Below are 56,644 nucleotides of genomic sequence, written 5' to 3' on the forward strand. Positions count from 1 at the left end.
AATCTGCGCCGCGCGATGCACGTCGAGGAGATGTGGACCGGTCGCGAGCTGGACTACTACACCACCGCCCCGGGCGTGCAGCTCTACACCGGCAACTGGCTGGGCGACGAGCACGCCAAGGACGATGCCAACTACGGCTGGGGCGCCGGCTTTGCCCTCGAGGCCGAGATGTACCCCGACACGCCGCACCAGCCGCTGTTCCCGCAGGGCATTGTGGGCCCGGGTCACCCCTACAGCAATGTGATCGAATACCACTTTATGAGGCACTAAGCCCATAACGCAACATATCGCACAGCAGCGCCCGCCGGCACACCGCCGACGGGCGTTTTTTCATCTTTTGGCTCATTTTCGCTGTGACTGTATGAGTGACATATCAAAACTATGCCCATTTACTACGTTTAGCCCGGGATGCTCGACCATGCACCGGTTTTTGTTAAATTCGCAAGCCGTCTACCTGCGGTTTTGTTTTTCTCAAATTCGACATGCTCGGCGATAGCCGACCAAACGTAGTAAATGGGCATAGTTTTTGACAGGCGGCATCGCGCGCATCCCTCGCAAGGGCAAAATGATCCGTTTTCCTCCGTCCCCAAGGGATCAGTTGAACAGATTGCCAATGGGGTCGGGGGCGGAACTGGGGAGATAGCGGATTTCTAGCTCTATGCCGAATTCTTGCAGTTCTTTGAGGGCAGTGACGTCTGCGTCGCTCACGGCAACCGCGGGCGTTATGGGGCGCTTGCCCTCCCCTGCTTGCATATGGCCAATGCTGATCTTGGTGATGGGCACGCCGCCCTTAACCAGCGCGAGCGCATCGGCGGGTGAGGCCACCATGATCAAGATCCATTGGCGCGGCGTTGCGGTATGAATGATGTCGATGGTCCTTTGCACCGAGAAAAACCTTGTCCAGACGCCTTCTGGGGCCGCCACCCTCATGGGTGCCCATTGGCGCGAATCCGCCGCAATCTCGTCGTTAACGATCAGGACGAGGTTGGAACCCACGGCTTCGTTCCACAGCTCAACGTCTTGCCCGTAAATGAAACGGTCGTCGATGCGTGTGAGAAGAATCTTGGGTTGAGCCATCGCTGCCCCATTCTGCTTGAGACCCGTAAGAGCAAGACATCACGTCTTCAATATTAGTGCATTTAAAGTGAGAAAAGCCGCCAGAACCCTTGCGCGGATTTGCGATGTCCCGTATCATAGACAGCCGTTGACGCCTCAGTTGCGTCATCACATGGCCGCCAGCGTAGCTCAGTTGGTAGAGCACCGCTCTCGTAAAGCGGGGGTCACCGGTTCGAGCCCGGTCGCTGGCTCCATTGCACAAGATAGCCGCCTTCGGGCGGCTTTTTTGTTGCCGATTCGGCCACTCGGCGGACTTCGGATTTAATGCTTAGGGGGCGGGGATTTACCAAAGTGAAATTATAATGAAAAGAACCCCAGCTGCAACAATTGCCATGGTGAGGGCTCGAATTGGCCATATAGATTTAAAATAGCCACGATACCTTCTCTTTTGCTGGAACGATATATCTATACAAGGTTGTGAGCGGAAACCAAAAATACGTCGATTGCTATCCGACAAACGGGTCTGGAATTGCATTCACCGGCATTTCAGAGCAGATTGATACACATGTACGAAAGGGAACCTATGTGGTGCGTTGGGTTGGAGCTGCTGCAGGTCCGATATGGATTGCGGTCTTGCGCCCCGATGTCCAAATAGGTTTCTCTCTCTAGACGGGAAGTTGCTCATGGACGCCATATATGACGGGGATGACTGGGTCGATCATTATACTTGGCGCCTGGTCGGCTCGAACGACAATGGGGATGTGGTGTTTGATGGACTATGTCCAAAGCATCTCCATCCTTTTGTCTCGTCGTTAATTGAGAGTTCCGCTCGTGTTGCCCCCTACAGCTCGGCATCGCTTCATGATACGGACGTTTTGAAGACCATAAGGGAATCAATTGACGATGGCACGATGAGCGGCCCGCTGTTTTCTCGGCTTGTGGGGCTAGATGAGATTGGCTCGAAACGACTGCTTGCGGGCGAAAAAGTGGAACTCACTTATCGGTCGATGATTTCAATCCTGCGGCTAGCCGATGTTCTTCGCAAATAAATGAGGCTTCCCTATTCAAAAACAGAAAACCCCGCCAAACGTGATTTCCCTAGGGAAAACCCGTTTGGCGGGGTCCTAGCGTGATTTCCCTAGGGGAATCACGCCATCAGACGAACAACTCAGCCGAGCAGCTCGCTACTCCTCCCAGTAGGCGTCGGCAAGCAGCTTAAAGCAGATCTTCTTGATCGGTTGTGCGCCATCGCCCGGGAACTCGAGCGTGGGCATGTGAGGCTCGCCGGCAACGAACAGCGCAAACTTGTCGTCGGCAAGATCGCCGGCGATCGAAGCGTCGGAATCGACCAGATCGTAGTCGTCCTTCTCGTCAAACTCCTGAACCAGCGTCAGGCTGCCCGTGGCGACCTTAAAGGCCTCGCGACCCTCGACGTCGATCTGCAGGTCGTGATAGCGCTGATGCGTCTCATAGTGAGCCTCGGCCTCGGGACGCGTCGTGGGAGCCATGACGTTCGCATAGACCTTGTCGCCCAGAATCGGATGGCTGCCGACCTCGAGCTCTGCCGGGTCGTTCTCCTCGAGCCAGTCGATCAGCACGTCGAGGCCCTTGAGAATTCCGCGGTACTCCTCGATATCGCCCAATGCACCGTAAATCATCTAAATCCCCTCTCGGATCGCTTCTTTGGCGGCTAATCGGCAAACGCGTTATCGATGCTGTTGCCACCCACATACGCCTCGACCAGGGTAAGGTCGGGATTGAACACGACAAACTCGGCGTCGCGCCCCAGCATAATGCTACCGCACTTGTCGTCGACATGAGCTAGCAAGCAATGCCGGGGCCGACGCCCAGGCTTTTACAGCTCGGTCACGACAACGCCGTTGTAGACCTCGTCCCAACGGTCCATGACCAGATGGCCGGTCATGGGATCCATGGCATTGAGCTTGCCGCAGGTGTTGGCGGTACGCAGCACCGTCTCGTCGTCCGCGCCGGCAGCAATGGCATGCGCGAAGCCAGCGATAGTGGAGTCACCAGAGCCCGTAGCGTTAACGGCAGGGATATCGGGCGTCTTTGCGCGGAACGCACGGCCATTGTGGAAGCCAACGGAGCCGGCAGCGCCCATGGACACGACGACCCAGGGGATATCGGAGAAGCGGGCATCAGAGGCGAGCGCGGCGCGGAGCTCGTCCACATCGTCGGTGGTAAAGCTCGTGCCCAGAAGGCCGTTAATCTCGGTCAGGTTAGGCTTGACCAGCTCGGGCTTAATTTCGGACTTAAGGGCGGCCTCGAGCGAAGCACCCGAGGTATCGAGCAGCACCTTGGCGCCGGCGTTCTCGGCAATACCCGTGATCTTGGCGTAGTAGCCCGCCTCGACACCACGGGGCAGCGAACCCGAGATGGTAACGACAGCGGCCTTGCTCGCAAGCTCGGCGAACTTGGCGGTAAAGGCATCGAGCTCCTCGGGGGCAATCGTCGGGCCGCTCTCGAGTAGCTCGGTCTGGTTGCCGGCGTGGAGGATGTTAAGGCAAATGCGAGTCTCGCCCTTGATGGGTACAAAATCATTCTTAATGCCGTTGGCATCCATGAGCTCGGCCATGTAGGCGCCCATGTGGCCGCCGAGTAGACCGGTTGCCACAACGTCGTCGCCCAGCTGACCCAGTACACGGGCCACGTTGAGACCCTTGCCGCCGGCGGTCTTTTCGGGCGTCACACGGTTAACGTCGTCGATAATGAGCTCATCGAGCTGATAGCGTGTATCGACGGACGGGTTCATCGTAACGGTGAGGATCATTTTTAGCTCCTTATCTCGCAGGCTCCTTGTGCCTCGCGATACGAGTCGACAAAACGGAATTACAGAATCTCAATCGTGAACGAGCGAACGACGGTCTCCTTGGGCTTGGCGACAAGGCAGCCACGCTTATGCTCAAGCACGTCGTCCTCATCGGAGCAGGTCGAAAGGCCGCCCCAAGGCTCAACTGCCACAAAATCGCCCTCGGGCTTGCTCCACACAATGAGATATGGGAAGCCCTCAAAGCTCAGGCGGACGCCCTTGTCCTCGCCCTTTTTGGAAAGCATGACCTGGCGGCTCTCGAGCACGTCAAAGATGGTCTCCGCAAAATCGAAGAGCTCGTGCGACAGGGGCAGCGTCTTTCCCACCATGGGGTTCTTGGAGCGCTTGTCCACGTCAATCAAGCCAGTCGAAGGGACAGCGGTGCAAAGCTCTGCAGCCTCTTCTTTCTCAAAGCGCAACTCGTAGTCCGTATAGGCCTCGCCCTCATCGAGCGGGCACCTAAAGCCGGGATGCCCACCGATAAAGAACGGCATATCCTCGGTGCCCTCGTTGGTAACCTCATAGGAGACACGCACGGCGGCGTCCTCGAGCGTATAGCGGGCGACGAGCCTAAACGGATACGGATAATCGCTCAGCAGCGCGGCGTTATCCTCCGAAGCCAGGCACATAGCCAACTCGTTCTCGCCTTGGCTCAGCAGCTTCCACTCCTGCTTGCGCGCAAAGCCGTGGCGAGCGAGCTTTACATGATGCCCGGCAAACGTCATGGCGCTGTTGTCGCGCAAGCCTCCGCAAATCGGGAAGCAAATCGGCGCCTGGCCGGACCACACGGTGGGATCACCCTGCCACAAGTACTCGCGACCTCCGGCCTCAATCGAGGTAAACGAGCCACCAGCCGTGGAAACCTTAATAGAAATCGAATCGTTGGAGAGAGCGTATTCCATTACCCATCCTTTCGAACAACTGCTTTATTTCACGCAAGCGCCCGTTTCAATCCTAACCATAGAACAAACCCGCACGCTCATCGATGCGTCCGGTATCCCGGCCATGTAACGGGGTACCATACAGACATTGATGCAATTACAGCTGAAAGGCCTTCTTATGCGAACCATCATTCTTTATGCCTCACGCCACCACGGCAATACGAAAAAGCTCGTGGACGCCATTGTCGAGGCGCACCCCGAAATCGATACCCTCGACGTGAAAACACTCGGCAAAAACGAGTATCCCAACCTGCACGAATACCATCTGATTGGTGTCGCCACGGGCATCTATTACTCCGAGATCGACAAGGACATGGCACGCGTGCTCACTAACGTGTTGCAGCCGCAGGACAAGGTGTTTGGCCTTATGACCTACGGTGGAAAAAACAAGTGGTACGGCAAGGATATCGATGGCATCTGCCGCATGAGGCAGGCCATCTTTATGGGTGTCTACGGCTGCCCCGGCTTTGATACGTGGGGGCCGTTCAAGCTCGCCGGCGGCGTCCAGAAGGGGCACCCGACCGCTGAGGAAATTAAGGGTGCCGTCGACTTCTTCGACAAGATCGAAGACGAGTATGGAGACATCATCGTCGAAGAGTACGCCAAGCGCGAGAAGCGCCTAGCATACGAGAAGGAGCATCCTGCAGGAGGCCTGGTGGCCGGCGTTAAGCGTACGGCAAAGAAAATCGCTAGCAAGCTGTAACTGTAAAGGTGCTTTTGAGCGTTTAACCCGTACGGCGGGTCCGAGCAGATTCGGGCCCGCCGTCTTTTTCTTTCGTTACTCGGTAAAGGCGTTGCCGACGCTCTGGCCGCCAACATACGTCTCGACGAGGGTGAGCTCATGGTCGAACACGACAAAGTCGGCGTCGCGACCCGGCATGATGCTGCCGCACTTATCCTCGATGTGCGCGGAGCGTGCCGGTACCTCGGTTGCCATGCGAATGGCGATATCGGCGCTGGCGATGCCCCAGTCGACGATGTTCTTGACGCCCTGGGCAAGCGTGAGCACCGAACCGGCAATGCTCTTGCCATCGGCGAGCCAGCACAGGTTGTCCTTCATGATGACGTCCATGCCGCCGCTAGTGTAGCTGCCCTCGGGCATGCCGCCGCAGCCCAGGCAGTCGGTGATGAGTACCGTGTGCTGCCAGCCCTTGGCCTGCAGCAGCGCCTTGATGGCGGCAGGGTTTACGTGCTTGCCGTCACAGATGATCTCGGCGTAGGTCTCGGACGTGGACATAGCAGCACCCACGACACCGGGCTCACGGTGATGCAGCCCGCGCTGGCCGTTATAGGTATGCGTAAAGCAGCTGGCACCGGCGTTGATGGCGGCGATGCACTCATCGTAGGTGGCGTCGGAGTGACCGATGCTGGTCACCACACCCTTGGCGTTCAGAGCAGCCGCATAAGCAGCGGCACCGTCGCGCTCGGCCGCCATGGCGCTCTTAACGATGCGACCGCCCGCAGCCTCCTGCCACTGATCAAAGACCTCCTCGGAGGGATCGATAAGATAAGCGGGGTTCTGCGCGCCCACGTGCTTCATGGTAAAGAAGGGGCCCTCCAGGTAGATGCCCTGAATGCGAGCACCGCAGAAGTCGGGGCCGCGACCCTCGTCCGCCTGAGCGATGGCGGCGCAGGCGTCCTTGATCTGCTCGACGCCATCGGTGAACGTCGTGGGTAGCCAGCTGGTGGTACCGCGACGGGCGAGCTCGGTCGAGCTGATATCAATGCCCTCGGGATCGTTATCGGTAGTCGAGTGGTTATAGAAGCCATGAATGTGGGTGTCGACCATACCCGGTGCGATCCACGATCCAGTGTAGTCCTTAATCTCGCAAGAGGGCTCGTCGGCCTGCCAGGCGCCAAAGACGCCATCCTCGACCATAAGATAGCCGCCCAGTTGCGGGCCTGCCGGCAAGAAGAACTTGTCAGCCTTAATTGCGTACGTGCTCATATGCACTCCTTGCTTCTAAAGCAGTTGACTGTGGTGATGCTTATACCCAGCTCAGGTAAAACAAAAAGCGCCCGCCCGCCGTTATGAGCGGACGGGCGCCCTTACAGGGGGGACGCGATTAAGCGGTGAAGGGGTGAATCGTCACGCCCTTAACCACGCGGTTGACCGTGCCGGTGGGGCTCGGCGTATCGGGCGTGTTGCCCACGCGCACGGAGTTGAGCAGGCTGATGGCCTGGGCAAACATCACGAACGGCAGGGCAAGGTAGCCCTCGGGGAGTGCCTCATAGCCCTTAAAGGTGAAGGACTCGCCCTCGTAGACGGTAGCGCCATCCTGCTGAACGGCAACGGTGTGCTGAGCGATCTCGTCGCCACCGATCTCGTTGAGGATGTCGATATCGTACTGACGGGTGTAGGCATCGTTGTTGACGAACACGAACACGAGGGTCTTGTCGTCGACGAAGGACTTGGGTCCGTGACGATAACCCATAGAGGTGTCGTAGGAAGTAGCGACTAGACCGTGAGCGAGCTCGAGGATCTTGAGCTGGCTCTCCTGGGCAAGGCCACCGAAGGAGCCGGAACCCAAGTAGGTCACGCGGTTGAAGTCGCCAGCCAGGTAATCGGCAACCTCGGACTCGCGAGCGATGACCTCCTCGCCCATCTTGGCGATGGTCTCGACCCACTCGGCCTTCTGCTCGTCGGAAGCCTCGTCAAAGATGAGGGTAGAGAGCAGGGTCATGCAGGTGTAGGAACCGGTCATGGCGAAGCCCTTGTCGTTGGCGCGCGGGATGAGCAGCGTCAGCGCATTGGGGTCATCAGCGGACTCGACAGCGAGCTTGCCCTCGGGAGCGCAGGTGATGTTGAGGAACTTGACGTTGTGGACGAGCTCCTTGGCAACGGCGACGGCGGCAAGGCTCTCGGGGCTGTTGCCAGAGCGGGCAAAGGAAACCACGAGCGTGGGATCCTCGGCGCGCAGGAAGTCGCGCGGGGCGCTCACGATATCGGTCGTGGCGATGGGCTTAAAGTCGTAGAGATCAGTGTTGCCAGCGTGACGCAGGTACGGGGCGCAGGTATCGCCAACATAGTCGGACGTACCGGCACCGGTGAAGACAACGGACAGACGGCCCTCGCCCATAGCGCGAGCCTCAGCCAGAAAGGCCTCGATGGCCTCCTTGTTCTCGCGATAGATGTTGAGCGTATCACGCCAAAGCTCGGGCTGCTGAGCAATCTCGGCCGTGGTGATCTGGGCGCCGAGCTCGGTGAGCTCCTCGACACTCTTCTCGAACATTTCTAATACCTCTCTCTAGAAGTAATCCTCTGACGTGCAATTATACACTTCGATTGGTTATCTGGTAGTAACCAGTTAAATACAAAGAATCATCATATGGAAACGGTGCAGACACTAATCGCTACGCTGGTGGTAAACCTTGTATTTAAACTGATCGGCACGAGCAACCGAGAGCGTATACTCCACAACCTCGTTTGACTCGTTATACGTAGTCCTAACCAAATCGAGCACAGGCGAGCCCTCGACGATTTCCAAAAGGTGGGCATCGGTGGGACGGGCTATGCTCGCATAGAACTCCTCTTCGGCCACGCGTATTTTTTGCTTAAAGTCTTGCTCAATCACATCGTAAAGCGGCTTACGCTCCAGCAACGGTCGCTTTAGGGACAGAAATTGACGAACCGGTAGATAGCTACGTTCGACCATCATGGGCATGTTGTCGGCAGAACGAAGGCGCTTGAGCTTAAAAATGCGATCACCGATACGTAATCCCATATGCTCGGCCAGATTCTTATCGGCCTCCATCTCGCAAAAATCGAGAATCGTGGTCTCGGGGTCGCGACCCATCGCGCGCATCTGCTCGGTAAAGCTGTAGGACTGCATAAGATTGGTTGCCTTTGCCGAACGGTCGGTCACAAAGGTACCGCGACCGTGCTGCCGAACCACCAGTCCTAAACGCTCCAGTTCCTGCAGAGCCAGGCGTACCGTAGTGCGCGAGAGACCATAGCGCTCCGAAAGTTCGCGCTCGGAAGGAATCATGTCACCGGCGCGATATTCATGGTCAATCTTTTCGGTCAGAATATCGACCAGCTGATCGTACAGCGGTTGCTTACGCGCTCCGATCGCCATCCTATCCTCCCTTTTGCTCGAATTCGGCTAACTACCTAGGGTGTTAAGCATTATCGATCTGCAACACCCGAATCATTAAGAAAACAAAAGCCGCGCGCTCTTTCGAGCACGCGGCTTTTAACATACACATGGCTTAAGGGGTCGGGGTGTGAGCCGCGTAGGGACACACCCCTCAAGCTAGAGCCTTACCAGATGCTCGGCCAGAGACCAAGCGGGCCAGCGCCCAGGATGCCCAGAACGAAGAGCAGCAGAATGCCCTTGGTCGGGGTCCAGCTGTGCTTAGCGAACATGTAGTAAAGCAGCAGCGTAAGCATAAGCGGGACAAGCTTCGGAACGATGGTGTTGAGGGTGTCGGCAACAGAGAAGTTGACCGGATCCTCGGTGACGGTGCCGTAGGTGACGGACTCCATGCCGTTGCCCAGATCGGTGACGCCGCACTCGACAGCGTTGCCGTCGGCATCGGAAGCGGTGAGGGCGTTGCCGTCCTCATCGGTCATGGCGATGGTACCGGCCTCAGCGGTCTCGGTATCGATGCCCTCCATACCGGTGAAGTTCTCGGCCTCCTTCTCGGAGACGATCACGGTAGTAGCGGAGAGGCCGCGGGTGGTGCCGTTGGGGATCTGGAGGTTGATCTGGGTGCCACCCATGGTGACGACCAGGCAACCGACGACGAAGACGCCCATGATGGAAGCGGCACGCGTAAAGGCCTGCATGTTGGCGGTCAGAGCGTCAATAGCGCTGGTGCCAAGCTTGTAGGACCAGTTCATGAGCCAGAAGCGCAGAGCGAACTGGACGACGTTGAAGATCACCAGGAAGATCAGCGGCGCAGCGGCGTTACCGTTGATAGCCATGTTGGAGGTGATGCCGGCCGTGATAGGCACGAGCGTCAGCCAGAACAGGGCGTCACCGATACCACCGAGCGGGCCCATTGCGGCGACGCGGACGGCGCGGATCGTGGGGATGTCAACCTTGTTCTGCTCGAGCGAAAGCACGATACCCATAACAAAGGTGACGAGGAACGGGTGAGTGTTGAAGAACTCCAGGTTGTGGCTCATGGAAGCCGCGAGGTCGTTCTTGTTGGTGTGGATCTTCTCCAGACCGGGGATGATGGAGTAGAGCCAACCGGCGGCCTGCATACGCTCGTAGTTGAACGAGGCCTGCAGGAAGCAGGAGCGCCAAGCCATCTTGTTGAGGGTCTTCTGGTCGAGCTGCGGAGCAGGAGTGAGATCCTCGTAGTGCTCCGGGATCACATACTCATTAGATGCCATCTTCGAAGTCACCTCCGTCAGAAACAGCTGCACCCTTCAGCTCGGTCTGCTGCTGGAAGTCCCAGAAGGCGATGCCGAAGCCGATGAGAGCGAGGATGAGCAGAGCAGGGGTTGCCAGAGAATCGTTGGCAACGGTGATGAGCGCGAGGCCAAAGCCCATGAGGAAGAAGCCCCACATATCGCGGTTCATCATAACCTTGAGCAGGACGGCGAAGCCGACGAAGCGCATCATGCCGCCTGCAGCGGAAAGACCGGTCTGCAGCCAAGTCGGGATGGCGGAAGCGATGGTCTGACCGATGGTGGCGCCAGCGATGAAGAACAGGGTAACGACGACGGCGAAGATCAGGCCGAGCAGAGCCATGGCGAAGTAGTTCAGACGCTCGATACCCTTGGTGTCAGCGTTGTGAGCCATGTTGTCCGCGGAGGACATGAGCGGCGACATAAGCGTGAAGACCAGGGTAACGCCGAGCTGACCAAGCAGAGCGAACGGAATGGCAAGGCCGACTGCCGCGTTGGGCTCGAGGCCCGTAGCGATAGCGAGAATGGCTGCCATGATGCCGCCGATGACGGCGTTAGGCGGCTGAGCGCCTCCGATCGGCATGTTGCCGATCGTCATGAGCTGATAGGTACCACCCACGAGAAGACCGGTGTTGAGGTCGCCAAGGATAAGACCGATGACGGCGCCGGTGACGATGGGCTGATAGAGAGACTCGAGGAAGTTGAACTGGTCGATTGCCGCGACGAACGTGACGATGAAGACCAGAGCGACCTGGATGATCGAGTATTCCATCTTGCTCCTCCTTTCAAAATGTATGTACGCACTTTGGATATCACGTACAGAACGTCAGGGTTTCAATCCTGACAACGTGGATCACGAGGATTACGAGAAGAGCTTGCTCGTGTCCTCAACAGGCGTGCTCGGAACGCGCCTGATCTCCAACTCCACCCCCAATTCCTGCAGCTCTTTAAACGCAGCGACATCCTCGTCGTTAACTGCGACGGAGGTGGCGACTTGGCGCTTTCCTTCCGACATGTGCATGTTGCCGATGTTTACCTTCTTTATAGGCACACCGCCCTTGACGAGCGTAAGCACGTCTTCCGGTGTTTCGGCCACGATGAAGATCTTCTGGCGCGGGCTCGCCTTGCCAATGACGTCGATGGTCTTCTGCAGGGAGAAGAAACGCGTAGCGACGCCGGCGGGAGCGGCCATCTTCATGAGGTTCTGGCGCATGGTGTTGGTCGACACATCGTCGTTGGCGACGAGGATAAGGTTGGAGCCCAAGGTGGAGTTCCACTGGGTGGCAACCTGACCATGGACCAGTCGGTTATCGATGCGGGTAAGAAGAATGTTGGGTTCTGCCATGTTGATCAGCTTCCTTTCGTTATTTGCTGACGACAGTTACTTGATCTCCTGAATCGCGTAACGCGAAACATCTACGACGGCACCGGATCGGACTTTGATCTGGACCTTTTCGCCTTCGATGCCCTTGACGGTTCCGTAGATACCGCCGGCGAAAAGAACCTCCTGACCCGGCTTGAGCTCGGTGTGCAGCTCCTTGAAGTACTTCTGCTTCTTCTTCATGTTGATTTGCGACCAGATGGTGTAAATCAAGCCCATGACGACAAGCAGGCCTAAAAGAGCGACCGAGGAGCTCAGGACGCTGGCTCCGAAATCGGCCATTAGATGCCGTCCTCGTCACCGAAGATATCCTCTTCCTCGGCACCAGCGACGGAGGCAACCGTCTGGGCGGTGATGCCCGTCTGGCCAACGGTCACGGCCTGCTCGCCAAGCTCGGCGAGCGTAGCGTTGCCGCGGAGGAACAGAAGCTCAATAACCATGGGAAGGTTCGTGCCAGTCAGAATCTCGACGTTGTCGACATCCTGGGCAATCATCATTGCCTGGTTGAACGGGGTACCACCAAGCAGGTCGGTAAAGACGAGCACGCCATCGCACTCCTCGCGCATGGCGGTGATAGCGGCGCGGAGATCCTCACCGTAGGAAGCAGCCTGGTCGCCCTCGAAAGGAACGACGGTAAAAGCGGGCTGATCACCGGCGACCATAGCGATAGCGCTTGCGAGGCCGGGTGCGAACTGTCCATGACCGGTAAGAATAAAGCCAACCATTCAAATTTCCCTTCCGAAGGTGTGTACGATCTGAGTCCGATGTTTTCGGAAGCCAGCGGGCGGACGCCCTTAAAGCTTCTTGGAAAGCGTTCTTTGAAGACCAGTGGTCTCTCAACTGGTAGTAACCACGTGACGTGTTGTTGTCACTATATCATCACAGAAGAGGTCGCTTTCGCTGATTCACGCAGTAAAACGTTTTTGCACCGCTCACGGCGATAAATCGACCGTTTACCGCTCGTTAACACTTCTACCTGCGGTTTTGAAACCGTTTCGAAATACTTTGACGAAAGATCGGAACCTTTTCTGTGTCTAAACAACGCAGGGTGGCCAAAAAAGGCATGTAGAAAAAATGCAGGTCATTGTGAAGATTTGTGAATTGGTCTTTTTGACTTAATACCAGTTAGAACCAGTTTAGAAATTATCGGTGAACGGTAGTTTTCGACCGCTCAGCGGTTATTTCCAATCGTTTGCAGCTCCTTTTCCATATGAATTAGGGAGACCCGATGAAGCACTTGCGCGGTTGCGGGAAATTTCGATACTCGTCCATCCCCCACGTGCCAAACTCTCACTCCCTAAATATGCCATAAGCTCTCGCTATTCGTCTTACAAACATAACTTACTCTAATCTGTAATTGTTTATCGTTTATCATTAAGTATGTTATAAGATTTAAATATCATCCTAGACATTGGTTGGAGGAGCTATGATCCGCTGGAACGTATCCAAATCGAATGAACCCATCAACCGCGAACAGGCAATAGCCGATTTGGGGAAGCTCGCTCACATCTGCAAATGGGCCACAATCTGCACCGCCGTAGCGCTCGCTCTGGGACTCCTCGCAGTCATTGCAATCGAGCTTTTACTCATATTGCCTAGCCTCTCCCAAGGGTTCTGCCTCCAATCCGTAGAGCTTAATGCCGGCGAAGGGCCATCTCTCGCTCTCGTCGGCGCCAATGAACAGACCCCTCTTATGCTTGTCGCGCACGACGGTCATACTGCCATAGGGAGCGCCATGATGACATGCCTTGCGCTTGCCATTGTGCTAAGCGCATACAGGTTTTTCTCCGCCATTGAAAAGGCGGGCAGGCCCTTTGACCTCGAATGCATCCGCATACTACGTCAAGTAGGACATTTGTTCCTTATTGGCGGCGTTGCTGTGAAGCTTCTTGGTGCCATAGTCACGGGGCTGATACTCTCAGGATTTGGCGGCAACTTTACGGATGCGCTCGGCGGCCAGCACCTCGACCTCTCTATGGTCTTTGCAGGCCTGATTATTAGCCTGATTGCCAGCGTCTTCCAGTACGGGTGTATCCTGCAAATACAAGATGACGAGTTGCTCTAGGGGGAATCCATGATTATTCTGCGGCTCGACCGCATGCTCGCCGAACGCAAGATCTCATCCAAAGAGCTTGCGGAACGCGTGGGCATCTCCCAGGTCAATATGTCGCGCATCAAGACGGGCAAGGTTTCTGCCGTGCGCTTTTCAACTCTTGACGCGATATGCCGGGCACTCGACTGCCAACCGGGCGATGTACTGGAATATATATCCGACGATGAAGCCGATAGCCTTTTTGGACTTAAAGATGAATAGCCATAATTAAGCCGCCAATCACGCCCTCAACGCAAATTGCCCGCCAGAACGACTTCCGTACTGGCGGGCAATTTGTTTTCTATCAGCTAGATGCTCGATGAGCCGTGCAACTCTTTACGCAAACAGGCCGTAGATGCTGATGTTGGCCTTGGCGTAGAGGCCGTTAGCATACTCGGTCCACTTGGAGCTGGCGCTCGAAGCCTGCGAGGAATACTGCTGGTAGGCGGTGTAATAGGCGGTCATGGCCTGCTTGTAGGTGGCGCTATCGGCCGTAAAGGCATCGTCAGCGAAGGCCTTGGCATAGGTGCTGTCGGCATCCTTCCAAGTGCCCTTTGAGCTATCCCACTCATCGCCGACAAGGTTGATGATGTAGTCGGCGTAGTCCTTGCTCGCGGTCTCCTCGTTGCCGTCAGCAGGCTCGGTCGGGGCGGTCGGCATGCTTGCAGAGCTATCGCCCACCTTCTTCTTGTAGAGCTTTTGCAGCGTCGCGGACTGACGGACGATCTGCTTGGCCTGGTCCTTGGACACGCCGTACTGCGTGGCCATGGTCTTGTAGTCCGAAGTGCCGATGGAATCCTCGGCGTACTGCTTCATTTCCTTGGAAGAAACGGTAATGCCCTCGTCCTCGGCAGCGTCCAGCAGAATCTGATTGCGCACGTAGGACAGGATGACGTCAGCAGAAGGAGCGGTGTAGTTGCCATCGCTATCCTTGACGGTGTCGAGGCTGTACTGGCTCTCGATGGCCTCACGCGCGGTGATGTCGCTCTTCTTGCCGTTGTAGCTATAGCTTGCCACGGTCGAATCGAGCTGGTCCTCGGTCAGGGTCGCCGAGCCGACGCCCTTGCCGCCAAAACCACCGTTGCCGATAAAGAAGCCGACCACGGCAGCGATCACGACGGCGACCACAAAGGCGGCAATCATCGTCTTCTTGTGCTTGCAAGCGTGGTCGTCCACGTCGGCGTCGTCGTCCTCGTCCTGCTCCTCGGGCATGAGGTTCTCGTCAGCGGCATCCGCGGCAATCTGAGCCTCCAGTCGGGCGTCCTCCTCCTCGGCCGTCGTGCCGGCGGCAATGTGCTCGGCAGACGTACCGGCGACCAGATCGATCTTCTCGTCCTCGTCACCGTCGGGGCCTTCGCCGCGCTCGATGATCTGGATGCCGTCGATCTCGTCCTTCTCGTCCTTCTTTTGAATCAGACCCATATCAGTTACTCCTTGTTAGGAAACATAGTCCTCAATAGAATACGCCCGACAGAGCGCCGGGCGTATTGATTCTTAGGTTATACGCAAACACTTAAGTACTATTTAGGCGTTTGCAGTGTGCATGCCTTAGGCCAGGTGAGCGATAACGGCATCGGCAAAGGCCTGCGTGCCCACAGCGCCCTCAACGGAGCCGGTCTGGGCACGACGCACGTCACCGGTAACCTGCTCGCCCTCGTCGAGCGTGGCAGACACGGCGACGCGAATGCGATTGGCAGCGTCGTTCTCGCCCAGGTGATCGAGCATCATAGCCGCAGAGAGAATCTCGGCCGTGGGGTTAGCGATATCCTGACCGGCGATATCGGGCGCGGAGCCGTGCGTAGCCTCAAAGATTGCGCAGTCGGCACCGATGTTGGAACCCGGAGCCATACCCAGGCCGCCCACCAGGCCGGCGCACAGGTCACTCACGATGTCGCCGTACAGGTTGGGCAGCACCAGGACATCGAAGTCGTTGGGGTTTTGGACCAGGCCCATGCAGGTAGCGTCGACGATCTTGTCGTTGAACTCGATATCGGGATAGTTGGCGGCCACCTCGCGCGCAACGCGCAGGAACAGGCCGTCGGTCGCCTTCATGATGTTGGCCTTGTGCACGGCCGTCACCTTTTTGCGGCCGCAGCGGCGGGCATACTCAAAGGCATACTCCACAATACGGCGGCTCTTGGCGATAGAGATGGGCTTGATCGAGATCGCGGAATCGGCGGCGAAGGTCTTTTGGCCCGAACGCTCGACGAGCTGCGAGAGCTCCTCGACCTCGGCAGCGCCCTCATCGAACTCGATGCCGGCGTAGAGGTCCTCGGTGTTCTCGCGCACGATGACCAGGTCGACGTCGCGGAAACGCGAGCCGTCGCCCGGCTGCGACAGGCAAGGGCGCACGCAGGCGTACAGGTCGAAATGCTTGCGCAGGGCAACGTTGACGCTGCGGAAACCCGTGCCGACCGGCGTAGTAATGGGACCCTTGATGGCAACCTTGGTCTCGGCGACCGCATTGAGCACGTGCTGGGGCAGCGGCGTGCCAAACTCGTCCATGACGCCGGCACCGGCTTCCTGGACATTCCAATTGATCTGGACACCGGCGGCCTCGACCACGCGGCGCATGGCCTGCGTAATCTCGGGACCGATACCGTCACCGGGAATCAGGACTACATCGTGCGCCATAATCTGTTACTCCTCGTCTTCGGCGGCCTCAGATTTTTTAACGCTAGCACGCTTCTTCTTTTTGGAGAGATCCAGGCCAAAACGTTTAACAAGCATTTCGCAAATCTCGCTCGAACGGGCCTTGAGATAGCTGCCCTTACCGTTCTCGGCATCGAACTTAAGGCGCAGCGCAAGCTTCTCGGCAACCTCGGCGTCGATCTCGCCCTGGCAAAACTCGTACAGGCAACCGAGCATGTCGCGATACTCAAGGTCGCCGTGGTAGCACTGGATGGCCTCGTCCAGGATGGGCCAAGCCTCGCGCGAACGCTCGACACTCGTGGCACCCCACACGCACAGCAGGCGGAAGGCGGCATAGCGCAGCGTGGAGGAAATCTCGTCGAACAGCGCGGTCTCGGCGCCCTCAAAGGCATCGCCCAGCTGCTCGGGGCAGGTGGTGGCGAGCGCCGTCAGGGCATCGAGGGCCTCCCAGCGGGTCTGCGCCTCGGGGCGGTCGAGCGCCTCGATCAGCGCGGGCACGCAGGACACGACGCGCTGCGGATCGCGCTCGGCAAGCAGATGCAGCACGCGGGCGGCAAACTGGCGGATGCGGCGCGTGGGGCAGCCGAGCTCCTGGACCAGACGGTCGACGGCGTTCTCGTTCTCCTCTGCCAGCTGGAGCTGTGCCAGCTCCTCGTCGGTGAGCTGTTCGTCTTTATTTTCTGCCATAGTTACCTCTTCTTACTATTTCTTAGCGTGCTTGCCAGCACCCTTGCTCTCATCGGTGACCGAGATGAGCTGTCGGTCGGCCGCGCCATTGCGACGTGCGCGGCGGCGCTCCTCGGCGTCGCCCGCGTCGGCGGCGGCGCGATGAGCCTTGTTGACGTTAAAGACCTCGTCGTGCTTGCGCCACGGACCGACGGACTCGCCAAAGCTCATCTTAAGGCCTGCGATAAAGCCGCCGAGCCAGCCGATCGGCGCAAACTGCACCAGCGGGAACAGCGAGAACACCCAGGTCAGCAGGACGACTGCCGCCGCTCCCGCAAAGTTGGCAATCCAGTAGTCGCGCTTGGTGATGACGCGCTTTTCGCACGCCCACTGGCCGCACAGAAAGCCGATGTAGATCGCAAAGAGAAAGAGCGCCAGCGCAAGCACCACGAACGTCCAGCTCATGGGCGCTACTCCCCGTGATGGTGGCCACAGCAGCACTCGTGGCCGTCGTCATGACCGTGGCCGCCGCAGCACTCGTGGTCCTCGCCGTGATGGTGGCCGCAACCGCACTCATGCTCGTCGCCGTGCTCGCCGCAACCGCAGCCGTCCTCGTGGGCACCGTGCTCCTCGGGGCGATACTGCGACCAGTCCAGACCGGCGGCGATGGCGTCGGCCTCCTCCTTGTAGAGGACCGTGATGGCCTGGGTGCCCAGCTTGGCGCCACCGATAGCGTCGAGCATGTCGTAGAGCGTAAAGGCCACGTCGGCGCCGGGCAGCGCGAGCTCGCGGTCGTCGGCGTAAGCAAGGGCCAGGCGCAGGTCCTTAATGAAGTGCTCGACCATAAAACCGGGCTTGTAGTCGCCGTCGAGCGCCTTGGGAGCCAGGCTCTCCATGGCGCCGGACTTGCCGGTACCGCCCAAGATCATCTGGCGGGTCTTCTCCAGGTCAAGGCCGCTCAGCTCGGCAAATGCCATGGCGTCTGCCATGCCGACCATGCAGGCGCCCAGCGACACCTGGTTGGCGAGCTTGGCAGCCTGGCCCTTGCCAGCGCCGTCGAAGCAGCAGATGTTGGCCGCAAAGGTGGCAAGGATGTCGCGGACTGGGGCGATATCGTTCTCGGTGGCGCCCACGATAGCCGTGAGCGTGCCGGCGATAGCACCAGACTCGCCGCCGGTGACGGGGCAGTCAAACGCCATGCGGCCGGAAACCTGGGCGGCCTCGGCAATGTCGCGCGCCAGCTCGGGCGAGCTTGTGGTGAGGTCGATCAGGACCGCGCCGGGCTTAGTGCACGCGAGCAGGCCGTCGCCCGCCAGGTAGAGCTCCTCGACCTCGGAGGGATAACCCACCATGGTAAAGACGACGTCGGCGTTCGCCACGGCATCTGCCGGCGTATCGGCCCAAACGGCACCGCGCTCGATAAGCGCGGCGGCCTTGGACTTAGTGCGGTTGTTGACCGTGACGGGATAGCCGGCATCCAGGATGTGGCCGGCAATGGGGGCACCCATGATTCCGGTGCCGATGAATGCGACGGAGAGCTTGTTTGCCATGAAACCTTTCCTTTTGGGTTGGGTGTTATTACCAGGTTGAATACTCGGTGCCAGCGTTGGGCTGTGAGTCGAGGGCGATTACGGACGCAGCGCTTGCCTACTGGCCGCGCACGCGGCGGGCGATGCGGTCGGAAAGCGACGCCTTGTCGGCGCGGTTCTTACCCCAAAACGCGCAGGCCACCATGCCGGGGCCCACGTGCGAGCCGATGGTAGGACCGACGGAGCTGCGAATGATCGTGACGTCGGCGCAACCCTCCTCCTTGCGGATGGCGGCTTCGAGCCAGTCGCCGTCCTTCTCGGCATCGGCCGTCATAATGGCGATGGGCATGGTGCGATCGGGCACATAGTTCTCGCGGAACGACTTGAGGATGGACTTGAGCGCCTTCTTGCGACCGCGGTTGACGCCGATCAGCGACAGCGAGCCGGCCAGGTCGTAGGACAGCTCGGGTTTGACGTCGAGCTTTGCCGTGAGCTGTGCCGCCGCGGGCGGAATGCGGCCGCCGGCAGCCAGCGCGTCAAAGCTCTCGAGCGTAAAGTAACCGTGGACATAGGTCTTGGCCTCGTTTGCCCAGTCGACCAGCTGCTTGGCGGTCAGTCCCGCCGAACGCTGGCGCACGGCCTCAAGCGCCAAGAGCTCGCCGGTCGCACAGGGCAGAGCGTTGTCGACCACGTACAGCTCAAAGTTGGGATACTCGGCGCGCACGGCGTCCGCCGCCTGGCACGCGGAGTTGTAGCTCGACGACAGCGCCGAGGTAAAGCACAGGTAGACCGTAGGCGTACCCTCTTTGGCGCACTCGGTAAAGAACTCGATATAGCGACCGAGCGACACAGCCGAGGTGGACACGCGGGCACCGGCGCGCATACGGTCGTAGAACTCCTTGGGTGTGATGCTCGACCAGATGTCGTCCGTGCGCTCCTCGCCATCGATAATGAAGGGGAAACCCAAGATATCGACATCGAGGTTCGCAGCGACCTCGGGGCTAAAGTCGCAGCAGGTATCGACGACGATGCGGCAACGGTCCGAATGACCGGCGGATGCGGCCTTGTCCATCAAAGCGACTCCTTACGTAAAAAGGCGGCCACCCGCATGGGATGGCCGCCAACCGTTAACTCATGCAAGTTAACGTATTTTACTCGTCAAGTGTTTCGATGCGGGGCTTGATGATGCCATATCCACCATTCTTACGGTGATACACCACATTGATAAGGCCGGTCGTCGCGTTCTCGAACACGTAGAAGTCGTGGCCGAGCAGATCGGTCTGTACCAGCGCCTGCTCCTCAGTCATCGGGGTGACATCGATGACCTTCTCGCGGACGAGCAGGTCGTCCTCCTCCTCGGGCAGCAGCAGGTCGGCCAGATCATCGACGCGCTCGACTGGTGCAACATCCGCTGCGCTGGCACCGCCCTGGCGGTTGTCCACGACCTTGGTCTTGAACTTGCGCAGCTGGCGGGTGACCTTATCGGCGGAGAGGTCGATGGCGGCGTACATATCTGCACCGTGCTCGGCAACGCGAATCACCGAACCGCGGGCGCGAACCGTAACCTCGACGATTGCCGGGTTGGGGTTCGAGGGGTTCTTCTCATAGCGAAGTACAACGTCGACCGTCATGGGCTCGATATCGAAAACCTTGAGCGCCTCGCCGATCTTCTCATCCACATGCGCACGCAGAGCATCGGTTACCGTCGTCTTGCGTCCAGAAACCTTGATATCCATACGTGGCTCCAATCTGCCTCGGGGACTTACTGTACTGGCTATGTACCCATTGCCGTGCATTTAATCACGCGGATTCCTAAAGACCCGAATAACGATTGCTTGATACCGCATACCGAAGTCTCGCACTTTTCCGTGGCAAAGTGCGCTATAGAAGGGAGCCGACGGCTTTGTATTTGGTCCCGAAAATTGGCTTTGACCTGCTGGTTTTATAGGGATAAAAAAGCCGGGCTCCCCTATTGGGGAAACCCGGCAGTGCGTGTTGAAACCGTGAAGAGGCGTCCTTTCCAACGTATAGGAGACACCACCCCTAGCAATAACTAGCTATTAAGTTTGTTAATGTCGTCGTCGGTGATGGTGCCTTCCTGGCTGGACGATTTGTCCTCGGAGGATGCGGTCTCATTGTTGGAATCGGAGGACTCGCTGCCGGAGGATGCGGTCTCACTGGACTCAGAGTCGCCCGGCTGCACGTTAGCGCCCGAAACCGTCTTAGTGGTGAGGTCGTAGGGCATCCTGCCATACCAGACAGAGTGGACCGCCTCGAGCGTGCCGTCGGCCGTAATACCGTCGAGGGCATCGCTCACGGCACGGCACAGTTCGTCATTGGACGAGAGGCCCGCAACACCAAGCGTCGAGGGCGCCTCGAGCGAACCGGCATAGGAGACCTCGCTCATCAGGCGTGCAAGGTAGCCGCCGGCCGTGGAGTCGCAGATTACATAGTCGACCTCGCCGGACTCGAGCGCCTCAAAGCACTCGTTGATGTTGGAGTAGGTCTTTTGGTTGGCGGTGATGCTCTGCTTAGCAAGCGCCTCCTGCGAGGCCGAGGACATCTGGACACCCAGAGTAGACGTGTTAAGGGTATCGGTGGAAACGCTTAGCGACCCACCATCGCTGGTTTTACCGAACACGGAAGCGGCATCGTACAGGCAGGTGCCGAGCGAGCTAACGTCCCCGTCCGTGGAGTTGATCTCGCCGATAAAGATATCAGCCTTTTTGTCGCCGAGCGCGGAACCTGCCGAGGACGCATCGACAAAGGCGACCTTAAGGCCCATGCGGCTTGCGAGGGCGCGGGCGGCGTCGACCGCATACCCCGTGAGCTCGCCGTCGGCGTCCTGCATGGCCTGCGGCGCATCGGAAGTATCGAGGGCGACCGTCAGGGTTCCGGGAGTGACCAGGGCATCGTCCGACACCGCCGGCGTGACGGTCTCGTACTCGATCTGGTCGATCGTGGGAGTCGTGAACGTAGACAGCGGGTTGAACGCGCATCCGCTCAGGCCCAAAACGGCGATGACCGCTGCGGTCCCAGCACCTAACCGAGCCGCGTGCATCAAGCTGCCCCTCACCATGTCCACTACCCTGCCTTCTGTGTCGTATACGATCCGTGCGTTGCGCGGAATATCAGGTTGTTCCCACCAGCTGACCTGGTATTTGACCCCACACTTGCGCACCGGGGCGTTTGCTCGGGAGGCCGCAGCCACCTTCACGACTGGCCCGCTCGCCCGCGAGGCGGTATTGCCCCAAAGAAAGTAGAACGGACGGTGCGGCTTACATCTAGGACGCGCCATGATCGCGCCGCGCGCACGCGGTCGCTTACGTGGATCCCTTTGACCGCGTCTGTCTTGGACTAGGGCGGGCATTTCGTCCGTCCGCAACCACAGCCTGGTAGGAACGTAGCGCATTATAGCTAAGTTCAAGCTAAAGTTTAAGGTTAGGGGCGTCATTCGCATCGCGAGTACAGATTTCGCAGGTCGGATTGGGCTATTCGTGCCTCTGTGAAGCCCGGAGCTCCCCTATGGGGAGCTCCGGGGCACCCTTCCTAGGGTGCCGTGGCCAAAAAATGGCAAATATGAGTACTGTCACCAATTTAGTAACAGGCAATTTTGGCCTCTCGGACAGATTTTGCGCTCAGTGTCGCCAACCTGATGCTTAGTTATTCCACATTTGTTTATTATCTTCTTACTTTATGCCGCCTCCGAGTCCTAAATTCCTTGATTTTGCTGTTACTGATTTAGTGACAGTACTCATATTTGCCATATTTTGGCCAGGGCATATGATTAACCCCCTATTTTCGACGTGAATTAGACCGGCTTAAGCCCAAAACACGCCCGCAGCGTGTTAAGCAACGCCTCTTGCTTCTTCCTGCGAGCATCGACACGATTCCGGTACCGCTTTCGCATACGCTGGTGCATGCGCCATGCGAGCGCTTCCATCGCTTCCATGTCACAGAGCATTTCGTTGTTGACCGTCGCGACCTCGATTCCCATAGTAATCAAGCCCGTGTTGCGTTTTTCATCATGGATACGTCCCCTCCGAGAGGAATGGCCCAGCTCACCGTTGTATTCCAGGTCAAACCGGGCTGCCTCTTGATACGCATCGCAAACTGCATGAGGCATCCCCGAGATTGCCTGCGCACGGTCATCGAACTCGACCTTGTAGTCGGTCTTAAAAGGTCCGCAGGCAAACCCGCCATAGGAAAACGGAAGCGAAAACAGGGCGAGCATGATGCACTCCATGGGCGAGAGCAGGTTTTCCGAAAGATAGGGACACAGACGCTGCAGCTGTTTGGCCACATTCCCCTTGCATGCCGCAAGGTAATCTGCCAGGCGATCGGGCGTCAGCGCCGGCTCGACTTCAAAGTAGCCCACGTCTGCTGGCTGGTCCTTGTCCTTTGCAAGTTTATTCGTAACAGGCGAGGTGTAGGGAGGCAGATACTTCCCGCGGTCGCTCAGTGAAATCTTAGAGCACAGCTCCTGGGCCAGGGCAAATGCCTGGATACAGCCGACCTCGCGGGCGATGGCAACACAAAGGGCCTCGGGAGATAGACTGTACACCCCCGGTTCCACCTCTAGAATCGAGCCGGCGGGCAACCCGGAGCATACGGACCAGCCCACGCCAGGCATGCGGCGGCGCTGCGCCGCAGATCCCACCAGCAAGCACAAATCCTCTTGCACCTCGCTGCTTGCGGCCCCAATCCGCACCAAGTCGGGAAGATAGATGTCCTCGGTCGAGGGCGACGACGTGCGCAGCACACGGCGCTCTTCATCGGGATCGAGGTCCTTCCAGCTTATGTAGCCCATCTGCCGGCGCTCGGCGCGCATCATGCGTAGCGCCGAGGCGCCTGTTAGGATTACGGAAGCCGCTAGCTGTTCGTCTGTCGGCTCGTTGCGCCGCTCAATCTTCACTGCCACAAAACCACCCCTACCAAACACGTGCGATAGCAAGGCCATCGACTGCCGCAGCGCCGGCACGCTTGAGCTCCGCCGAGGCTGCTGCCATGGTCGCGCCCGTGGTGATAACGTCATCGATAAGCAGTAAGCGGCGGCCGTGCACGTCCTCAACCGTCTCGTACATGCCTTGGGCACGCTCGCGACGCTCCTCACGACCGAGTTCGCGCTGGTCGCCATGCCCGTACTTGACGAGGGCATCGAGCAGGGGAACACCCGACAGCTCGCAAAATGGGCGCGCAATGGCCTCCATATGATCAAAGCCACGCCGCCGAAACGCTGCCGCCGTCGCAGGCACAAACACCACCGCATCCGCACCGGACAGCACACCTCCGTAGCGATCGGGCGCTACGACCTGGGCATGCAGGGCGGTGTCGTAGAGCAGCTCCGCCAGATACGGCGCCAGGCGTCGCTCGCCCGCGTCCTTGTACGCTTTAATGATGCGCGGCAGCGGATGCGCATAGACGGCGCACGCCAGGCAGCGGTCGAGCGCCTCCGCCATTGCCGAGGACGTGCCCTCGACCGAACACTCAGTGCACAGCAAATCCCCAAACGGGGCACCGCATCGGGTGCAGCTATGACGTGGGTCGATGAGCGTGAGCGCGGCCAGGCAGTCTTGGCAAATAAGCGCACCGGCGCGCTCGCAGCCGGCACATCGTGTTGGCGACAATGCCTCGAGCGCCTCGCGTGCCACCCGCTCGGCAAACGGTAGTAATTCGTCCGCAAACGGTAGGGCACCGGCACCCTGCAGACAGCTCAATATGTTCAGATGGCTCTTCAAGACACAACCCTCCCTACGTTCGGTCGCAGGGAGGGTTGTTGATTCGGCGCTATGATACCCCGATGCGCTCGGGGCAAGGCGGGCTAAATCCGCTCGCGGGCGTTATTCGCCGGCGGGCGGTTGTGGTGCGGACGAAGACGGGGTCGAGCCCTCGCCACCATCCTGGCGCGGCTTGCGGGAACGGCGACGGCGACGGCGCTTTTGACCCTGGTCGGCCGAGCCCTCGCCACCGCGATCCTCGCGCGGCTCGCGCTCGTCGCGAGCGGCGCCACGCGAAGCCTTAGCAGCCGCTCCCCCGCCATCTCCGGGACGACGGCGCGTGACCTTGACCTCGCCATCCGAGACCTGATCGGCCACGGAGGGCACTGAAGGCTTCTGCTGCGCGCCCGAGGAATGGCGACGGCGCGGACGCGGCGCGCGCTCATCCTCGCCACGTGACTTGCCGCCCTTGTCGGCAGACGCATCGGAGGCCGAGGCGCCCTTGGAAGCGGCACCAGCCTCGCGAGCAGCTGCGGCGCGGAAGGCGTCCTCGCGCTCCTCGCTCGACAGATGACGGCGGCGGCGACGTGTGGGGTTCATGCCACCGCCGCGATTCTGCTGCTGGGGTTGCTGAACCTCGCGCTCGCGAGAGGCGTTCTTGCCCGCGGCTGCAGCCTCGGCAGCATCGCCCGAGCCCGCGCGCTTGCGACGACGACGGCCACCGGCGGCCTCCTCGGCCTCAGGCGTTGCGGCATTGCCACGGCCCTTTCCGCGGCCACGGCCCTCGCCCTGCCCCTGACCGGCGCGAGCATCGGAATCGGCATCGCGACGACGGCGCTTGGGCATCGACGTACCGGCCAGACGGTCGGCGCTCGACAGGCCATCGCCCACGTCGACGCCGTTCTCGCGGTCGAGCTCCATGAGCGCCAGGCGCATCTCGGGCGACTCGATGCGCTCGAGCACGTCGCGCGTCACGCAGTCGGGGCGGCAGTTGCAGCCCTGCTCGGCGGCCTTCTTTTTGCAGCCCTCCGAGCAGGTCATATCGGCCAGGTTGACCTTAAAGACCTTGCCGTTCTCCAGGCGCAGCACCAGCTGCTCACGCGGCGTGTCATATTCCTGAATACGCGCCTTGCCGAGCGGCGTATCGATGAGCGTCTTCTTTTTGGGCGCACGGCTCTTAAAGTCCTTGTACGCTTCGAACTCATAGCGCAGGCAGCACATCAGGCGGCCGCAAACGCCGCTGATCTTGGAGGAATTGAGCGGCAGGTCCTGCTCTTTTGCCATGCGGATCGAGACGGGCTCAAACTGTCCGCCAAAGCGCGTGCAGCAGAGCTCCTGGCCGCACTGGGCATAGCCGCCCACCAGGCGAGTCTCGTCGCGCACGCCGATCTGGCGCATGTCGACGCGAATGTGCAGCGTCGAGGACAGATCCTTGACGAGCTGACGAAAATCGACGCGCTCCTCGGCCGCAAAGTAGAACACGGCCTTCTCGCCGCCAAACAGGTACTCGACGCCGACCGGCTTCATCTCGAGGTCGAGCTCCTTGACCAGGCGACGGAAATCGACCATGGCCTCGTCGCCTTGGATGGCCAGATCATCGGCAAGCTGCAGGTCGATGTCGCTCGCCACGCGCAGCACGGGCTTGAGCGGCTGGCCGATCTCGTCTTGCGGTACCTCGAAGGGATCAGCCGTGACCAGGCCGATCTCGGTTCCGCGCTCGGTGGAGCAAATAGCGTAATCTGCCTCGAGGATATCCAGGTCCTGCGGGTCGAACCACAGGTCGCGCGAGGCGTAGGTAAACTTAACGGGTACGACTAACGGCATTTCAGTGCCTTCCTGATATCGAACAGCATGACCTCGATGGCCAGCTGGGGAGTAACGTTTCTGGCGATGTTGCGCTCGGCGGTCGCGACCGCCTCGAGCGCCTGGGTGGCACCCGCAACATTGGTCGCGGCGGCAAGCCGACCGATCGTGTCGCGCACGTCCTCGTTCACCACGTCGGCTGCCTCGTCCTGAAGTGTCAGCAGCACGTCGCGCATGAGCGTCCGCGCGCTCGCCAGCGCTTCCATGATACCCGAACGCTCGCGCGCGTTGAGTTCGCGCTTGTTGCGGTCCTCAAGCTGCTTCAATGCTCCACGCGACAGGTAGTCGGCGTTTTGCTCGAGTACCTTTTCCTGCGTGGACTTGACCTCGGCAAGCGGCGCCTTGACGGCGACGATGAGCGACTTGGCGCGACTGAGCACGTCGGCCTCGTCGGCGGCAATGAGTGAGTCGATGGCACGGACCATCTGACGGCGGGCGTCCTGGCGCTCGGCGCTCTTAAGAAACTCGATGCCGCGTGTGGGGCTTCCCGCCACGGCGACCGCCATGCGGCAACGCGCAGGGTCCTGACCGGTGGCGCGGCTCACGGCCTGCGCGGCGACGGCGGGCGATACCAGCCGAAACGGCACACACTGGCAACGACTCACGATAGTGGGCAGCATCACGTCGGCCGAGGTGCCCAGCAAGATAAACATAACGCCCTCGGGCGGCTCCTCGAGCGTTTTGAGCAGTGCGTTGGCGGTGTTGGCACGCAGTTGCTCGGCACGGTCGATGATGTAGACCTTGGCCTTGGCACGGATGGGCGCCAGTGGCACGTCATCGAGCAGCTCGCGGGTCTGGGCAATGAGGTAACCCGTGGCGCTCTCGGGCGTGTAATAGTGCACGTCGGGGTGCGTATGGCGGGCGACGCGCACGCAGCTATCGCATGAGCCGCAGCCATTCTGCTCGCACAGGAAGGCTTGGGCGAGCGCCCACGCGGCGTCGAGCTTGCCCGCGCCGGGAGCGCCCAAAAACAGGTAGGCGTGCGATGCGCGACCGCTAGCGACGGCATTGGTCAAAAAGTCACGCACGCGCTCTTGGGTGTCGAGCTTGGCCAGCAGGCTTGCCTGAGCGGGGGCCATGTTACTCGGCCTCCTTGGCAAGCGCGGCGGCGACGGCTTCCTGCGGAATGTCGAGACCGTACGCGCGAACCTGCTCGACCGTCTTCTCGAAGACTTCCTCGACGGTCGTAGTGGCGTCGATGAGCTTTACGCGGTCTGGCTCCTCGGCAGCAATTGCGCAAAACCCCTCGTAGACACGCTCCTGGAATGCCATGCCCTTAGCCTCCATGCGATCTGCCGCGCCACGGGCTGCCATGCGTAGCGCCGCCTGCTCGGGCGTGATGTGGTAGACGAGTGTGAGCGCCGGGTGCGTTCCCGCGACGGCCAGGTTGTTGGCGTCGCGCACCATCTGGCGATCGAGGCCGTCGGCAAATGCCTGGTAGCAGGTCGTGGAATCGTAGAAGCGATCGCACAGGACCACCTTGCCGGCCGCAAGGGCGGGGGCTATGACCTCGTGCACCAACTGGGCACGCGCAGCCTCGTAGAGCAACAGCTCGCAGGTATCGCCCATCGCCGTGTTGGCGGGGTCGAGCAGCAGGGCGCGAATCTTTTCGCTGATGGCAGTGCCACCCGGCTCGCGCAGAGTTACGACCTGATAGCCAGCGAGTTCGAGCGCGCGGGCAAGCAGGCGCGCCTGCGTGGACTTGCCGGCACCGTCGACGCCCTCGAGCGTGATAAAGCTATGTTGAGCAGGCTCAAAAGCCATGGGCGCAGCCCCTTCCTACAAGGCGCGTAAATGCAGATATATCAACCAAGCCATGATACCCCAGTGCTCGGCGCGTCCCCAATGGCTAAAGGCGCCTTTCCAAAGTTGCGGTGAAATAGGGACTGATTGAAGCTCTGAGACCGCCAAACAGTCCCTATTTCACCGCAACTTATGATGGGGAATTTTGGATGCTGGGTATAATCGTCGTATTGCATTGAAATGTGGCGAAAGGAGTGGCAATGTCTCGGTATTGTGCCTCGTGCGGCAAGCGTCTTGCAGATGATGCCAAGTTCTGCACCTCGTGCGGTGCACCCGTTGAGCAAACAGCCGCGAGCGATAGCCAGCCCGCTTTTGAGCAGACCGGCTCCCTTGATGCGCCGCAAGCCAAGGCGGACGACCCCCTCGCCTATAGCCCCGACCCCGCCGCAAGGACCGAGGCCGTCGAGACCACGCAGCGCATACCCGTCGCGAGCGGCTCGCCCCAACAGCAGCCGGCTCCCGCATACGCGCCCGCTTCGCCACAGACCCCCGCTTCCAAAAAGAGCGGCACCGGGCCGCTTATCGCCGTTATCGTTGTGCTGGTGGCGATCATCATCGCCCTGGTCATTTTCTTTGTGATCAAGCCTTTCGACAACGCCGGTACGCAGACGACCGCCGAGGTTACCAAGCTGCACCACGATGTTGACGATGATGACCTTGAGCCTCTCGGCGATCCCAATAGCCTTTACGACGATGACGATGATGACGACGAGGATGGCGGCGAAGCAACGCTCTCTGAGCAGAACCTCTACCGCCGACTGAGCGAATACTACGACCTGCTCGAAGATCTCGACAGCCAGGTCCGTGGCTGCGCGCAGAACTTCAACGGCAACTATCTGGAAGAGGATCGAACCACCCGTCAAAATCTCGCCGACGTCGCCGAGCGCACGGAGGACACCATCGAGCAGTATTACGACATCGTCGAGGACCTGGACGTCCCGACGAGCTCCAAGAACTACAGCTCCTGGAAGGACATCATCGCCCTGTACGACGACCTGGATCACCGCATTGACGCAATCTGTGATGCCTGGGAGATCAGCCTGAAATACGCCAAGCCTGCGGACCACAAGAATGAGATCGTGGCGCCGCTGTCGCGCGACAACGTGGCGGGCACCAATGACAATAAGTACCGCCTAGACTTTGAGGAGCGCTATCCCGGCGCCAAGCCTGTCGAGGTGAACTAGCGCTTTGTCGTTCCCGAGCCGGCAGTTAGGGACGTTCCTAAACTGCCGGCAGAAAAAGAACATCCCTAACTGCCGGTCAAAAAAACGAGCGAGGATCGCGGGGTCCTCGCTCGTTTTTTTGGGCAATGTTTCGACTGCGCCGTTACTTGTCGGCGGCTGTTTTCTTGGCAGTCGACTTCTTCGCGGTCGTCTTCTTGGCGGCAGTGGCTTTCTTAGCCGTCGTCTTCTTGGCCGCCGTCGTCTTCTTTGCCGTGCTCGCCTTGGTTGTGGTCTTGCGACCGCGGGCGGGCTTCTTCTCCTTGGTCGGGCAGTCCATGTTGACGCAGATACGCCACGGACCGCGCGCCGTGTTGACCACCACGATGGGGGCGCCGCACTCGGGACAGGTCTCGCCCGTCGCCTCGAGCTTGCCACGCGCCGGCAGCGGATAGCTCACGCCGCAGTCATCGTAGTTGGTGCAGCGGATAAAGCGCTTGCCGCTCTTCTCACTCTTGTGCGCGATCAGGTCGCCATGGCGTCCGGCCTCGGCACACACCTTGCACTCGCCCACCTTAAGGTCGGGCTCGTAGTTGGTGGGGCACGTCGGGTTCACGCAGATCTCGAAAGCCTTCTGGCGGAACGGCTGACACTTAATGCGCGGCGCACCGCATTCGGGGCACACGGCGGCCTCGCCCTCGAGCGGGCTCACCTTGACGCCGCTCGGCACCGGATAGGTCACGCCGCAGTCGGGCCAGCCCATGCAGCCGATAAAGCTGCCGCGGGTCTTGGCGCTCGTCTTCATAACCAGGTCCTTGCCGCACTTGGGGCAGGCGCCCACGCGCGCATCGGCCGTGACGGCGTCGCTGATGGCGTCGCCCAGCTCCTGCGTGTGCTTGAGCAGCTCGTCGAGCACGCCGGCCAGCAGCGCGCGCGAGTGCGTCACGACATGCTCTTCGGTGTCCTCGCCGCGCTCCACACGGGTCATGTCGCCGTCGAGCTCGCTGGTCATATCGGGGCTCGTGATGCGCGGGGCAAACTGCGTCAGCGCGTCGATGATGGCGATGCCCAGCTGGCTCGGCTCCACGGGATCGTTTTTGAGGTAGCGCACGGCGTACAGGCGCTCGATGATGCTCGCGCGCGTGGACTTGGTGCCCAGGCCGCGCTTTTCCATCTCCTGCACGAGCTTGCCCTGGCTGTAGCGCGCGGGCGGCTCGGTCTGCTTGGCCTCGAGCTTCATGTCGAACACGTCGACCGTATCACCCTGCTCCAGCGGCGGCATCTGCTCATCGCGCTTGAGTCCGTACGGATACGCCTCGCGGAAGCCCGGAGTCACGAGCACGTCGCCCGAGGCCACGAACGGCTCGCCGTTGACGTCGAGCTCGAGCTTGGTGTTCTCGATGGTCGCGGGCCCCATGAGCGTTGCCAGGAAGCGGCGGGCAATGAGGTCGTAGAGCTTGCGCTGGCCGCCGTCGAGCGTGGACGGATCGCCCTCGCCCGTGGGATAGATCGGCGGATGGTCGGTAGTCTCGACCTTGCCGCGCGTGGGCTTCATGGGACCGGCGAGCACCTTTTTGCACACGGGCGCCAGCGCCGGGTTGATCTTTGCCAGGTCGCTCACCACGGCGCCCAGATCGAGCGTCGCAGGGTACACGGTATTGTCGACACGCGGGTAGCTGATGAGACCGGCCATGTAGAGGGACTCGGCGATTCGCATCGTACGCGCAGGCGAGATGCCCTCGGCCGCAGCGGCAGCCTGCAGCGAGGTCGTCGCAAACGGCGTGGGCGGCTGCTGCTTACGCGAGCGCTTGGTCACCGCGGCAACGGTCGCCGTCTTGACGCCGTCGACGTGACCATACGCCGTCTCGGCAGCATCCTTGTCGGTAAAGCGCGCTGTCTTGTGCGCGATCTTAAAGCGGTCGTCCTCGGCGGCACCCTGCGCGGCACCCATACCGCGAATCTGCCAATAGTCCTCGGGCACAAACGCCATACGCTCGCGCTCGCGCTCGACCACCAGGGCAAGCGTCGGCGTCTGCACGCGACCGGCGGAACGCACGTTGCCAAAGCCGCCAAACTTGGCGAGCGTCAGATAGCGCGTGAGCACCGCGCCCCAGATAAGGTCGATGTGCTGACGGCTCTCGCCGGCGTCGGCCAGGTTCTGGTCGAGCGAGACGAGATTATCGAAGGCGTGCGTGATCTCGGCCTTGGTAAACGAAGAATACTGGGCACGGGCGACCGGCAAGTCGGGCGCAACCTCACGCACCTTGTTGAGAGCGTCCGAACCGATCAGTTCGCCCTCGCGGTCGAAGTCCGTGGCGATGATGACGCTGTCGGACTTTTTAGCAAGGTTCTTGAGCGAACGAATGAGTTCCTTTTCGGCCGGTAGCTTAATGACGGGCGCCCAGGTGAGGTAAGGCAGGCTCTCGAGCTTCCAGCCCTTGATGGAAATGCCATCGGCAAGGAACGGCTTGCGCTTGGTGTCGTACGGCGGACGGGCCAGGCCATCGGGCATATCGGCCGGCAACATCTCACCGTCCTCGGTCACCGAATACCAACCCAGCTTTTTATCGAACAGCACGCTGTCGCAAAAATCGGGCGCCAGGATGTGACCGGCAAGGCCGATGGTCACGCACTCCTCGCCCTTCCACTCAAAACGGTAGATGGCGGTGTTGTACACCTTGTCCTTTTTGGGCTTACCCGTGGACAGCCGCTCGGCGATCTGACGCGCGGCGTCGTTTTTCTCGGCGATGATGAGCTTCAAAAGAGGCTCCTATCTCATGTCTCTGCGGCTACGCCCACCTGTATGGCGGCCGATTTACGCCCTTGCTTGCTCAATCTGCCCGATGAGCCAATCGCACCAGGCATCCATGCCCTCGCCCTTGCGCGCGCTCACGGCAAACCGCGGCGCCTGCGGATTGAGGTCATCGAGGGTCTTAGTATACCTATCCATGTCAAAATCGAAAGCCGGGGCCACGTCGACCTTGTTGAGCAACTGCGCGCCGGCGTGTTGGAAGATGCCCGGGTACTTGATGGGCTTGTCGTCGCCCTCGGGCACCGAGAGGATCATGATGGACAGGTTCTCGCCCAGGTCAAAGTCGACTGGGCAGACCAGGTTACCCACGTTTTCGATAAAGATGACGTCAATGCTTTCCAGACCCACAGCCTGATCGAAAGCGTCGACGGCCTCCATGATCATGTTGCCCTCGAGGTGGCACAGGCCGCCCGTGTTGATCTGGATGGCGGGCATGCCGGCTTCCTTCATGGTGATGGCGTCGACATCCGAGGCGATATCGCCCTCGATGACGGCACAGCGCAGGCCGGCCTTGTCGCGCAGGCGTTCGTTGGTGCCCAGAATCGTAGTGGTCTTACCCGAACCGGGGCTTGACAGCACATTGATCACATAGGTGCCTGCCTCATTAAATCGCTGACGCAGCTGATCTGCCAGGCGCTCATTGCGCGACAGAATCGGCGATGCAATATCAATCGTTTTCTCGGCCATACTTAGCGCTCCTTACTTTGGCCCCTTTATACCCCATCACCAGATGGCTAGCGGGCTAATCGTCGGGGGTTTCGATTTCGATACTTGCGATATCGAGCTCGCGGCCGTGCAGTAGGCGCACGTTGGCACCACCACACTGAGGACAGCGACAGTGGAAGCGATCGTGGTCGAAAACCTCGCCGCAGTCTAGACACTCGCTTTGTGGATGGACCTCCTCCACGGCAAGCTCGCAGCCGCGCGTGAGCGGGTCCTCGTCGCGAAACGTCTCCCACGCAAAGTCGAGCGCCTCGCGCACAACTTCGGTCATATCCCCGATACGCAGCGTTACCAAAACGGCGCGCGAGGCCCCCGCCCCACGCGCCGCGCGAATCACTGTATCGAGTATGCCGTTGACAATGCCAACCTCGTGCATACCGTTTTACTCCTCGTCGTCCTCATCGTCCGAGAACAGGTCCAGACGGCTCACAAACAGGCCCTCCTTGCCCTCGCGCGCGGTAATGACCACGCGGGCGATGGCAAGCGAGATCTCGTAGAGCGAGAGCAGGGCGCCATACATGAGGCCCAGCGTAACGGGCGAACCATCGGGCGTAATCACAGCCGAGCCCACAAGCAGGCCCACGTACACATAGCGCCAGGCGCTGCGGAAAGCCGCGTAGGACACGAAGTGGAACACGGACAGGTAGAAGATGATGAGCGGCAGCTCAAACGCCACACCAAAGCCGATCATAAAGAGCAGCTCCATGTTGACGTAGTCCTCCAGGTCGGGCCACGCCATGGCGACGGCCGAAGTCTCGCTGATAAGCCACTCGAAACCCGCCGGGATGATGATGAAATAGCAAAAGATTGCGCCCAAGAAGAACAGCACCGTCGAGGCGAGCACCGTGGGTACGACCCACTTGCGCTCGTTGGGGCGAAGCGCCGGCAGGAAAAACGCCAGAATCTGCCAGATAATCATAGGTGTGCACATGACCACGGCCATCTTGATGGCCAGCGAAAAGCGCAGACCAAAGCCACCAAGCGTCGTGGTGATGTAGAACTTACCGTCCGGCACAAAGGTGCGGATGGGGTCTTTCAGGATGTCGAGCACCACGGGCGTGGCGAAATACAGCACGATAGCGGCGGCAAAGACCGACACGACCACGATGGTCAGACGGCGACGGAGCTCTCCCAGGTGATCTAAGAGCGGCATTCGCGCAGGTCCGATAGGCATTACTCATCGCCTCCCTTCGGGGCGTCGGCGGCAGCGGTGTCGTCTTCGGCCTCGAGCTCGCGAGCGAGCTGGTCGACGACGGCTTTGCGCTTGCGGGGACGACGGGCGTAGAGGTCGGCCGTCGTGGGCTCTGCCGGCTCGGGCTCGGGCTCTGCAGCAGGCTCGGGCTCGACAGCGGCGGCGGGCTCTGCACTCTCGGCCTCCTCAGCAGCACCCTCGCCCTCGGCGGCAGCCTCGCTCGCGGCCTTCTCGGCAGCAAGGCGGGCACGACGCTCGGCAAAGGTCTCCTTCTTGGCGGGCGCTACCGTCTCGGCAGCATCCTCGTCCGCATCGGAATCGTCATCGACGGCAGCCTTCTTGGGCTTGACCGGAGCCGAAGCGGCCTCGCTTACCGGATCGATGATCTCGGACTGGACAACCGCCGTCATCTTTTCCTGCGTCTCGCGGAACTGACGGATGGCACGGCCGATCGTGCGGCCCATCTGCGGGAGCTTATCCGGGCCAAACAGCAAAAAGCCGAAGACCACGATGATCGCGAGCTCACCCTCTCCAATACCAAACACACATACCTCCAAGGCTCGATGTGAGTCGAGCCCGCACCGCGCCATTCGGCCGGAACTCGTCTATTCATTCGGTCAAGTATAGCGCCCGGACGCCAAAACGTCCGAGCGCATCACAAACATATGCCAAACGGCACGCCCTTTTGGGGGCAAAGATTATGCAGCGGTGATCGAAATCTCCTGGTCGACGCCCAACAGCTGAACCACGCGCATCACCGGGGGCTGCACGTTGACGCAGCTAAAACGCTTACCATGATCAGCTGCGTGGTGTGCGGCGCCCACAAGCACGCCAATGCCCGTCGAATCGATGTAGCTCACCTGGGCAAAATCGAGCTCAACGGCCTCAGTGGGCTGCTCGAGCGCCAGGTCGATGGCATTGCGCAGGCTATCGGCGTTAGAGATATCGATCTCACCGGTCACCTTAATGGTGTAGAGCTCTGGCGTGGGGTTGGTGGAAATACCCAAATCCATGTATACGCTCCTTTACGTATCGAAAGTGCGGATAGTACTAGGCGCGGACTTGCGGGGCCCTACGCGTTAGGCGCGCTCGGCACGCGCAAGCTCGGCAGCGACGAGCTTGACAGCCAGCACCAGCACATCGAGCGCAGCCTCCAGGTCCTCGACCGTGGGATAGCTCGGCGCGATGCGGATGTTGGTGTCGCGCGGATCCTTGCCATAAGGCCAGGTGGCACCAGCCGGCGTGAGCTTGACGCCCAGGTCGGCACAAAGCGCGGCGACCTTCTGGGCCGAGCCCTCGGGGCCATCGAAACTCACAAAGTAGCCGCCATGGGGATGAGTCCAAGTGGCGCAACCCGTGTTGCCCAAGCCCTCGGTGAGTTTACGCTCAACGGCCTCAAAGCGCGGGCGCAGGAACTCGGCATGCTTTTTCATGTGCTCCTTGACCGCCTCGATGGTGGGAAGGAAACGCACGTGACGCAGCTGGTTGAGCTTGTCGGCGCTGATGAGGCCGGCCTTCAGGCGCTTGGAGAACTCGGCGATAACCGCGGGGCTCGCACCAATAAAGCCGATGCCGGCGCCCGGGAAGGTGATCTTGGACGTCGAGGCAAAGGCCACCACGCGATCCTCGGTGCCCGCCGCGCGAGCGAGGTCAAAGATATTTGCGAGCTCGTCGGTCTCGTCGTACAGGTCGTGCACGCAGTAAGCGTTGTCCCAAAAGATGCGGAAATCGGGCGCGGCCGTGGGCATCTCGACCAGGCGGCGCACGGTGTCCTCGCTAAAGGTAATGCCCGTAGGGTTGGAATACTTGGGCACGCACCAGATGCCCTTGATGGAGTCGTCGGCGGCAACCAGGCGCTCGACCTCGTTCATGTCGGGGCCGTTGTCAGTCATCGCGACGGGGACGTTCTCGATACCCAGGTCGGCGGTGATGCCAAAGTGGCGGTCGTAGCCGGGAACAGGGCACAGGAACTTGACCTTCTTGCCGTCGTGCGCGGCCTCGTAAGCCTCCCAGGGCTCGCTGCCGCACGAGCCGCAGCGCCAAAACATGCCGGCGATATCGTGCTCGATCAGCAGGCTCGACGAACCCAGTACGAGCGTCTGCTCGGCGGGGCAACCCAGGAACTCCCCCGCCAGCTTGCGTGCCGAGGGAATGCCCTCAAAGCAACCGTAGTTGGAGCAGTCGACGTTGCCGTCGTGCAGATCGGCATCGGCATTGAGGATATCGAGCATGGGTCGAGAGATGTCCACCTGGGAGGGCGACGGCTTGCCGCGGGCCATGTCGAGCGCCAGGCCCTTGGCCTTGACCTCGGCGACCTCGGCTTTGAGCGCCTCGATGGCGGCATCGAGTTCGGTGGTTTCCATCTTCTGGTAGATCGTCTGCATGGGGTGCGACCTTTCGCGAAGCGGTACGTTGCAGTTCGTCTAAGTATAGACCGCCATCGTCGCAACGTTATGAAGCCGTGATAGATTAAGTTCATCGCAATCAATTACGAATCGCCGCGCATGCCGGCGTGGGGCGCCCAAGGAGGCACTATGGAGTACGGATCGTTTCAGGCCGAGGAATTCGGCGACTTGCAGCGCCTGGTCGACGGACTGTTTTACGACCGCCACGCCATCGACCGCCTGGATCTGATCGTACAGGCCGAAATCTTGGACCTGGCGCCCGACCTCATGGAAATCGTGAACCTTTTGCCGCCCGGCTACTACGACCGCCAGTCACTTTGCGACCAGCTCAACTCCGCCTTGGCCGCCCACGGCTGGGGCGCCGTCTACGGAACGGTGGAATAAGCCTCGAGGCCGGCGATTTGGCCCGCTTCCCGACCTTGGCGAGGCTTGTTTTAGGGCTTGTGGCCAAAAAAGGGCAAATATGAGTACTGTTACCTTTTTAGTAGCAGCGATTCTTGGTCGAAATCGGCAAAACTCGACTTGAAACTTCCTAATCACCGTCAGCTAGCGCCAAATTGGAAGTCGATGGTCACTCATTAACGTACAGTTCTTATAACTTTGTTCATTATTTTCCGCACCTAAAATGATACGCCGTTTGTGACAGTACTCACAAACGGCGTTTTTTGACCACTGGCGTGTCTGGCAGGCGGCAAGCACCGCCCGAATCCGCATTTTGAACGCGCCCGAATCGGTTCTGGAGCCGGTTTTCGCGCTCTTACTCGTCTTTGGGCGAGGGATGCTTGCAGACCACGCTCATGTAGATCATGCCGAGCACGGCTGCGGTGACCGAACCGGCGAGAATAGCGGCCTTGGCTGCAAGAACCTCAAACTGGGCCGTCGGGAAGGCAAGGCCGCTGATGAGAATCGACATGGTAAAGCCGATACCGCCCAGAATGCCCACGCCGGCAATCATGTGCCAGTTGACATTGTGCGGCAGCTCGCAGGCCTTAAGCTTAACCAGGGCAAACGTCATACCAAAGATGCCGATCGGCTTGCCCAGCAGCATGCCAAAGTACACGCCGAGCGTCACCGGGTCGGTGAGCAGCGTGCTCATGTCCACGCCCACTAAGCGAACCTGAGCGTTTACGAACGCAAAGATCGGCAGGATCACAAAGTTGACCGGCGTGGAGATCAGACGCTCCATGCGGATAAGCGGCGGGGTCACGCGGTGCATGACGCGCTCGACCTTGGTTGTCGAGACGGTAAAGTCATGCTGGCCCAGGATGTGTGCCTCATCATCGTAGCGGTCATCGAGCAGCGGCAGGCACTCGCCCAGCCAATCGGTGAGGCTATCGAGCTTGACGCCACACTTGGCCGGGATGGTAAAGGCCAAGATGACGCCAGCAAGCGTGGCATGTACGCCGCTCTTGAACATGCAGAACCACAGCAGCAGCCCCAGTACCGAATACGGGGCAAGGCGGTAATGCTGCGTCTTGTTAAGCCACACGAGCGCGCAGGTCACAAGCGCGGCGGCGCCCAACCAAAACGGATTGGGGCTTTGACCGTAGAAGATGGCGATGGCGGCGATGGAAATGAGGTCGTCGGCGATGGCGAGCGTCGAGAAGAACACGCGCACGCCGTTGGGCACGCGATTGCCCAAAAGCGACAGCACGCCCAGCGCAAAGGCAATATCGGTTGCCATGGGAATGGCCCAGCCGTTGTGCGCGCCGGCATGGTTAAAGATCAGATAGATGCAGGCGGGAACGACGACGCCGCCCACGGCCGCCAGCATGGGAAGCATGGCCTGGCGCGGGTTTTTGAGCTCGCCGACCGTCATCTCATACTTGAGCTCAATGCCCACCAGCAAAAAGAAAATCGCCATGAGGAAGTCGTTGACGAAAAGCTCAACGGTGAGACCGGCCGTAAGGTTGCCCAGGCCCACATACAGCGGGGTCTCCAAAAAGTGATGGATGGCCTCGTAGGCATCGGTATTGGCGCAAATGACGGCGGCGATGGCGGCGAAGACCATGACGGCGGCGGAAATCGTGCCGTTCTCGGCGATGCGCTCCCAGATGTCGTGACGTTCAAAGCGCTTGCGCTCACGAACGTTGAACAGCTGCTCAGTTGCTGCCATGGGCGGCTCCTTTCACGGGAAAGCTCCCGTCTTAAAAAAGCACGGCCCGCCCAAGTGGCGGCGCCGCGCTCTAACGTATTACGCTTGCATCTAGCCTACCCTGCACGACAAGCACGCAGGCGTGGCCGAAAAGCGGAACCACAGGTTGAACATTATTTGTTCAACGGCACGGGCATACCTGTCCAAGAGACGACGCGGCGCCGTGCACAAAAAACGACCGGAGCGCGGGGCGTCCGCGGTCCGGTCGTGGCGTTTGGTCAACTAAACCTAGCAGGCGGCCATGATGGGGGCAGCGACCTGCTTCTTACGGGAGAGGACGCCCGGCATCCAGACGCCGTCGTGCTCGTCGGCAATGCCCAGGCCCTTCTGAGCAGCCTCGGTCTCGCCCTCGAGCAGGACCTGCGAGCCCTCCTCCATGATGTCGGTGATGCACAGGACAATGCCGTCGGCGCCCTTCTCGGCGGCGTAGGCGCGCATGGCCTCGCGGATCTCGTCGATCATGCCGAGTGCGCGGCTCTTGTCGACGGTCTCGTACTGGCCAATGAGCAGCTTCTTGCCAGCGGGCTCGAACATCTTGATGTCGTTGCCGACCATCTCGGCTGCAGTGAAGGAGCCGGACGGACGGGTGAGGAAGACCTCCATGCCAAACTTGACCGGGTCGACGCCCACCTGCTCGCCGAGCTTGGCGGCGACGGCGCGGTCGACATCGGTGGTGGTGGGGCTCTTGAGCATGAGCGTGTCGGTCATCATGGCCGAGAGCAGCAGCTTGGCCTGGACGTCGGAAAGCTCAACGCCGAGCACGCCGGCGAGCTTGGTGACGATGGTGCAGCTGGAGCCCCAGGGCAGGCAGATGTAATGCAGCGGGCCGGCGGTCTCGAAGTCGCCGATGCGGTGATGGTCGACAACGCCAAAGACCGTGGCGTCCTTAAGACCGGCGACGGACTGGGCAGACTCGTTGTGGTCGGTGAGAACGACGAGCTGACCGGCCTCGACGGACTCGATCACGCGGGGCTCGGCAATGCCGGCGTCGGCAAGCAGCTTGGCGGACTCGGCCGGAAGCTGACCAAGGGCGCAGGCCTCGTAGGTGTTGCCGGCATACTCAACCTGGTTGAGCAGCTGGGACAGGACGACGGCGCTCATGATGGCGTCGTTATCGGGGTTCTGGTGACCAAAGACAAGAACGTTTGCCATGGATATCCTCCACTTGATATGTGTACTTGGACGTAGCTATGGTAGCACGCCGATGCCGAGCCTTCGCATACGGAAGGGCCACGGCATATTTTGGGGCGCAGGCACGGGGGCCAAGGCTGTCCCTTTTGCACCATGTTGGTGCAAAGTAACCTGTCCCCCTTGCACCAACTATTTGCCGGCGGCGCGCAGGGCTACGTAGGCGGCACCGATGATGCCGGCGTCGTTTTCGAGCGAAGCGACCTTAATGGGCGTCTCGCGCGAGGCGGAAAGCGCGTACTGCTTAAAGTGCTCGCGGACCTTGTCGAGGTAGACATCGGCCGAGGCGGAGGCGCCGCCGCCGATGAGGAACATCTCGGGATCAACCACGTTGGCGATAAGCGCCAGTGCGCGGCCGAGATAGTCGGCCATGGTATCGGCCGCGGCCAGCGCGAGCTTGTCGCCCTCGCGGCAGGCCTGGAACACGTCCTTGGAATCAGAAGGCCCAGTGAGCTCGATGGGCTCGACGCCGGCCTTTTTGCACTCGGCAAGGTAGTTGCTCACCACGCCGGTGGCGCTGGAATACTGCTCCAGGTGGCCATGTCCGCCGCAGCCGCAGGTGCGCTCCTCTTCGGGGTTCAGGCACATGTGGCCAATCTCGCCGCCGGCGCCCACAACGCCCGACACCACGTCGCCGTTGACGATAACGCCGCCACCCACGCCGGTACCAATGGTGACCATCACCACGTTCTGTACGCCCTTGGCAGAGCCGAGCCAGGCCTCGCCCATGGCAGCGGCGTTGGCATCGTTCTCGTATTTAACAACCGCGTCGGGGCAGTGCTCCTGAATGGCGACTCTTAGCTCGGGCAGGTTAATGGCAATGTTGGCCTTGACCTTGGCATCGCCCGATGCCGGGATGGGGCACGGAACGGCCAGGCCAATACCCGCCACAAAGGCGCGCGGAATCTGGGCCTTGGCGACCACCTGGTCGATAGCCTCGGTCACCGCGGCAAAGCCCGCGGCGTCAACGATAGGCGGCGTGGGCACGCTGGCCTTGGCCAGCAGGTTACCATCCTCGTCGAACAGGCCCTCCTTAACCGAAGTGCCGCCGACGTCGATGCCGATGTAATACTGCTTAGGTTCCATGGGAGCCCGCCTTTCTCGTTTAAACATTGCCTGTATGGTACCGCTCCCAAGGCAAAAACCTGCCAAAAAGGGACAGGTTTGTTTTGGCAGGTTTTATCTGTGAAAACGCAGGGCATGGTATTTGGTTCGTTGGGCGGTAAAACGGCTCAACCCCATCCTCTAGTCGATCAATTTGCTCAATACCACATTATTCGAATGCATATTCATTTAGAGCGCTCTAGTTTTTAAAGAGAAGCGTTTTTTAATTAAACCTTTCTCGAACTTTTCAAAAACGCAATAGGGATGCTTAGGTGTTGACTATACTTTCTTCTGTACTCAATCAAGCCGGAAAGGAGGTTCCATGATTCCCAAATACGAGGCGATAGCTGCAGATATCCATCGAAGCATCGAGGACGGCGCTCTTAAACCGGGCGACAAGCTACCCACCGTCGTTGAGTTCTGCGAGCTCTATAGCGTTTCCAAGATCACCGTCAAGCGCGCGATCGAGCAGATCACCGAGGAGGGTCTTGTTACCAGCCGTCGCGGGTCGGGCACCTACGTTAAGGACACGGCGGGTCTTCCCGACCAGGCGTTTTTCCAGGGCAAAAACGACCGCGCCCAGGGCTTTTCGTATGAGCACCGCGGGGAGAAGGTGACCTCGGTGGTCTACGATTTCTCGATTGTCAATCCACCAGCGGACGTCGCAACTCAGCTGGGAATTGCCGAGGACGACTTTGCCTATCACATCGTGCGCGTGCGCCAGGTCGACGAGAAGCCCATCGTCATCGAGTACACCTACATGCCTCTCGAGCTGATACCGGGCCTTAAAAAGAAGGACCTATACGGATCGGTCTATAGCTTTATCCGCGAGCAATGCGGGCTGAAGATTTCGAGCTTCCACCGCACCATCCGCGCCGTGGCGGCAACCGAGGAAGAGGCCGAGCGTCTGGGCACCAAACCCGGCGCTCCCCTGCTCGAACTCAACCAGATTGGCTTTTTGGATAGCGGCAACGCCTTTGAGTACTCGATTTCGCGCAACGTCGGCGACCGCTTTGAGCTGCACAACGTAACGTTGGCATAGGTTTTTGTAGTCCTGCGGGTGCTCGCTATGATTCGCTTAGAGCGAGCACCCGCGCAACACCATGGGAGTATGAACATGTCCGATTTAATTAAACTGACGCCGATCTTTCACGAAAAGATCTGGGGTGGCCGCCAGCTCGAAACCGTATTTGGTTACGACATTCCCGAGGGTCCCATCGGCGAGTGCTGGGCCATCTCGGCCCATCCCAACGGCGACTGCCAGATCGCGGAGGGCCCGTATGCCGGTCACCCGCTGTCATGGCTGTGGGCCGAGCACCGCGAGCTCTTTGGCAACTGCGAGGGCAAGGAGTTCCCGCTGCTCATTAAGATTCTGGACGCCAAGGACGACCTTTCGATCCAAATCCATCCCAACGACGAGTACGCCGCCGAGCACGAGAACGGTAGCTTGGGCAAAACCGAGTGCTGGTATGTGCTGGACTGCGAGCCCGGCTCCACGATCATCGTCGGCCAGCGTGCCAAGGACCGCGCCGAGGCCGCACAGATGATCGAGGAAGGCCGTTGGGACGACATGCTCAACGTACTGCCGATTCACAAGGGCGACTTTTTCCAGATTGATTCCGGTACCGTGCACGCCATCAAGACCGGCACGCTCATTTTAGAGACGCAGCAGTCGAGCGACGTGACGTATCGCCTGTACGACTACGACCGTCCCGGCACCGACGGCAAACTGCGTCCCCTGCACATTGAGCAGAGCCTCGATTGCATCGACTTTAACGCGCAGGCTCCGACCGACGGCACGGTGACCGCGCCCGAGGTCGATGGCGTGACCGAGCTCGAGTCCAACCCCTGCTACACCGTCGATCGCGTGCGCGTCGACGGCAGCAAGACCCTCGACCAGCGCTGGCCCTTCATGTGTCTGTCGGTCATCGACGGCGAAGGCACCGTCTGCGGCGACCCCGTCCACAAGGGAAGCCACCTGCTAGCTCCGAGCACCGTCAGCTCCATTGACCTCGAAGGCAAGATGGAACTGATCATCAGCCACCTCTAGGTCGCAACAACAACCAAAACAAAACAAGGGGCTCCCCCGTTCATCAACGGAGGAGTCCCTTGCCATGTCTAAGTATTCAGCCCACCCGGCTCTCCAGACCAAAAAGCGAACGGGCAAAGCAACGCTCGTCCAGTAACGTTACCTAAGGACCCGGGCGGGCGTATGGGGCAACATCGATCGCGAGTTCCGCACGAGCCGGAGAGCACTTAATGTGCTCTCCGTGCGAGCAGGACTGTCCGAGCAGGCGATGTTGCCCCATACGCCCGCCCGGGTCCGCCGGGATTACGACAACTTGACGATCGGTGCAAAGCCCTTCATGAGCTTTTTAGTCTGGCCGGTCTTTTCGAACTGGACCTCGATCATGTCTCCGGCGACCGAGATCACGGTACCCGTGCCAAAGGTCTTGTGGCTCACGGTATCGCCCGCGGCAAAGTCCTGCGACGCGCTGGCGCGATCGACCTTGCGCTCCACCGTCGGCGACACCTTGGACGACGGCTTTTTGGCTCGCGGCGCGCCCGAGCCAAAGGTCGAGGCGACACGGCCGGCGTCGGGTGAGACCCCGCGATGACGCTCGGTCCCGTAGCTGCTGCCGCCAAAGAAATCGTCGAAGCTCGATCCGCCGCGCGAACCGGAACCGCCGGTCGAGCGCGTATGCGAGCCAAACACCTTGCCGCCATACATGTCCGAGCCCATACCCGAGCCAAACGTGCCGTGGCGGTCGCCGCGCTTCTCCCAGCCCGTGCCCTCAAAACCGGCAGAACCGATGCCGCTAAACTCGATGTCCTCAAACGGAATCTCGTTGAGGAAACGCGAACGCGGGTTGGCAGAAGTCGAGCCGTAGGTGCGACGCGTGGCCGCATAGGTCAAGAACAGGCGCTTACGAGCGCGCGTAATGGCAACGTAGGCCAGGCGACGCTCCTCCTCGAGCTTGCCCGGATCGTCACTACCGCCAAAGTCGTGCACGTGCGGAAAGATACCCTCCTCCATGCCGGCCACGAACACCGCCGGGAACTCCAGGCCCTTAGCGGAGTGGATGGTCATCATGGTGATGGCATGCGTCTCGCCGGCCAGGGAATCCAAGTCGGAACGCAGGGCCAGCCACTCCATGAGTGCCGGCAGCGCCTTGCAGGTGAGCGGGCCGTAGGTGCGCTCGATCTCGTCGGCATGCATGGCACCCGCCGGCATCTCCGTCGGCGCGGCATACGCGTTGCCCGCGATGGCGGCGGCCAGGGCATCCTGCGGAGACAGCGCCGGAGCGGCCAAGCTATCGAGCGGATTAGAGCCCGCGGCGTCACGGGCGCCGACGAGTGCCTCAAACGAGGATGCCGAGGCGGACGGCCCCGGTTCGGGCGCGGGCGCGCTCACCACGACGGGCTCGGGCTCGGCACCGGCAGGCACATCGGCAACACCGGCCGCGCGCAGCTCTTCCAAGCTCTCGAGCGTACCCTCGATATCCTCGTGCGTCTCCTCAAATTCGGCGGCGACGCCCAGGAATTCCTGGATGTTCTCGGCACGGCTCTCGGACTCCATGGTGCCCTCGGCGCGAAACGCCTGCAGCAGGCCCGTCTTATCGACAATCATCTCGACAACGTCCTTGAGCTCGCCGTCCATGCGGCGACCCTCGCGCACCAGCGACACAAAGCTCGACAGGCCATTGCGCACCTTGGCGCTAAACATGCCGGTTTCGGCGCACGCGATCTCGCAAGCCTGGAAGAACGAGCAACGGTTGTCGCGCGCCAGCTGCTCAATCTTTTGAATCGAGGTGGAGCCGATACCGCGGCGCGGCGTGTTGATGACGCGCTTGACGCTCATCTCGTCTGCCGGGTTCACGATCATCTTGAGGTAGGCCATGACGTCGCGGATCTCGGCACGGTCGAAGAATCGCGTGCCGCCCACGATCTTGTAGGGCACGCCCGCGCGCAGGAACATATCTTCGAGGATACGCGACTGGGCGTTGGTGCGGTAGAACACGGCAATATCGTCGTAACTCGTGCCCTTGGAGTGCAGCTTTTCGATCTCGCCGGCAATCCAGCGGCCCTCGTCGCGCTCATCGCTTGCCTGGAAGGCCTGGATCTTCTCGCCGTCGCCCTCGGCCGTAAACAGGCGCTTGTCCTTGCGCTGCGAGTTGTGGCGCACCACGGCATTGGCGGCGCTCAGGATGTGACCCGTGGAACGATAGTTCTGCTCCAGCTTGACGGTCTTGCAGTTTTTAAAGTCCTTCTCAAAGTCCAGGATGTTGGTGATGTCGGCGCCGCGCCAGCTATAAATGGACTGGTCATCGTCGCCTACGACCATGAGGTTTTGGTACTTGGCGGCCAGCAGGTTGGCGATCTCGTACTGGACGTGGTTGGTGTCCTGATACTCGTCAACGCTAATGTAGCGGAAGCGCTCTTGGTACTTGTCGAGTACCTCAGGGCGGGTGCGCAGCAGCTCGAGCGTGCGCACGAGCAGGTCGTCGAAGTCCATTGCGTTGGCGGCGCGCAGGCGGCGCTCCAGCTCCAAGTAGACCTGCGCGGCCTTTTTGTCGTTGGGGCTATCGGCGGACTTGAGCATGTCCTCGGGCCCGATCATGGCGTTTTTGGCCGAGCTGATCTTGCTGCGGATCATGTTGATGGGGAACTGCTTTTGCTCGATGCCAAGTGCCTGCATAATGTCGCGCACCATGCGCTTTGAGTCGTCATCATCGTAGATGGTGAACTGACCGGTGTAGCCCAGCAGGTCGGCGTCCTCGCGCAGCATGCGCACGCACATGGCGTGGAAGGTGCACACCCACATGCCGCGGGTGCCACTGGGGATGAGCGCTGCCAAACGCTCGCGCATCTCGGCCGCGGCCTTGTTGGTAAACGTGATGGCAAGAACCTGCCAAGGCTTAACGCCCAGGTCGCCGAGCATATGTGCGATACGGAAGGTCAAGACGCGGGTCTTACCCGAACCGGCGCCGGCGAGCACCAGCAACGGACCCTCGGTGGTGAGTACCGCCTCGCGCTGGGCGGGATTAAGGCTGTCGATGTCGACGAGCGGCTTGGGTGCCGGCGCGGGAGCGTCGTAGATGTCGAGCGGAACGAGCTCGGGCTCCGGCGCAGCAGGGGCGGCATATGCATCGAGCGGCACGGGTTCCGGCACAGGCGGCACGGGTACCGCGGCGTTCTTTTCCCAGGGCAAGGGCTGGGTCATGGGCGACTCCTCATCTGACGAACGGCGCGCCTGCGGGCAGCGCCATAGTTTGAGCCGTACCAGTATACCGAGTCGCGCGGACACCGACGCAAATCACACCACGACTCCGTGCGCCACCGTCAGGCCCACCCCGGCGAATTTGGTGCAAAGGTGTCAGGTTAGTCTGCACCACGTTGGTGCAAAGAAACCTGACCCCAATGTACCAATCACGGAGCCACCGATGTCATGGCAACGGTAGCGAGCGGCGGCCAGGGCGAACAAATTGGCATGAAAAGAGGACGGCATAGACCTTTTGGTCATGCCGCCCTCTTTGAATGACAAGTTGTCGCCCTGGCCGCCGCGCAGCGTCGACTAAGTTAGAGGCCGAGCATCGGCTCCAGAACGAAGAAGTATGCGAGCACTACGATGCCCAGGATGATGCGGTAAACACCGAAGCACTTAAAGTCGTGACGGCGGACGAAGCCCATGAGCCACTTAATGGCGATGAGCGAAACCACAAAGGCAACAACGCAGCCCACGCCCAAGATGGCGATCTCGTTGGTGCCGAACGTGCCGCCCTTGATGAAGTACTTGACCAGCTTGAGCGCACTCGCGCCAAACATGACAGGGATGGCCAGGAAGAACGTAAACTTGGACGCCACCGAACGCGTGCAGCCCAAAAGCAGGCCACCGATGATGGTAGAACCGGAGCGAGACGTACCAGGCACCAGCGAAAGCACCTGGAAGCAGCCGATACCCAGCGCAGTCTTCCAGCTGAGGTCCTCGAGCGTGGCGATAGAGCCAAAGTCCAGGTTCTCGTCATCGTCCTCATCCTCAGCGGTAGCCGTGGCGGGCGCCGCAAAGTGCGCACCGGCGGGACGTCCACCCGACACCACAGCACGCGAACCAAACGAACCGGCAACGGCCATTTCCTCGCGCTTGCTCGCGCGCCAGTTCTCGATCACGATAAACAGCACGCCGTACACAATGAGCGCCAGCGCCACGACGGGAGCATTGTAGAAATGCTCCTCCATCCAGTCGTTGAGCGGCAGGCCGATCGCCGCCGCAGGAATGCAACCGAGCACAATCTTGCCCCACAGCACCCAGGTGTCGCGACGGCCCTCCTTGCCCTTGCTGGGCGAGAACGGGTTGAGCTCGTGGAAAAACAGCACGCAGACGGCCAGAATGGCGCCGAGCTGAATCACGACCAGGAACATATTCCAGAACGTCTCGCTCACGTTCATCTTGACGAACTCGTCCACCAAGATCATGTGACCCGTCGACGAAACGGGCAGCCATTCGGTGATGCCCTCGACCAGGCCCATGAAGGCAGATTTTAGAAGCTCGATAATATCCAAAGGGACCCCCTCGTTAGACACCCGCCGGTAGATGTTCTGCGGACGATGCAGGCGATGTCCCATTATCAACCGTTGGCGGTGCGACCGCGCCTACCCTTACCAAAAAACTCGCCCGTTCACAGAATTGCGAGCAGTTAAACCGAAATCCTTGGGTATAACTGCAACAAGATAAAGTGTCCGGCGGTCAACGCACCCGCGCCCGCCCGACGCACGAGCCCCGCGCCCGTGCGATAGACCAAGGAGGAAACCATGAACGAGGGCTACACCAAGGTATTTGTTTCACTCGACGGTACTGAGCAGCAGGATTTTGTGCTCGCACGCGCCATCAAGGTCGCCGCGAACAACGGCGCCAAGCTGATTATCGGCCACGTTATCGATTCCACGGCGCTCGAGAGCGCCGGCTCCTATCCGGTCGATTTGGTCAACGGTCTGGAGGAGGCCTTTAAGAACTCCATCGAAAAGCAGCTCGAAGAGGCCAAGGCCAATCCCGATATTCCCGAGGTCGAGGTCATGATACGCGCCGGTCGTATTCGCGAGACGCTCAAAGACGAGATGCTCGACGTGGTCAAGCCCGACCTGGTGCTCTGCGGCGCTCGCGGCCTGTCCTCGATCAAGTATGCGCTTCTGGGTTCGATTTCGACGTTCCTGCTGCGCAATACCGACTGCGACATTTTGGTCGTAAAGTAGCGTTGCTCCCACCGGCCGCGGGGCCTGCGGGGTTTCCACGGGCACGTCCTCGCCGCGTTGCGGCTGCGGGATGTGCCCTTAGGAAACCCCTCCCGGCCCCGCGGCCTTCGCAGCCTTACTTCAGCGAGTTGGCTGATAAAAGATGGCGTGCCGCCCCGTTTGGGGTGGCACGTTTTGTTTGGGCTGCACGTTTTTGTTTGGGCGGACGTCTGCCGCATGCGTTACTCGAAATATTGAAACTTATTCGTTGAGAAGGAAAACGTTACGACAAAGCCTTCGCCGGAGTCGGATGCTGCGGTGACGTCGATGCCCATCTTGGAGCACAGACGCGCCACCAGGTAGAGGCCGATGCCCGTTGCGCGCTTGGTGGTGCGGCCGTTGTCGCCGGTAAAACCTTTCTCGAACACGCGCGGCAGGTCGGCCGCGCTCACGCCGCAGCCGTTGTCCGCGACGGTAAGCTCGATGCGTTCGCTCGCCAGGCCCTCGTCCAGCAACGCGCCCGAAAACACGATCTTTGCGCCGTCCTCGCGCGCATATTTAATGCTGTTCTGGATGAGCTGACCTAAGATGAACTCCAGCCACTTCTCGTCGGTAAAGACCTCGAAGTCGAGGTTTTCGCACACCGGAGCCACGTGCGCTGCAATGAGTTCGCGCGCGTTGGCCTTAATCGCACCCGTCACCAAGGTCTTGAGATCCCAGCGGCGAATCAGGTAATCGCGCTCCACGACTTCCGAGCGCGCATAGTACAGTGCCTGGTCGATATAGCGCTCAACGCGAGCCAGCTCGCGACCCAGGTCATCCACACGCGACAGGTCGTCTTCGCTGCCGTCTAGGTTTTCAAGAATCAGATGGGCCGCCGCCAGGGGCAACTTGGCCTCGTGGACCCAGCTCTCGATATAGTCGCGATAGTCATCGGTCTGACGTCGGCCTTCGGCAACCTCGTCGCAGGCAGCCTTGCCCACCCGGCGCAGGACCTCGTACTCGAGCTCGCCCTCGGCATAGGTTGGGCATTGCACCATCTCCTGTACCCACGCGGGACTTTCCAGCTCCTCGGCTGCACGCTCCAACTGGTGCAGAAAACGACGACGGCGCGCATATTCGATCACGATACCCAGCATGCCAAAGATAAAGGACACACCGACCGCCACGACCACGATAGATGCCGGGGCCCCGGCAACCATCAGCACAAAGCAGCTCAGCAGCACGCCGCACGTCCACACGGCGACGGGCAACAGCGCATCTTTAAAGAACTTGCCAAACGACATAGCTGGCACCTAGACCGAATAGCCCTGGCCGCGATGCGTGGTCAGATACCCCTTGACGCCGATCTTGTCGAGCGTGGTGCGCAGGCGGTTGATGTTGACGGTGAGCGTGTTGTCGTCCACGAAGGCATCGGAGTCCCACAGGTCCTGCATGATGGCCGAGCGCGAGACAATCTTGCCCGCGCGGCTCAGGAGCAAAGAGAGGATGCGCAGCTCGTTTTTGGTGAGCTCGGTGCTGTCGCCGGTTGCCGCGTTGGTGACCGCGGAGCGGGCGAGGTCGAGCTCCAATCCCTTGTGGACGAGCGTGCTGCGCTCGCCTGCCGCCGCGGTGCGACGCAGCAGTGCGTTGATGCGCGCCACGAGCACGCGCGCGCTATAGGGCTTGGGAACAAAGTCGTCCGCGCCGAGCGTCATGGACATGACCTCGTCGATCTCGGTCGTGCGCGACGTGAGGACGATGATGGGGACCTCGGATTCGCGACGAACCTCGTGGCAGATGTGCTGACCGTCTTTGACGGGAAGCGTCAGGTCGAGCAGCACCAGGTCGGGCGCGGCAGCGAGAATATCGCGCGAGACGTGCTCGAACGACTCACAGGCCTCGACCTCAAAACCGGCACGGGCAAGGATGTCGGCAAGCTCGCGACGAATGGGCTCGTCGTCCTCAACGATATAGATCAGCGCCATGGATTCCGCTCCCCTCCTGGTTGTCTTATCCCATTATGACCGCGAAGCCGCAGGTACGCGCCCCACGCGGCACCAAGGTGACAGAACTGTTCGCGAACGAAAGCGTTCGAATCGCCCCTCGCTCGCAGCGGGCGCGGGGATCAAATGATTAAATAATCCCCGTCCCAGAAAAATCATTTAGCGGCGGGCGCGAAGCTTTTCGTAGCCGTCGGCAAAGAAGGCAACCGTCTCGGCATCGGACTCGGCGACGTCAGCGTCGGCGGCAGGCACCACGCCGTGCTCGTCGCTCACCAGGAACAGCGCGCCCTTGAGCTGTGCGGGAATGTCCACGCGCGTGACCGGGATGCGCTTGGTCTGGGCCAGCTGCTCGATGAGCGTCGCCGTGCCGCACAGACACTCGTCCGCCGGCGCCACAAAGGCCAGCTCGCCGTTGTTGACGGCAGCTAGCAGCTCGGGCGCCACGCCGGTTTCGTCGGCCTCGGAGCGGGCCTCGGCGGAGCGGGCACGCAGCGCCTTGGCCGAAGTATCGGCCAGCGGCTCGTACTCACCCACCGTCATGGCGGCATTGCCGTTAACGTCGATCACCAGCATGAGCACGCCGTCGTGCGCGGTGTAATCGCCCTCGGCAAGCGACCACTCAACGTGCTGCTTGGCCCAGCTGAGCATGTTATGGGTAAGCGGCTCGCCCTGCACCAAGCGCTCGGACAGCGCGCGGATGTGACGGTTGAGCATGGGCACCTTTTTGTTGGACATGCGCCAACGGCAGATAAGCGCGGGCTTGTCGAGCGTAAACTTCTCGACCGCCTCCTGATTGGCGCAAAAGTCCTCGTACGCACGCTGGTCCTCGGCATTGCCAAACAGCTCTGCATCATCAATCTGGGGCATGGTCATACCTTTCGTGTTAGTCATTCCGTCCTCTTATACCAAAAAGACGGCCCTCCAAACGGAGCGGCCGTCTTTTGCAGAGATTATTTTAGAAACGAAGCCAATCCAAGGGACGAGATAACATCCCATCCTCCCCAGTCAACCTAACAGGTCGGCGAGGGTTGCCCAGGTGCCGCAGATTGCCGTGAAAGAGGAGCGACGCGTACTTGGGTACGCGAGCGACGAATGAACGGCAAGGTGCGGTGGCTGGGCAAGCCGCAGCGCCACCTCCCTACTTAATGGCGGAAGTGGCGGGCGCCCGTGAAGACCATAGCAATATTGTGCTCGTTGCAGGCCTGGATGCTCTCGTCGTCGCGCTTGGAGCCACCGGGCTGGATGATGCAGGTCACGCCGTGTGCGGCAAGCACGTCGACGTTGTCGCGGAACGGGAAGAACGCGTCGCTTGCGCAGGCAAAGCCGCCCTTTTCCACGCCCTCGCGCTCGCAGAAGTCTTCGGCACGCTCGCAGGCCAGCAGCGCAGAATCCACGCGGTTGGGCTGACCGGGGCCCATACCAATGCCGGCCTTGCCCTTGGAGACCAGGATGGCGTTGGACTTAACGCCCTTGCAAACCTTCCAGGCAAACTCAAGCTCGGCCATCTCGGCGTCGGTGGGCTTGCGGTCGGTGGGGAACGTAAAGGTCGCGGGATCCTCGGTCACGTGGTCAACTTCCTGCACCAGCATGCCGCCGTCGACGGAGCGCAGCTCCACCTGGGCGCCGTGGTCCACGCCGCCGGTAGCCAGCACGCGCAGGTTGGGGCGCTTGGTCATGCGTTCGAGCGCCTCGGCAGTGTAGCTCGGGGCGATGATGACCTCGACAAACTGCTTGTTCTGGTCGGCGAAATGCTCAACCAGCTCAAAGGGAACCTCACGGTTGCAGGCGATGATGCCGCCGAAGGCGCTCTTGGGATCGCAGGCGAAAGCGCGGTCGTAGGCGGCCGTGATGTCCTCGGCAACGGCGGAACCGCAGGGGTTCTGGTGCTTGAGGATCACGCAAGCCGGCTCGTCGAACTCGCGGACCAGGTTCCAAGCGGCATCGGCGTCCAGATAGTTGTTGTAGCTGAGCGGCTTGCCCTGGATCTGCTCGGAGCCCACGAGCGGGAACTGCGAGCTCGCGGTGTTCTCGCAGCCCTCGGCAAAGCGGTAGACCGTAGCCTTCTGCTGAGGATTCTCGCCATAGCGCAGATCGTCGACCTTCTCCAGCGAGATCTCGAGCTTGGCAGAGGTGTCCGCCACGTCGCTTGCCTGGGCGGCAAGCCAACGGGAGATAGCCGTGTCGTAGGCGGCGGTAGTCTGGTAGACCTTCACCTGCAGGCGGCGACGGGTGGAAAGCGTGGTGCAACCGCCAGTCTCGCGCATCTCGGCCAGGACGGCATCGTAGTCGGCCGGGTCGGAGATGACGGTAACGCTCGCGGCGTTCTTAGCAGCGGAGCGCAGCATGGAGGGGCCACCGATGTCGATGTGCTCGATGGCATCCGCAAAGGTGACCTCGGGGTTGGCAACGGTCTTCTCGAACTCGTACAGGTTGACGACGACCAGGTCGATCAGCTTAATGCCGTGCTGAGCGGCTTCCTGCATGTGCTGCTCGGAATCGCGACGGGCAAGCAGCGCGCCGTGAACCTTGGGGTGCAGCGTCTTGACGCGGCCGTCCATCATCTCGGGATAGCCCGTAAACTCCTCGATGGGGGTTACGGGAACGCCCGCGTCCTCGATGGCACGAGCCGTGCCGCCCGTAGAGATGATCTCGACGCCAAAGTCGTCAACCAGCGTCCGTGCGAAATCGACGACGCCCGTCTTATCGGTAACCGAGATCAACGCGCGTGCGATCTTCACATCAGATCCCATGCAGTCCTCCTGTCTGGTACGCCGCCGTGCTCTGTGAGTCGGTGATACGTCGATCTGCAGCGCTCGCGCAGCGGCATTGAAAATACTGATTTAATGTAGCGCATCGAGCGCATCGATGCACCCCGCAACGGGCGCATGTGCAGAAAAAGTTTGCGCGCGGAGGGGATGGGCACGGTGAGTTCATGGAACACAGGGGCACCATAATTAGATGCCAATAGCGTGGTAGAACTGTGCTCGATATGCATCCGCAAAAGAAAGAGGCACCATGGTCTCGCGGGTTCTCTACCGACCGTTTGATACCGAAGACTTCGACGCCATCGCGCTGATTCTGCAGCAGCTTTGGCATAACAATTCGGATAACGATGAGTACAACCGCCTTGAGGCCGCGTGCGACCTCGCCTATTGCCTTTCGTCATCGACGTTTTCGCAGGTTGCCGTAATCGACGGTCAGGCGCGTGGCATTTCGCTCGCGCGTGCGGGACAGAGCTCCGGCGCCACCGTTAAGGAACATTGGATGGATACCGAACGCGCGCTGCTTTCGCAGATGCGCGAGCTGGAGCCCGATGTCTGCGCCGAGTATCTCTCGTTTGTGCGCGCAACCATCCGAACCAACAACCGCCTGCTCGAGAGCAGCCCGTTGCCGCACGACAACGAAGTCACGCTGCTCGCCGTCGATCCCGATGTCCACGGCCTGGGTGTAGGCTCAGTGTTGCTCGATGCCGCGGTCTCGTACCTGTCCTCGCGCGGGGCGACAAGGGCGTACCTGTACACCGACTCCAACTGCTCGTGGAAGTTCTACGAGTTGCACGGCTTTAAGCGCACGGCCACGCACCGCGCCAACCGCGAAGAGCGTCGTCACGACATGCCGCGCGAAAGCTTTCTCTACGAACTCGACCTAACAGCCTAGCCCAAGCAGCCACACCTAGTCATTTAAGAACGTCCCCAATGACTGATCCCCAACAACTAGTCATTTAAGTCTGTCCCCAATGAGTGGCCTAGGGGGTTTGTAGATAGCCGTGGTCAAAATACATCAAATATGAGTACTGTTACCTTTTTAGTAGCAGCGATTCGGGGCATTTTTGATGCTTATAGGCATGACGACCAGCTGCACGAGCTGACGTAACTCCCCAAATGTTCAATAAAATGGGCTCCTAACGAGAAGTACTCTCATTAGGAGCCCATTATTATGTGCAAACATATGTGACCAACGCAGCAACAGTACTCATATTTGGCATTTTTTGTCCACTGCCCCTTGCGCGAAGGTCCTCAGCGGAAAGTTTGACCCGTTTCGATGCACAAAAATGGGATGAATCTTCCCTGGCAACCGCCCAGAAAGATCCACCCCAAAGCAAGCGCTCGCTAGAACGTTCCGCCGCCGCCTCCGCCGACGCCGCCGCCTCCGCCGCCCGAGAAGCCGCCACCACCGCCGCCACTCGAGCTATCGGAGCTCGAAGCCAACTCGCGGATGGTCTCGTGATACACATCGTTGAACGAAACGAGCGGAGACTCGTTGCCGTAGTGATGGTAATACCACCAGTAGCAGGGGTAGTTGTCGTAGAAATCGTCGCTGTTGCGCAGGTCCGCAGGCACGGCCTCGGCCAGCTGTCGCAGCACTTCTTTCGAAACGCCTAGGGCAACGCCCATCACCAGCAGCTTGTTCCACAGCACCAGATCGCCCGGGACGGCTTCCTTTAGGCGTGTGAAATCCTCGAGCCAATGCTTGAGCGCCTTGCAGCGAGCCGCCACCTCGGCGCCCTCCGGCGTGTAACGGCGGAAGGTGCAGCTCAGGACAAAGCCCACGATCGTGACGGGGATCGAAATCACAGCGGCACCGACGCTGGCGTCCGCAAAGTCGGTATAGAACAGAGAGCCCAAAATGCCAAAGACAATGATGATGCCGAGAACCAGGCCGGCCACCATCACGATAGTGCCATCCGATGCGATAAACTCGCGCTCCTCCAGCTTGCCCTTAACCGTGCTCTGATAGTCCTCGAGCTTGTCGCCAACAGATTCAGTACGCTCGCTGGCATACTCCTCCAGCTCGCTAAACGTGCGCGAACGGACGCCGTCTTTATCGGGCTTAACGCCAGCGAAGAAGACCTTGAGCACGTCGCGATCGATGCCGTCCTTCTTGGCAGCCTTCCAGGCCTCGTCGGTCACTGTGATGCGATACGTCTGCTCCTCTTTTTCGCGACGGAGCAGACCCTTCTTCTTGGTCTCGGTCGCTTCTTCCAGCTTGATCACGCGGTCGTCGGTCAGCTTCATCAGCGTGGCGATATATGCCTGATCGGGCACGTCGTTCCAGCTCATAAGAGTTGCAAGCACCGCGGGATGATCGGCGGAGGGCACATCGCGGAAGTACTCGTCCTGGAAGAGCGGCTTGGGCTTGGGCCTGCGCAGCTTGAGCATCACGATCACACCGGTATAGGCAACCGCCACGACAACACACGCCACGGCGATCGCACCGGCAACCGCACGCGCGTGCTCACGGCGGGCGTTAGCTTCGTCGGCCCATTCCTTCTCTTCGCTCAGGATCGTTGACATGCGATCTTCGCCCGAAGCGGCAAGCTGCGGCACCCAGTCGCTAGGGAAGGCGATGCGTGCCTCGGCGAATTCGCCCTGGTGCACGCAGGGAATGGTATAGGTGACCATGGGCTCGTCCTCATCGAGCGACACGTCGCCCGTCAGCGGACCATGGCCCCATGCGCGGAAGTTATCGCCCTTGACGGCCGCCGTCCCGGCAGCGGCATTCGCGAAGCACACTTCCATCTCGACGTCATCGGAATCCGCAGACCAGCCGTCACCCACGAACTTCCAGTAGAGCTCGGCGGTATCGGCCCAGTTCATAACCGCACCGGTCATGGTGTAGCTCACGTAGTAGATTGCGCTGTCGCCGCTCTCGTGAGGGCTGAACACCTTAATCCTTACGCCGTCACCGGTCTGCTCGACCGTGTAGACGCCAGAGTCGCCCTTGTTCGCGCTATCGACTTTGTTAAACGCGGTGTCCTCTTCCTCGACACTCAGCACGTCAACGCCCGCCGTGCCGCCCTGCTGGTTGGTGCCCGTATTGATCTCCCAAAACACGCCGTTGATGTCGTCGTCGAAATCAAACTGGCGTCCCTCGACAACGGTCAGCGATCCATCGGCCTCGACCGTGGCACTGATGTAGGTTTGGGTCATGGAGTAGCCGTCGGCGTGCGCGGCGGCAGGCAGCAGCAACAACGCAAGCGCAACGAGCGCGCAGACGGAAGCGAATCGCGCAAACAGGCGGCGCTGCCGACAGGGCTGGGCAACGGGGGCGTTCATAGGCACATCCTTTGTCTGTGGTACCAGTAGCGTCATTGTCCCACGTTTGCGAGTTCATGTGACGAACATCTAGGTCAGCGGAGCGTCAAAACGGGACAAAAGTCACACCCGCCGCCGGCACCTGGGGACGTTCCTTATCTGCCGGCAATCTGGGACACTCCTTGGCATAGCCCGCTCCGGCAATAGATACCACTTCATAGCTCCATCACAGGTGTAGCGGCTTTGTGTGGGCGCGGCATGCGCTGATTGAGCCGCCAGTTGAGGGGCATAAAGCAGTTGAGCGAAAACGGTTTGCCCCTTTGCCGTCCGCTTGAGGATCATGTCCCCCTTTTCCGCGGAAACCCCGGCAGTTGCGAAGAGCTGCTGGGGTTTCTGTCGTTTGTGAGGCTAAGTCGGTACGCAGCGATCGAGACCTTGAGCCGCAAACCCACCGTGCGCAATGCGCACCGCCGCCAACTTGTGAGCGCGGCAACGCCTTCCCTACCGTGCCCCGCGCTATACTCGTCCGCATGGATATCAAAGCACGCAACATACCAACGCCCGCCGCGGATGTGCCAACGACGCAGCCCGCCTCCGTTCCCGCACCTGTCGTGGGTCGCTTTGCCCCGTCGCCCTCGGGCCGCATGCACCTGGGCAACGTGTTCAGCTGCCTGTGTGCGTGGCTTTCGGCCCGCAGCCAGGGCGGCAGCATCGTGTTGCGCATCGAGGACCTGGACGATCGCTGCAAGCGCCCGGAACTTGC

Annotated in this window: 54 protein-coding genes and 1 tRNA gene (2 of these 55 only partly in view); 13 read left to right on the forward strand and 42 right to left on the reverse strand. The window is 60.3% G+C overall.

Translation table 11 applies throughout. The features are described 5' to 3' along the window. Positions 1-270, forward strand: partial view of an aldose epimerase family protein gene (locus DW913_RS02745; RefSeq protein ID WP_117797503.1) — the final stretch only. It extends 783 nt beyond the left edge of the window; 270 of the gene's 1,053 nt are visible here — the last part of the coding sequence; its start codon lies beyond the left edge, outside the window; it ends in the stop codon at positions 268-270. A gap of 324 nt (positions 271-594) precedes the next feature. Here DW913_RS02745 and DW913_RS02750 read toward each other — a convergent pair whose 3' ends face one another. Beyond that, complete coding sequence (locus DW913_RS02750) at positions 595-1,077, reverse strand: PTS sugar transporter subunit IIB (RefSeq protein ID WP_117797504.1); 483 nt, start codon at positions 1,075-1,077, stop codon at positions 595-597. 157 nt (positions 1,078-1,234) lie between these two features. Between DW913_RS02750 and DW913_RS02755 the strand changes: the two genes are divergently transcribed. Together DW913_RS02755 and DW913_RS02760 are read left to right on the forward strand one after the other, a co-directional pair. Next, positions 1,235-1,310, forward strand: a tRNA-Thr gene (locus DW913_RS02755). Positions 1,311-1,739: 429 nt separating this feature from the next. Beyond that, a complete protein-coding gene (locus DW913_RS02760; protein WP_117564756.1) occupies positions 1,740-2,105 on the forward strand; it encodes a hypothetical protein in 366 nt (121 codons plus the stop codon). 135 nt (positions 2,106-2,240) lie between these two features. On the opposite strand, the gene DW913_RS02765 is transcribed toward DW913_RS02760, so the two are convergent. From DW913_RS02765 to DW913_RS02775, 3 genes are all read right to left on the reverse strand, one after another. Continuing rightward, positions 2,241-2,714 carry a YhcH/YjgK/YiaL family protein gene (locus tag DW913_RS02765; RefSeq protein ID WP_117637052.1) on the reverse strand — a complete coding sequence of 158 codons (474 nt, stop codon included), beginning with the start codon at positions 2,712-2,714 and terminating at the stop codon, positions 2,241-2,243. Between the two features lie 197 nt (positions 2,715-2,911). Next, on the reverse strand, positions 2,912-3,847 hold the full coding sequence (locus DW913_RS02770; RefSeq protein WP_117648435.1) for a hexose kinase: 936 nt from the start codon (positions 3,845-3,847) through the stop codon (positions 2,912-2,914). A gap of 59 nt (positions 3,848-3,906) precedes the next feature. Beyond that, positions 3,907-4,788 (reverse strand): aldose 1-epimerase family protein, encoded by an 882-nt coding sequence (locus DW913_RS02775; protein ID WP_117797505.1) that lies wholly within the window; start codon positions 4,786-4,788, stop codon positions 3,907-3,909. A gap of 157 nt (positions 4,789-4,945) precedes the next feature. Here DW913_RS02775 and DW913_RS02780 point away from each other — a divergent pair, with 157 nt between their 5' ends. Then, the gene (locus DW913_RS02780) at positions 4,946-5,530 is read left to right on the forward strand and encodes a hypothetical protein (protein ID WP_117797506.1); all 585 of its coding nucleotides are present in this window, start codon (positions 4,946-4,948) and stop codon (positions 5,528-5,530) included. Between the two features lie 75 nt (positions 5,531-5,605). Here the strand turns inward: DW913_RS02780 and nagA are convergent, their stop codons facing one another. The 8 genes from nagA to DW913_RS02820 form a co-directional block, all read right to left on the reverse strand. After that, positions 5,606-6,775: an N-acetylglucosamine-6-phosphate deacetylase gene (nagA, locus tag DW913_RS02785; protein ID WP_117646248.1), complete on the reverse strand. Its 1,170-nt coding sequence runs from the start codon at positions 6,773-6,775 to the stop codon at positions 5,606-5,608. Between the two features lie 118 nt (positions 6,776-6,893). Next, the gene (locus DW913_RS02790; protein WP_117797507.1) at positions 6,894-8,060 is read right to left on the reverse strand and encodes an SIS domain-containing protein; all 1,167 of its coding nucleotides are present in this window, start codon (positions 8,058-8,060) and stop codon (positions 6,894-6,896) included. Between the two features lie 114 nt (positions 8,061-8,174). Further along, positions 8,175-8,906: a GntR family transcriptional regulator gene (locus DW913_RS02795; RefSeq protein ID WP_117635805.1), complete on the reverse strand. Its 732-nt coding sequence runs from the start codon at positions 8,904-8,906 to the stop codon at positions 8,175-8,177. Positions 8,907-9,091: 185 nt separating this feature from the next. Then, positions 9,092-10,174, reverse strand: a complete 1,083-nt coding sequence (locus tag DW913_RS02800; RefSeq protein WP_117646246.1) for a PTS system mannose/fructose/sorbose family transporter subunit IID — start codon at positions 10,172-10,174, stop codon at positions 9,092-9,094. Beyond that, the gene (locus DW913_RS02805; RefSeq protein WP_089572403.1) at positions 10,164-10,964 is read right to left on the reverse strand and encodes a PTS sugar transporter subunit IIC; all 801 of its coding nucleotides are present in this window, start codon (positions 10,962-10,964) and stop codon (positions 10,164-10,166) included. Before DW913_RS02805 ends, DW913_RS02800 begins: the two co-directional genes overlap by 11 nt. Positions 10,965-11,054: 90 nt before the next feature. After that, positions 11,055-11,537: a PTS N-acetylgalactosamine transporter subunit IIB gene (agaV, locus tag DW913_RS02810; RefSeq protein ID WP_089572404.1), complete on the reverse strand. Its 483-nt coding sequence runs from the start codon at positions 11,535-11,537 to the stop codon at positions 11,055-11,057. A 36-nt stretch (positions 11,538-11,573) separates the two neighbouring features. Further along, positions 11,574-11,855, reverse strand: a complete 282-nt coding sequence (yajC, locus tag DW913_RS02815) for a preprotein translocase subunit YajC (RefSeq protein ID WP_117564749.1) — start codon at positions 11,853-11,855, stop codon at positions 11,574-11,576. Beyond that, positions 11,855-12,298: a PTS fructose transporter subunit IIA gene (locus tag DW913_RS02820; protein WP_117564748.1), complete on the reverse strand. Its 444-nt coding sequence runs from the start codon at positions 12,296-12,298 to the stop codon at positions 11,855-11,857. Before DW913_RS02820 ends, yajC begins: the two co-directional genes overlap by 1 nt. A 701-nt stretch (positions 12,299-12,999) precedes the next feature. Here DW913_RS02820 and DW913_RS02825 point away from each other — a divergent pair. Both DW913_RS02825 and DW913_RS02830 read left to right on the forward strand, forming a co-directional pair. Then, entirely contained in the window at positions 13,000-13,638 is a 639-nt protein-coding gene (locus tag DW913_RS02825) for a DUF2975 domain-containing protein (protein ID WP_117646245.1), read from the forward strand. A 33-nt stretch (positions 13,639-13,671) separates the two neighbouring features. Beyond that, positions 13,672-13,887: a helix-turn-helix transcriptional regulator gene (locus DW913_RS02830; protein WP_255413283.1), complete on the forward strand. Its 216-nt coding sequence runs from the start codon at positions 13,672-13,674 to the stop codon at positions 13,885-13,887. A 114-nt stretch (positions 13,888-14,001) separates the two neighbouring features. Here the strand turns inward: DW913_RS02830 and DW913_RS02835 are convergent, their stop codons facing one another. The 13 genes from DW913_RS02835 to tmk all read right to left on the reverse strand — a co-directional run bounded on the left by DW913_RS02835 (position 14,002) and on the right by tmk (position 27,856). Next, positions 14,002-15,087 carry a hypothetical protein gene (locus tag DW913_RS02835; RefSeq protein ID WP_117646244.1) on the reverse strand — a complete coding sequence of 362 codons (1,086 nt, stop codon included), beginning with the start codon at positions 15,085-15,087 and terminating at the stop codon, positions 14,002-14,004. Positions 15,088-15,213: 126 nt separating this feature from the next. After that, positions 15,214-16,299 carry an isocitrate/isopropylmalate dehydrogenase family protein gene (locus DW913_RS02840; protein WP_117797508.1) on the reverse strand — a complete coding sequence of 362 codons (1,086 nt, stop codon included), beginning with the start codon at positions 16,297-16,299 and terminating at the stop codon, positions 15,214-15,216. Between the two features lie 6 nt (positions 16,300-16,305). Further along, the gene (locus DW913_RS02845; protein WP_117797509.1) at positions 16,306-17,004 is read right to left on the reverse strand and encodes a HEAT repeat domain-containing protein; all 699 of its coding nucleotides are present in this window, start codon (positions 17,002-17,004) and stop codon (positions 16,306-16,308) included. 15 nt (positions 17,005-17,019) lie between these two features. Beyond that, positions 17,020-17,448, reverse strand: coding sequence for a hypothetical protein (locus DW913_RS02850; RefSeq protein ID WP_117797510.1), 429 nt, complete (start codon positions 17,446-17,448; stop codon positions 17,020-17,022). Positions 17,449-17,453: 5 nt separating this feature from the next. Beyond that, positions 17,454-18,533 (reverse strand): NAD(P)-dependent oxidoreductase, encoded by a 1,080-nt coding sequence (locus DW913_RS02855; protein WP_117629897.1) that lies wholly within the window; start codon positions 18,531-18,533, stop codon positions 17,454-17,456. Positions 18,534-18,630: 97 nt separating this feature from the next. Beyond that, positions 18,631-19,584, reverse strand: a complete 954-nt coding sequence (locus DW913_RS02860; protein WP_089572413.1) for a DegV family protein — start codon at positions 19,582-19,584, stop codon at positions 18,631-18,633. Between the two features lie 79 nt (positions 19,585-19,663). Next, entirely contained in the window at positions 19,664-20,248 is a 585-nt protein-coding gene (hpf, locus tag DW913_RS02865) for a ribosome hibernation-promoting factor, HPF/YfiA family (protein ID WP_117790550.1), read from the reverse strand. 317 nt (positions 20,249-20,565) lie between these two features. Next, positions 20,566-21,573 carry an ABC transporter substrate-binding protein gene (locus DW913_RS02870; RefSeq protein ID WP_158550996.1) on the reverse strand — a complete coding sequence of 336 codons (1,008 nt, stop codon included), beginning with the start codon at positions 21,571-21,573 and terminating at the stop codon, positions 20,566-20,568. A 750-nt stretch (positions 21,574-22,323) separates the two neighbouring features. Next, positions 22,324-23,433: a hypothetical protein gene (locus tag DW913_RS02875; RefSeq protein WP_117797511.1), complete on the reverse strand. Its 1,110-nt coding sequence runs from the start codon at positions 23,431-23,433 to the stop codon at positions 22,324-22,326. Between the two features lie 10 nt (positions 23,434-23,443). After that, entirely contained in the window at positions 23,444-24,250 is an 807-nt protein-coding gene (locus DW913_RS02880; protein WP_233541980.1) for a ComF family protein, read from the reverse strand. A gap of 102 nt (positions 24,251-24,352) precedes the next feature. Continuing rightward, on the reverse strand, positions 24,353-26,053 hold the full coding sequence (locus DW913_RS02885; RefSeq protein ID WP_117797512.1) for a regulatory iron-sulfur-containing complex subunit RicT: 1,701 nt from the start codon (positions 26,051-26,053) through the stop codon (positions 24,353-24,355). Continuing rightward, complete coding sequence (locus tag DW913_RS02890; protein WP_117797513.1) at positions 26,044-27,171, reverse strand: ATP-binding protein; 1,128 nt, start codon at positions 27,169-27,171, stop codon at positions 26,044-26,046. Before DW913_RS02890 ends, DW913_RS02885 begins: the two co-directional genes overlap by 10 nt. A 1-nt stretch (position 27,172) precedes the next feature. Beyond that, entirely contained in the window at positions 27,173-27,856 is a 684-nt protein-coding gene (gene tmk / locus DW913_RS02895; protein ID WP_117797514.1) for a dTMP kinase, read from the reverse strand. A 239-nt stretch (positions 27,857-28,095) separates the two neighbouring features. Between tmk and DW913_RS02900 the strand changes: the two genes are divergently transcribed. Beyond that, on the forward strand, positions 28,096-29,079 hold the full coding sequence (locus DW913_RS02900) for a zinc-ribbon domain-containing protein (protein ID WP_089572419.1): 984 nt from the start codon (positions 28,096-28,098) through the stop codon (positions 29,077-29,079). 142 nt (positions 29,080-29,221) lie between these two features. On the opposite strand, the gene DW913_RS02905 is transcribed toward DW913_RS02900, so the two are convergent. The 7 genes from DW913_RS02905 to DW913_RS02935 form a co-directional block, all read right to left on the reverse strand. Next, positions 29,222-31,816 carry a DNA topoisomerase I gene (locus tag DW913_RS02905; RefSeq protein ID WP_117797515.1) on the reverse strand — a complete coding sequence of 865 codons (2,595 nt, stop codon included), beginning with the start codon at positions 31,814-31,816 and terminating at the stop codon, positions 29,222-29,224. A 54-nt stretch (positions 31,817-31,870) separates the two neighbouring features. After that, entirely contained in the window at positions 31,871-32,554 is a 684-nt protein-coding gene (hypB, locus tag DW913_RS02910) for a hydrogenase nickel incorporation protein HypB (protein WP_117797516.1), read from the reverse strand. A 55-nt stretch (positions 32,555-32,609) separates the two neighbouring features. Further along, complete coding sequence (gene hypA, locus DW913_RS02915; RefSeq protein ID WP_022093859.1) at positions 32,610-32,966, reverse strand: hydrogenase maturation nickel metallochaperone HypA; 357 nt, start codon at positions 32,964-32,966, stop codon at positions 32,610-32,612. 6 nt (positions 32,967-32,972) lie between these two features. Then, positions 32,973-33,764 carry a twin-arginine translocase subunit TatC gene (gene tatC, locus DW913_RS02920; protein WP_117797517.1) on the reverse strand — a complete coding sequence of 264 codons (792 nt, stop codon included), beginning with the start codon at positions 33,762-33,764 and terminating at the stop codon, positions 32,973-32,975. Continuing rightward, the gene (locus DW913_RS02925) at positions 33,764-34,327 is read right to left on the reverse strand and encodes a twin-arginine translocase TatA/TatE family subunit (RefSeq protein WP_158566178.1); all 564 of its coding nucleotides are present in this window, start codon (positions 34,325-34,327) and stop codon (positions 33,764-33,766) included. The genes tatC and DW913_RS02925 overlap by 1 nt, the downstream gene beginning before the upstream one ends. 153 nt (positions 34,328-34,480) lie before the next feature. Then, positions 34,481-34,795, reverse strand: a complete 315-nt coding sequence (locus DW913_RS02930) for an STAS domain-containing protein (protein ID WP_089572422.1) — start codon at positions 34,793-34,795, stop codon at positions 34,481-34,483. 66 nt (positions 34,796-34,861) lie between these two features. Continuing rightward, positions 34,862-36,166 carry an aminotransferase class I/II-fold pyridoxal phosphate-dependent enzyme gene (locus DW913_RS02935; protein WP_117797519.1) on the reverse strand — a complete coding sequence of 435 codons (1,305 nt, stop codon included), beginning with the start codon at positions 36,164-36,166 and terminating at the stop codon, positions 34,862-34,864. Between the two features lie 150 nt (positions 36,167-36,316). On the opposite strand from DW913_RS02935, the gene DW913_RS02940 reads away from it, so the two are divergent. Then, positions 36,317-36,571, forward strand: a complete 255-nt coding sequence (locus DW913_RS02940; protein ID WP_022093864.1) for a hypothetical protein — start codon at positions 36,317-36,319, stop codon at positions 36,569-36,571. A 373-nt stretch (positions 36,572-36,944) separates the two neighbouring features. Here DW913_RS02940 and nhaA read toward each other — a convergent pair whose 3' ends face one another. From nhaA to DW913_RS02955, 3 genes are all read right to left on the reverse strand, one after another. Beyond that, complete coding sequence (gene nhaA, locus DW913_RS02945) at positions 36,945-38,303, reverse strand: Na+/H+ antiporter NhaA (RefSeq protein WP_117759768.1); 1,359 nt, start codon at positions 38,301-38,303, stop codon at positions 36,945-36,947. A 267-nt stretch (positions 38,304-38,570) separates the two neighbouring features. Further along, on the reverse strand, positions 38,571-39,494 hold the full coding sequence (locus tag DW913_RS02950) for a manganese-dependent inorganic pyrophosphatase (protein ID WP_006235927.1): 924 nt from the start codon (positions 39,492-39,494) through the stop codon (positions 38,571-38,573). Between the two features lie 168 nt (positions 39,495-39,662). Further along, positions 39,663-40,616 (reverse strand): ROK family protein, encoded by a 954-nt coding sequence (locus DW913_RS02955; RefSeq protein WP_233514534.1) that lies wholly within the window; start codon positions 40,614-40,616, stop codon positions 39,663-39,665. A gap of 340 nt (positions 40,617-40,956) precedes the next feature. Between DW913_RS02955 and DW913_RS02960 the strand changes: the two genes are divergently transcribed. After that, positions 40,957-41,676: a GntR family transcriptional regulator gene (locus DW913_RS02960; RefSeq protein ID WP_117797521.1), complete on the forward strand. Its 720-nt coding sequence runs from the start codon at positions 40,957-40,959 to the stop codon at positions 41,674-41,676. 75 nt (positions 41,677-41,751) lie between these two features. Next, positions 41,752-42,684 carry a mannose-6-phosphate isomerase, class I gene (gene manA / locus DW913_RS02965; protein ID WP_369832258.1) on the forward strand — a complete coding sequence of 311 codons (933 nt, stop codon included), beginning with the start codon at positions 41,752-41,754 and terminating at the stop codon, positions 42,682-42,684. Positions 42,685-42,966: 282 nt separating this feature from the next. Here the strand turns inward: manA and DW913_RS02970 are convergent, their stop codons facing one another. After that, complete coding sequence (locus DW913_RS02970) at positions 42,967-45,858, reverse strand: ATP-dependent helicase (protein WP_117797523.1); 2,892 nt, start codon at positions 45,856-45,858, stop codon at positions 42,967-42,969. Positions 45,859-46,214: 356 nt separating this feature from the next. Beyond that, positions 46,215-47,195, reverse strand: a complete 981-nt coding sequence (locus DW913_RS02975; protein ID WP_117646230.1) for an undecaprenyl-diphosphate phosphatase — start codon at positions 47,193-47,195, stop codon at positions 46,215-46,217. Between the two features lie 249 nt (positions 47,196-47,444). On the opposite strand from DW913_RS02975, the gene DW913_RS02980 reads away from it, so the two are divergent. Next, positions 47,445-47,882, forward strand: coding sequence for a universal stress protein (locus DW913_RS02980; protein WP_117583590.1), 438 nt, complete (start codon positions 47,445-47,447; stop codon positions 47,880-47,882). A 221-nt stretch (positions 47,883-48,103) separates the two neighbouring features. Here the strand turns inward: DW913_RS02980 and DW913_RS02985 are convergent, their stop codons facing one another. From DW913_RS02985 to purH, 4 genes are all read right to left on the reverse strand, one after another. Further along, positions 48,104-49,147 (reverse strand): sensor histidine kinase, encoded by a 1,044-nt coding sequence (locus DW913_RS02985; protein ID WP_117797524.1) that lies wholly within the window; start codon positions 49,145-49,147, stop codon positions 48,104-48,106. 9 nt (positions 49,148-49,156) lie between these two features. Beyond that, positions 49,157-49,828, reverse strand: a complete 672-nt coding sequence (locus DW913_RS02990; RefSeq protein ID WP_117797525.1) for a response regulator transcription factor — start codon at positions 49,826-49,828, stop codon at positions 49,157-49,159. 177 nt (positions 49,829-50,005) lie between these two features. Then, positions 50,006-50,737, reverse strand: coding sequence for a hypothetical protein (locus tag DW913_RS02995; RefSeq protein WP_117797526.1), 732 nt, complete (start codon positions 50,735-50,737; stop codon positions 50,006-50,008). Between the two features lie 251 nt (positions 50,738-50,988). Next, positions 50,989-52,596 carry a bifunctional phosphoribosylaminoimidazolecarboxamide formyltransferase/IMP cyclohydrolase gene (gene purH / locus DW913_RS03000; RefSeq protein ID WP_117797527.1) on the reverse strand — a complete coding sequence of 536 codons (1,608 nt, stop codon included), beginning with the start codon at positions 52,594-52,596 and terminating at the stop codon, positions 50,989-50,991. Positions 52,597-52,861: 265 nt separating this feature from the next. Here purH and DW913_RS03005 point away from each other — a divergent pair, with 265 nt between their 5' ends. Continuing rightward, entirely contained in the window at positions 52,862-53,503 is a 642-nt protein-coding gene (locus DW913_RS03005; protein WP_117797528.1) for a GNAT family N-acetyltransferase, read from the forward strand. A 452-nt stretch (positions 53,504-53,955) separates the two neighbouring features. Here DW913_RS03005 and DW913_RS03010 read toward each other — a convergent pair whose 3' ends face one another. Continuing rightward, positions 53,956-55,902 (reverse strand): DUF2207 domain-containing protein, encoded by a 1,947-nt coding sequence (locus DW913_RS03010; protein WP_158566179.1) that lies wholly within the window; start codon positions 55,900-55,902, stop codon positions 53,956-53,958. Positions 55,903-56,411: 509 nt separating this feature from the next. On the opposite strand from DW913_RS03010, the gene gluQRS reads away from it, so the two are divergent. Continuing rightward, positions 56,412-56,644 carry the start of a tRNA glutamyl-Q(34) synthetase GluQRS gene (gene gluQRS, locus DW913_RS03015; protein ID WP_255415051.1) on the forward strand. Its footprint extends 778 nt past the window's final position, so 233 of the gene's 1,011 nt are visible here — the first part of the coding sequence; it begins with the start codon at positions 56,412-56,414; its stop codon lies beyond the right edge, outside the window.

The sequence above is a fragment of the Collinsella sp. AM42-18AC genome, from assembly GCF_003467965.1.
In the GTDB taxonomy this organism is placed as follows: domain Bacteria; phylum Actinomycetota; class Coriobacteriia; order Coriobacteriales; family Coriobacteriaceae; genus Collinsella.

Excerpts from the sequence above, each read along its gene's own strand:
- DW913_RS02750 (WP_117797504.1), bottom strand. The coding sequence starts at position 1,077 with ATGGCTCAACCCAAGATTCTTCTCACACGCATCGACGACCGTTTCATT.
- DW913_RS02760 (WP_117564756.1), top strand. The coding sequence starts at position 1,740 with ATGGACGCCATATATGACGGGGATGACTGGGTCGATCATTATACTTGG.
- DW913_RS02765 (WP_117637052.1), bottom strand. The coding sequence starts at position 2,714 with ATGATTTACGGTGCATTGGGCGATATCGAGGAGTACCGCGGAATTCTC.
- DW913_RS02770 (WP_117648435.1), bottom strand. The coding sequence starts at position 3,847 with ATGATCCTCACCGTTACGATGAACCCGTCCGTCGATACACGCTATCAG.
- DW913_RS02775 (WP_117797505.1), bottom strand. The coding sequence starts at position 4,788 with ATGGAATACGCTCTCTCCAACGATTCGATTTCTATTAAGGTTTCCACG.
- DW913_RS02780 (WP_117797506.1), top strand. The coding sequence starts at position 4,946 with ATGCGAACCATCATTCTTTATGCCTCACGCCACCACGGCAATACGAAA.
- nagA (WP_117646248.1), bottom strand. The coding sequence starts at position 6,775 with ATGAGCACGTACGCAATTAAGGCTGACAAGTTCTTCTTGCCGGCAGGC.
- DW913_RS02790 (WP_117797507.1), bottom strand. The coding sequence starts at position 8,060 with ATGTTCGAGAAGAGTGTCGAGGAGCTCACCGAGCTCGGCGCCCAGATC.
- DW913_RS02795 (WP_117635805.1), bottom strand. The coding sequence starts at position 8,906 with ATGGCGATCGGAGCGCGTAAGCAACCGCTGTACGATCAGCTGGTCGAT.
- DW913_RS02800 (WP_117646246.1), bottom strand. The coding sequence starts at position 10,174 with ATGGCATCTAATGAGTATGTGATCCCGGAGCACTACGAGGATCTCACT.
- DW913_RS02805 (WP_089572403.1), bottom strand. The coding sequence starts at position 10,964 with ATGGAATACTCGATCATCCAGGTCGCTCTGGTCTTCATCGTCACGTTC.
- agaV (WP_089572404.1), bottom strand. The coding sequence starts at position 11,537 with ATGGCAGAACCCAACATTCTTCTTACCCGCATCGATAACCGACTGGTC.
- yajC (WP_117564749.1), bottom strand. The coding sequence starts at position 11,855 with ATGGCCGATTTCGGAGCCAGCGTCCTGAGCTCCTCGGTCGCTCTTTTA.
- DW913_RS02820 (WP_117564748.1), bottom strand. The coding sequence starts at position 12,298 with ATGGTTGGCTTTATTCTTACCGGTCATGGACAGTTCGCACCCGGCCTC.
- DW913_RS02825 (WP_117646245.1), top strand. The coding sequence starts at position 13,000 with ATGATCCGCTGGAACGTATCCAAATCGAATGAACCCATCAACCGCGAA.
- DW913_RS02830 (WP_255413283.1), top strand. The coding sequence starts at position 13,672 with ATGCTCGCCGAACGCAAGATCTCATCCAAAGAGCTTGCGGAACGCGTG.
- DW913_RS02835 (WP_117646244.1), bottom strand. The coding sequence starts at position 15,087 with ATGGGTCTGATTCAAAAGAAGGACGAGAAGGACGAGATCGACGGCATC.
- DW913_RS02840 (WP_117797508.1), bottom strand. The coding sequence starts at position 16,299 with ATGGCGCACGATGTAGTCCTGATTCCCGGTGACGGTATCGGTCCCGAG.
- DW913_RS02845 (WP_117797509.1), bottom strand. The coding sequence starts at position 17,004 with ATGGCAGAAAATAAAGACGAACAGCTCACCGACGAGGAGCTGGCACAG.
- DW913_RS02850 (WP_117797510.1), bottom strand. The coding sequence starts at position 17,448 with ATGAGCTGGACGTTCGTGGTGCTTGCGCTGGCGCTCTTTCTCTTTGCG.
- DW913_RS02855 (WP_117629897.1), bottom strand. The coding sequence starts at position 18,533 with ATGGCAAACAAGCTCTCCGTCGCATTCATCGGCACCGGAATCATGGGT.
- DW913_RS02860 (WP_089572413.1), bottom strand. The coding sequence starts at position 19,584 with ATGGACAAGGCCGCATCCGCCGGTCATTCGGACCGTTGCCGCATCGTC.
- hpf (WP_117790550.1), bottom strand. The coding sequence starts at position 20,248 with ATGGATATCAAGGTTTCTGGACGCAAGACGACGGTAACCGATGCTCTG.
- DW913_RS02870 (WP_158550996.1), bottom strand. The coding sequence starts at position 21,573 with ATGCACGCGGCTCGGTTAGGTGCTGGGACCGCAGCGGTCATCGCCGTT.
- DW913_RS02885 (WP_117797512.1), bottom strand. The coding sequence starts at position 26,053 with ATGCCGTTAGTCGTACCCGTTAAGTTTACCTACGCCTCGCGCGACCTG.
- DW913_RS02890 (WP_117797513.1), bottom strand. The coding sequence starts at position 27,171 with ATGGCCCCCGCTCAGGCAAGCCTGCTGGCCAAGCTCGACACCCAAGAG.
- tmk (WP_117797514.1), bottom strand. The coding sequence starts at position 27,856 with ATGGCTTTTGAGCCTGCTCAACATAGCTTTATCACGCTCGAGGGCGTC.
- DW913_RS02900 (WP_089572419.1), top strand. The coding sequence starts at position 28,096 with ATGTCTCGGTATTGTGCCTCGTGCGGCAAGCGTCTTGCAGATGATGCC.
- hypB (WP_117797516.1), bottom strand. The coding sequence starts at position 32,554 with ATGGCCGAGAAAACGATTGATATTGCATCGCCGATTCTGTCGCGCAAT.
- hypA (WP_022093859.1), bottom strand. The coding sequence starts at position 32,966 with ATGCACGAGGTTGGCATTGTCAACGGCATACTCGATACAGTGATTCGC.
- tatC (WP_117797517.1), bottom strand. The coding sequence starts at position 33,764 with ATGCCTATCGGACCTGCGCGAATGCCGCTCTTAGATCACCTGGGAGAG.
- DW913_RS02930 (WP_089572422.1), bottom strand. The coding sequence starts at position 34,795 with ATGGATTTGGGTATTTCCACCAACCCCACGCCAGAGCTCTACACCATT.
- DW913_RS02935 (WP_117797519.1), bottom strand. The coding sequence starts at position 36,166 with ATGCAGACGATCTACCAGAAGATGGAAACCACCGAACTCGATGCCGCC.
- DW913_RS02940 (WP_022093864.1), top strand. The coding sequence starts at position 36,317 with ATGGAGTACGGATCGTTTCAGGCCGAGGAATTCGGCGACTTGCAGCGC.
- nhaA (WP_117759768.1), bottom strand. The coding sequence starts at position 38,303 with ATGGCAGCAACTGAGCAGCTGTTCAACGTTCGTGAGCGCAAGCGCTTT.
- DW913_RS02950 (WP_006235927.1), bottom strand. The coding sequence starts at position 39,494 with ATGGCAAACGTTCTTGTCTTTGGTCACCAGAACCCCGATAACGACGCC.
- DW913_RS02955 (WP_233514534.1), bottom strand. The coding sequence starts at position 40,616 with ATGGAACCTAAGCAGTATTACATCGGCATCGACGTCGGCGGCACTTCG.
- DW913_RS02960 (WP_117797521.1), top strand. The coding sequence starts at position 40,957 with ATGATTCCCAAATACGAGGCGATAGCTGCAGATATCCATCGAAGCATC.
- manA (WP_369832258.1), top strand. The coding sequence starts at position 41,752 with ATGTCCGATTTAATTAAACTGACGCCGATCTTTCACGAAAAGATCTGG.
- DW913_RS02970 (WP_117797523.1), bottom strand. The coding sequence starts at position 45,858 with ATGACCCAGCCCTTGCCCTGGGAAAAGAACGCCGCGGTACCCGTGCCG.
- DW913_RS02980 (WP_117583590.1), top strand. The coding sequence starts at position 47,445 with ATGAACGAGGGCTACACCAAGGTATTTGTTTCACTCGACGGTACTGAG.
- DW913_RS02985 (WP_117797524.1), bottom strand. The coding sequence starts at position 49,147 with ATGTCGTTTGGCAAGTTCTTTAAAGATGCGCTGTTGCCCGTCGCCGTG.
- DW913_RS02990 (WP_117797525.1), bottom strand. The coding sequence starts at position 49,828 with ATGGCGCTGATCTATATCGTTGAGGACGACGAGCCCATTCGTCGCGAG.
- DW913_RS02995 (WP_117797526.1), bottom strand. The coding sequence starts at position 50,737 with ATGACTAACACGAAAGGTATGACCATGCCCCAGATTGATGATGCAGAG.
- purH (WP_117797527.1), bottom strand. The coding sequence starts at position 52,596 with ATGGGATCTGATGTGAAGATCGCACGCGCGTTGATCTCGGTTACCGAT.
- DW913_RS03005 (WP_117797528.1), top strand. The coding sequence starts at position 52,862 with ATGGTCTCGCGGGTTCTCTACCGACCGTTTGATACCGAAGACTTCGAC.
- DW913_RS03010 (WP_158566179.1), bottom strand. The coding sequence starts at position 55,902 with ATGAACGCCCCCGTTGCCCAGCCCTGTCGGCAGCGCCGCCTGTTTGCG.